This is a genomic window from Saccharibacillus sacchari (assembly GCF_037722395.1).
Taxonomy (GTDB): Bacteria; Bacillota; Bacilli; order Paenibacillales; family Paenibacillaceae; genus Saccharibacillus; species Saccharibacillus sacchari_A.
Genome location: NZ_JBBKAR010000052.1, coordinates 1 through 57,671, shown reverse-complemented (window position 1 = coordinate 57,671; position 57,671 = coordinate 1). Strand labels below are relative to the sequence as shown.

Genomic DNA, 57,671 nt, shown 5'->3' with positions numbered 1-57,671 from the left:
TTACAAAGATTACAAACGATTCAAAGCTTACGTCAAGCCGGATATCGCCTCCTACATTGATCTGATGGCGCGAGAGTCCGAAAGTCCGCCTACGGGAGACGCGGCGCTGCTGATCGGATGGGAAGACGCGTTGGGGCGGGCGGTGGATTTCGAATCCTTTTTGGCGAAATACAAAGTCTCCAACCGCACCGCCGCGATCCGGGAACGGTTGCAGTGGGCGAAGCTGTCGGTCTTTTACGGGCAAAACAATACGCCGTTGTACGACTACGACAGCTTGAAGATCGACCCCGAAGCGTGGGCTGCCTACAAACAGGTTTTGTCCGAAAAAAGTCCGGCGGAGATCGCGGCCAGCGGGATTCTCAAGTCTTTGCAAGGCGTGATCGACCTGCTGGAGCAGACGGGTGGGAAACGCACGCAAGCCGTCGACGATTACCTGAAGCGGTATGTGCCGGTCGAATACTGAGCGTCCGCGCGCGGCGTTCTTCGGATAGGGGCAGCGTGTGAGAGCAGGAAACGGGAAGTTGAACGCGTTCGAAAACGGGTTTGCGTCGAACGCTTTGCGGTTTTGCGAAGATCGATGCAATCTGTGTTCGGCTAGAGTCCGGGTTGCAGGGGACTTTGGCCGATTTGGAGTGCTTACGCGGAAGACACCGAAAAAAAAGTTTGTGCCTGCTTCCTTCGCGTCCCGCAAGGCATTGCCTCGGCGTCTGTTCCGAAAGCGTTTTAAAGACCGGATTCGCTGCCGGGTGTTCAAGGTTATTGTTAAGCGGACGGGCGAGCGGAAGACGAACGGACTTCGACAAGAAGAGTTCGCCGCTGCCCGAAAGACTATCGAAACCGTGCGCCGTTTTGCCGGAAAAAGGGGCGGCGTACCGAAAAGCGGGGAGGCGCATCACATGGCAAAATGGAGCAGACTGCTGGGAGCCGCGTGCCTGTTGGGCGTGCTGCTGACGCTGACGGCCTGCGCAAACGGACAATCGGCTGACGGGAAAGTACATATCGAGTTTTTCCAAAACAAACCGGAAGCCAAAGACTCGTTCGATCGGCTGATCGCCAAATTCAACGAGCAAAATCCGGATATCGTGGTTACGCAAACCAACCCGCCGGACGCAGAAACGGTGCTGATGACGCGCGTCGTCAAAGAAGACGTGCCCGACGTGATCGGCATGGGCGCGACCGATACGTATTCCGTGCTGGGCCAAAGCGGAATTTTCGCCGATCTGACCGGAGAATCCGTATTGGACGGCATCAACCCGCGTTACATGAAGATGTTGACGGACCTGACCGGCGAGGACGCGATCACGGGTATTCCTTACGCCGCCAACGCCGACGGCATCATGTACAACCGCGACATTTTCAAAAAGCAAAATCTTGAAGTACCCAAAACGTGGGACGAGCTGATGGACACCGCCAAAAAGCTGCAAGACGCCGGCATCACGCCGTTCTATCTGACCTACAAAGACGATTGGACGACCAACCTGCTGTTCAACGCGCTGGCGCCGAATATCGCGGGCATCGACTTTTTCCTGCAACGCCGCGACGATCAGGTGACGTTCGAAGATCCGGTCATGCACGAAATCGCGGAAAAAGCGCTCGCCGTGCTGCCGTACGGAACGAACGACAATTTCGGCCGCACGTATGCCGACGGCAACCGCGCGTTCGCCAACGGCGAAGCTGCCATGTACATTCAAGGCACCTGGGCGATTCCCGAAATCCGCAAAGCCAACGCCGATATCGACCTCGGCTTTTTCGCGACCCCGACCGGGGACGACGCCGAATCCAATAACCTGGTCTCCGGCGTGGATACCCTGCTCGCCGTATCCGAAAGCACCGAGCACCGCGCGGAATCGCTGAAATTCATCGACTTCCTGCTGGCCGAAGAAAACATCTCGCAGTACATTCAGGAACAAACCGCGTTCTCCGCCGTCGAAGGCATCGACCAGGAAGACCCGGCCCTGACCGAGCTTCAACCGTACTTCGAATCCGGCCGTTTGGTCGACTTCGCCGACCACTATATCCCCGCCGCCGTGCAGCTTAATTCGCTCGTACAGGAATTCCTGCAACGCGGCGACGTCGACGCTTTCCTGAAACGCCTCGACAGCGAGTGGACCAAAGTCGCGAACCGAAGATCGTAAAGCCCTGAGTAACCGTTATGCGCGATTGTGATCTCATAACCCATATAGGGTTCAAAGGTTGTGAATTTCCAGGGTTGAATCGTCCAGGCCTAGCCGCCGACAATTCACCCCGCCCTTATGCTTTTCCGCCCTTATGCCTTTTCCGCCCTTATGCCCTTTCGCCCCGACAGGCGAAAAAGTCCCAAAAACGAGAGCATTCCGGCGGCCTGGATACAAGGCCGCCTGCCCTCTCCCTTACCCCAAACGTAACTCCGACGCGCGGGCGTGAGCGGAGGGCGGGGAAATCCCGAAGAAGCGAAGCGCTCGCCTTTGAGATCCGATTTTCACCTTATAAAAGTTCAATCGAAAAATCGGATCGAGACAGCGATCGCAGGGATTCCCCGCCCGGAGCGCCTCCCCGGAGCGCCTCGCCGAAGCGCCTCCGAGCACGCACCCAACCGTCGAAAAGGAGGATTAACGTGGCCAAAAGAAAAGCCGCCTTTTACTGGATGACCATTCCCGCCTTGCTGCTGTTTTTCGTTTTCCATACGTTTCCGGCCTTGCAGGGGGTATTTTATTCCTTTACCAACTGGAACGGATTCGCCAAAACGTACGAATTCGTCGGCTTCAAAAACTACTACTACCTGTTCCAGGACGACAACGTAGGCAACGCGTACTGGTTCACGTTCAAGTTCGCGATCGTCGTCACGATCGTCATCAACGTGCTCAGTTTGCTGATCGCGATGGGCTTGAACGCCAGCATCAAAGCCCGGAACTTTTTCCGGGGCGTGTACTTCCTGCCGAATATCCTGAGCGTCCTGATCGTCGGCTACATATTCAATTACCTGTTCTCCAACGTGTTCACCGTCTGGGGCGAAAACCTCGGATGGGACTGGCTTTCCACCAACCTGCTCGGGAGCCAGACGATGGCCTGGATCGGCGTCGTGTTCGTCGCTGTCTGGCAAGGCATCGCGCTGAATACCATCTTGTACCTGTCCGGTTTGCAAACGATCCCGACCCAGCTTTACGAAGCTTCGGGGTTGGACGGGGCGAACAAATGGCAGGAATTCTGGAAAATCACGTTCCCGCTGATTGCGCCGTTTTTCACCATTAATATGGTTCTCGCCATGAAAAACGCTTTGATGGTGTTCGATCTGATCGTCGCGCTGACCAACGGCGGACCGGGCCGCGCGACGCAGTCGATCTCCCACCTGATCTACACGGGCGGCTTCGAAGGCGGCGAATTCGCGTATCAATCGGCCAACTCCGTGATCTACTTTATCGTTATCGCCGTGATCTCGATCGTGCAGATCCGATACTTGCAAAGAAGGGAGACGGATATGTAATGAAAAGCCGCAAACGCACCAACTGGGTCGCGATGATCCTGATTGCGCTCGGGACGGTCTTCATCCTGTTCCCGCTGTACATGGCCGTCACCATCGCGCTCAAAAACCAAAACGACATGCTCAATTCGATCTTCGGCTTGCCGACGAATCTGCGGTTCGAAAACTTTGCCAAAGCGATCGAAATGACGAACTTTTTCCAGGCGCTCGGCAACAGTGCGATCGTAACGATCTCCACCGTCGTGCTGACCATTCTGAGCAACTCGCTCGTCGCTTACGCGGTCGCCCGCAATATGGGAAAAAGCAAGTTTTTCAAAGGGCTGTACTTTTACTTTATCAGCGCCATGTTTATTCCGTTTCCGATTATCATGCTGCCGATCGTCAAACTGACGGCCTCGTTCGGCATGACCAATCTGTTCGGGCTTATTATCCTGCATACCGTGTACGGGCTGGCGTTTAACGTCTTTATCTACGTCGGCTATATCCGCTCCATCCCGATCGACTTGGAAGAAGCGGCGACGGTAGACGGAACAGGAACGTTCGGCACGTTCGCGCGTATCATTTTCCCGCTGATGGCGCCGATTAACGCCACCGTGGGCATTCTGATCTGTTTGTCCACGTACAACGATTTCCTGCTGCCGCTCGTTATTATCAGTGATCAGTCGCAGTACACGCTGCCGCTGGTGCAGTACGTGTTCCAGGGACAGTTCAACACCGAGTTTAACCTGGCGTTCGCTTCGTACCTGCTGGCGATGCTGCCGATGGTGGTTATCTATCTGTTCGCGCAGAAGTGGATCATCAACGGCGTGACGCAGGGTGCGGTGAAATAACGAATTTGAGCCATACTCGCGTCTATTGGAAAAGAAACGCTCGAACGTCGAACGATGGCGCTTCGAGCGTTTCTTTTTGACGTACGCTATAATAACCGCACAAGAGGAATCGGCCCGATCCAAGGAGGAATGCGTATGCCGACGATGGCATTCAACGATGAACGGCTGGAAATCGAGTATAGAGATAAAAAAGTGCCGCTGTTAGCCAAGGAGTATGCGCTGCTGCGTTATCTTCATCGAAACGCGAACCATGTTTTTAGCCGCGAGCAGCTGCTTGACCGGGTGTGGGCAGGCGAGTATCCGGTAGACCGCACCGTAGACGATCATATCTACCGGCTTCGGAAAAAGCTGAAAGAGATCGGAGGGCCGCCGATCGAGACGATCCGCGGTGTCGGGTACGGGTTGACCCTGCGTCCTTCCGTGGATCGGGCAGCCCCTTCTCTGCATGATCCTGCGGTGCAGGAAGCCATGAACGGCGTTTTTGCTCGCTATCATCGGCTCGGCCAGGGTCACGCGATGCTGCAATTGGCGGGACAACATCGGGAGCTGGGATTCGAATTGGATTCTTTTTACCGGTTGTATGTACATTTCGTGGAAGGGGATTTGCGATGGTTTCTGGATACGGAAGAAGTGCCGATCGAAGATCGTTTCTACTGGTTACTGCTGTTCCATATGTGCGCGGATTCGCCCGGACCGAAAGCCGCGTTATGCGAAAAAGCTCTTCGGCTTCGCGCCATGCACGGCGATGGACATCGGGAGATGGAGATTCTGAATATCGTCGATCTGTATGCGTCGGAAAGGCGGATCGAAGATGCGCTGGCGACTTTGGAATTGGGCGTGCGGACGGCAGCGGAGCAAGGGTTGGACGGCTTTGTGATTCCACTTGAGATCAGCCGCTTATATGTGCAGCTGCTGGCCGGAGAAGCGGAATCGGTGCTTGCCGGACAATCGGCGAAAATCGCGACGCTGCTGGAACGCGAGACTCATTTGCGCGAGTTGGCCGGATATCGCATGATCGAAGGAACCCGTCTGCTATTGGCTGGACATGCCGTACAGGGAGAAGATGTATTGCAAGAAGGGTTGGACACGTTCGAACGCTCGGGGTTTGTGCCTCATCGGCTGCTTGCTTTGTTGCGTGTGCGTAGCATTTTGGGTAAAAGCTTGCCGGGCAGCAGGAGCGAACGGAAATACTCGGCGATTCTTGAGGCTGAATATGAACGTTTTGGTCTGCATGAGCTGCTCCCACGCCTGACCGCGACGATTGAATGGTATTTGGATCGTTTGGAGCTCTGATAAACCTCTGACATTTCCCTTTTAGACTGAATCCGATCTGAGATGAAGCTCGGCGTAATGCCGACGGGGGAAAGGATGAAGAGGAATGGAGAAGCCGAGTGAGCAAGAGGGAAGTGCGTTACATGAGCAAGTCGAAAAAGAACAGTCCGGTCATAAAAGGCGAGCGTCGTTGCTTCGGCATCCGGTGTTCGGGCGAACGTTTACGGCGTACAGTCTGGCCGTATTCGGAGATTGGTTCGACGCTATCGCTATCCAGGTGTTGATCGGATACCGATGGCAGGCGAGTCCGTTGGAAATCGCGTTGGTGCCTGTATGTATGGCTCTTCCGGGGCTATTGTTCGGAGCAGCAGCGGGGGCATGGGCAGATCGCGTGGATAAGCTGAAGTTGATGCGAATCTGTGATCTGTTGACGGCGATCGCGACTGTTGCCATTTTGTTTGTACCGAATATTTTTTGGCTGCTGCCGTTGTTGACGGTGCGCGCTGCGCTGGGAGTATTTAATGTACCGGCGCAGCAGGCGCTGACACGCCGGGTGGTAAGCGAAGAACAGTTGCTGGACGCCACCTCGTTGAACGGACTGGTCGGGCAATTGTCGAGAATCGCGGGGCCGCTGCTGGGAGCTGCCGTGTTGGCGCTGCTCTCGCCTCAAGCCTGTATTGCGGTCAACGCGCTAGCGCGACTGTTCTCTTACGTGATTTTGCGTAGCGTACCGACAACGGCGACCAACGAACGGCAGACCGGGGAAAGCGAGACGGCATCTCCTGCGAAAAAGCTTCGCACTCGGGCGCTGCTGCTTGAAGGTTGGGTCTTTGTGAGGCGGACACCGCTTGTGCGTAATCTGATGGTTTTCGCGCTGCTCGGCATGCTGGCGATTCAGACGATCGATTTCCAATTCGTGAGTTTGTTTCGTCATATCGCGCCGGATCAGGAGACGGCAATCGGCTGGTTATTGGCGTCTTCCGGCGCGGCTGCGGCAGCTGTAGCCACTGCAAATATGCGCGTTGAGCGACTTCGCCGTGCAGGCTGGGCAACCAAGCTGGGCGGGAGCTATGCGCTGCTGGGCTTATCTATTCTGACGCTTGGTCTACTGCCGGTCGGAGCGCCGATCTATGCCTTGCTGGCAACCGGACTTTTACTGGGTGCAGGGAATGGGTTGTTTATGATTACGTTCAACCATGCGCTTCAGCAGGCTACGCCGCCGGATATGACAGGACGGGTTTTTGGCATTCAAAGTACCGTGCTCGGAGCCGTCATGATTGTTGCTCCTCCACTTGGCGGATTGCTTATTCAACAGTGGGGTCCGGGTCATATTTTTGCGATTGCGGGTTTGTGGGTATTCGCGCTTGGGCTGGCTGGGCTGCTGTTCGGACGAAAATTATGGCCGATCGCTTCAGCACTTAAGTCTTAAGAACATACGTTCCGTACTGGTTAAGCTTGAATGTTCGGTTTTAAGCATGGAAAATGAGTTTTTTCACCCCTTTTCAGAAGAAAAGGGGTGTTTGTCATGGAACTGTAATACAGGGTTACAACTTTTTTTCTGGAAAAATCGCCAAAATGTTTTAAGCTAGAAGATAGAGGGCTTTTCTCGAAAGAAATTCCCCGCTTTTTTTAAACTGACATGTTATGTGAACTGTTGAACATATACGGTGCTTGCGAGAAGCGCCTTGAATTCCATATATCCTTCGGGAACGAAATGAGGACATTTATATCATGAAAACAACCCGCCGCCTTGCCGTCTCCGTCCTGGTTTGTCTTTCCGTTGCCGCCGCTGCTTTGACCGCGTCGGCCGCCGCTCCGATCAAAGTGTATCGGGACGGCACCGAAGTCGTGACCGAAGCGTCGCCGCATTTTGTCGAAGGCCAGGTGATGATCCCGTTCAGCTTGGCCGAAGAGTTGTTCGACCGCAAGCTCAGCTATGATTCCAAAAATCGCATTATGAACGTAAGTGACCGCAGCGGTCTGATTGCAAAATCCGAAGACGGCACATTATCGGTGACAGGCACGGAAGGCCGGGACGGCATGTGGGACGATCTGCGTCTGCATACGGATAACAGCGAGGTGTACCTTCCCGGGAAGACGCTTGGCAGCAACAGCAGCTATGCTCCCGAGTTTGCCCGGGCCGTTCTTACGGACGGCGCCGAACCGGACATTGTTGTTCTGCTGACGCAAGGATACGGAACAGGCATTTTCGTAAATGAAGCGGTTGCCTATACCTCTGATCTGTATCGTCTTCCGATCGAAGACGGAGAGGTTGCCTTGCTCAAGCAATTCCGTTCTGCCGAGCAGGCGGACGGCTCTATTCGGGTAGAAGCGGCAGGCGTATCCACGGTTATTGCGAACGATCTGATTTTGACGGGAAAAGACGATCGAAGCGATGGGGCAGGGATTGGAAGCATGATCCGCTACCAAGTCGAAAACGGAAAATTAACGGTGACGGCTGGCGTAACGGTAGGCACATCGGAATTCATTGGAGACCTTAAGCTTGAGTATACGTATAAGAATGATGTATTGCAGGCCGGGACGGCCGTATTTACTCCTTATGATGAATACCGTTGAAAAGGATGGGCATGGATATCCATAAATAATCTGTACACCTATGGCGGACGTCCCTCCTGACGACAAAGCGCGGCTGCCGCCGATCAGGCGGTTTGGCCCGCGGGCACAAGGAGACGAAGAATCTATGGAAGAAGCCGTATTATCGATTCGCGATTTGCGCATGAATTACGACGGACGCTACGTATTGAACGGAGTCGATCTGGAAGCGCGTCCAAAGCAGATTATCGGATACATAGGTCCCAACGGAGCGGGCAAAAGCACGACGATCAAGATCATGCTGGGGTTGGTCAAAGGCTACACCGGCGAAGTCCGTTTGTTCGGGCAGGATATCAAGGAGGCGGGCACCGAGTACAAGCGCCGCATCGGTTACGTGCCGGAAACGGCCGAGCTTTACGACAGCTTGACCGCGCGGGAGTACCTGACGTTCACGGGCGAATTGTACGGGCTGGCACCGGAATCCGCCGAGCGGAAAGCGAAAGCTCTGATGGACGGATTCGGGTTGAGCCATGCGATCGACTCCCGCGTAGCCTCGTATTCGAAAGGCATGAAGCAGAAAGTGCTGCTCGCCTCAAGTCTGCTGCATGACCCGGATCTGATTTTTCTGGATGAACCGTTGAGCGGACTGGACGCGAACAGCGTAATGGTGATCAAGGAGCTATTGGAGCTGCTGGCTTCGCGCGGAAAAACGATCTTTTACTCCTCGCATATCATGGATGTGGTGGAGAAGATCAGCAGTCGGATCGTGCTGCTGAGCGGAGGCCGCGTGGCGGCAGACGGAAGTTTCGAAGAGCTTCGCGCCAGAGGCGGGGAGCAGTCATTGGAGGAGTTATTCAACCAACTGACGGATTTCCATGACCACCGGATCATAGCCGAACGGCTGGTTACGGCATTGGAGGAACGCTGATATGGGGGAACCTCGCATCCTTAGCGCTCTGGACCGTGTTCAGCCGCTGTTCAGAAAAATGGGCATCGATTACCCGATCATGCGCCGTATTCTTGCGCTCAAGCTTACGCTGGATCGTCGCCGCACAACAGGCGTCGCCGCGTTATTTCGTTCCCCTAAATCGGGTTCTATGGATTTTGGGTTGGGGCGCAAAAGCGGTAACGCTTTGAAACCGAAGGAAATGCCGGAAGACACAGACGGCGGCTTGCGTCGCACTCTGTTTTTTTACGGATTATACGGAGCGTTCTCTTCCTTGTTCATGTTGGCGGGAGGGACGTACTTTTTCCAGGCGGGACTGATATTGGCGGTGTTGCTGTTCATCATGATGACCGCGATGCTATCGGATTTCTCCTCGGTCATGCTTGACGTGCGGGATAAGCCGATTCTGCACACGAAGCCGGTGGACAGCCGTACGCTCGGTATGGCCAAAACGTTACATATCCTGATTTATTTTACGCAGTTCGCTCTGGCGTTGGGTATCGTTCCGATTGTTGTCGGCATTTTCAAAAATGGACCGGTCTTCGGCTTGCTGCTCCTGCTGTCCCTTGTTCTCGGTGGATTGCTTGTTGCCGTCTTCACGGCATTCGTGTACCTGATCGTACTCAAGTTATTCGATGGCGAGACGCTGAAAGATATGATCAATTACGTACAGATCGCGATGACGCTATTTATGCTAATCGGCTATCAGATCGCGATTCGCGCGATGGATATGTCACGGATCTCCAGCGAGTTCCGTCCCGGCTGGTGGGAGCTGGCTGTGCCGCCTCTGTGGTACAGCGCCGGATTTGAATGGCTGCTGAACGGACGTAACGAACCGCTGTATATCCTTCCCGCGCTGCTTGGACTTATCGTTCCTCTGATCGGGGCTGTGGTCTTTTATCGGTTTGTTCCCGCATTCGAGCGCAGTCTGGAGAAACTTAGTGGCGGCACGGGCCGTGGAGGGCGGAAGTCGTCGGGCCGTCTCAACCGCTTGCTGGCGAATCTGCTTTGCCGAAGCAAAGAAGAGCGGGCGTTCTACGTGTTTGCTTCAGCCATGTTGGCCAGAGAGCGGGAGTTCAAGCTAAAGGTATACCCTTCGCTTGGATTTTCTTTGGCGATCCCGTTTATTTTTCTGTTCTCTTTTGCGACGGCCGGCGAAGGATTGTCTTCGATCAATTACGCTAGCGGTTCGGCTTACCTCAACCTGTATTCCTGCGCCATCATGATTCCTACACTTGTTCTGACACTTAAGTTTTCGGGAAGCTTCAAAGGAAGTTGGATCTATGCCTCCGCGCCGATCGAACGCTTGGGATCGATCTACCGGGCTACGTTAAAAGCGGCTTTTGCCCGATTGTTTTTCCCTTTGTTCATGATCGAAGCGGTGATCTTCACGGTGCTGTTCGGTATTCGGATCATGCCTGACCTGATCGTGATCGCGGCGGTTGCGGCTGCGTTATTTCCTCTCACGCTGCGGATCACGGAACGGGAGCTGCCTTTTTCCTTGCCTTTTCCGACTTCCGATCAAAGCGGGGGGATGAAAGTTCTGGGCATGATGATCCTGCTGGGCCTTTTTGCCGGCCTTCATTACGTCGTCGTGACGGCGGTTCCTGTTTACGGCGTATGGGGATTAATGGCCGCTTCGTTCGCGCTCAACGCGTGGGCTTGGCGGGATACCCTTTTTACGAACACCTGAATCAACTTTTACAGCGCGATGGAAAAAATGGAAAACCTATTTCAAACCCTAATAGAATCGGGTAAGATCAAGATAAGAGAAATTTCCTATTTCCAAAAGTATAGAGAATAAGGTAATAATCACTTCCATTTCGGTCTAAGGGGGCGACGGAACTTATGCAAGAGACTGGGTTGATTCACGATATCGTACACACGGGAGTTCCGGGGCTTGACGTATTGTTGAACGGCGGAGTTCCGAGAGGAACGACGATCATTCTCGAAGGCAATCCGGGCACGGGCAAAACGACGCTCGGCATCCAGTTCCTGCTGGAAGGAGCCAGGCAGTACGGAGAATCGGGCATCTACATCACGTTCGAAGAACTTCCGGAACAGATTTATCGAGACATGTCCGGTTTCGGGTGGGACCTGCGGGAACTGGAACGGCAAAACAAACTGCGGATCATCTGTTTGGAGCCCGACGTTTTGCTGGATCAGATGACGCGCACGGACGGGCTGTTCGAACAGTTGATCCGCGAGATCGATTGCAAACGCGTCGTGATCGACAGTATCAGCTTGTTCCGTACATTGGGCGTATCCGAAAACGACGGCCGCGAACAGATTTATTCGATCCGCAACATCATGCGCAAGTTCGACCTCACGGCTTTTTTCCTCAGGGAATACGGCGAAACGGAAGGGCGCTCGACGCCTTTCGAAAATTACGTGTGCGACGGTATCATTCGGTTGTCGCTGCGCGAACATCTGGAAAAATACCGCAAACGCACGATCGAAATCCTCAAAATGCGCGGCACGCACATCGTGGAAGGCGAACATCATTACCGGTTCCTCAAAGACGGCATCTGTATTCTCCCGGCGCTGTCGATGGTGGAAGACAAAATTTTGAACGACGGCGTCGATCGTTTGAGTACCGGGATCGAATCGCTGGACGAACTGCTGCTTGGCGGACTCCCGCAAGGAAGCGCGTTCATGCTGGACAGTAACAGTAAAGCCAACTACAAGTACCTGATGAACTCGATCCTGGCGGAGCGGCTCAAACGCGGGGATTGCGTGCTGTTCATGTTATCGGGTCTTAGTTCCGTCGAGACGCTTGAACAAACGCTTGAGCTTTTTGGATCATCCTTGAAAGAAGCGGCTTTGGAAGAACGCGTATTCTTTATCGACCATTACCACCGCAAAGTCGAACCGGAATACGAAAAGCTGGTGATCCACGTCGACCGTCTCTCCAACGAGGAATATCAGAAAAAAGTGTACGAGGCGATCAATCCGCATTTCCGCGAAACGATCCTTCAGGGCAAACGGTGGTTTATCCATTACGACCTGAACACGATCATTTCCGAACGCGGACGAGAATTCGTCAAACGCAACTTTGCCGACGAAATGGCCCGGTGCAGAGCGGCGGGCATTACCGTTCTTTGCCAAAGCAATTTTACGGAAATCGGATTGGAGACGTCGTCGTTCCTGGAGCGGGCTTCCAACGGAGTCATACGCACCTGGGTCGACGGCAGCTATCAGTATCTCCAGATCACGAAATCCCCGGGCGGCCGCATGTCGGCACCCCATATTGTCGACAATATCAGAGACAGACCGTATGTTAGGCTGATATAGGGGGCTCACGAGAAAGATGACGATTTCGGACCAGGAGTTGTTGAAGTTACAGATGGAGTGTACCGTTTTTTTTGAAAATAACCCGTATGCCTACGAGACCGCAAAAGGACTTTCCAAAAAGCTCGGCCGGGGCGTCGAGCCTTTGCAAATCGTGTTGAATCGTTTGGCCGCAATCTCCATCCTGGAAAAAAGAGGTGAAGGGAACATGGCTATTTATTCGTACAAAACCCCTTATACTCAAAGCGAAGTGGAGATCCATTAATATGATCGAGAAAAGTTGGGCAATGGACGTCAAGAAAACCGTCGAAGAAATTCAACATACCTATGCGGAGTTTACGAACCTTTCGATTCTGATTGTCGATAGCGAAGGCCGCCCTCTTGTCAAACCTTCCGCGTACCATCCGTTTTTCAAAAAGCTGGTGGAGGCGGACGGCGATACGCGCGAGCGTTTTTGGCAGGAGGTGCGTCATTATGCGGGACTGACACGGCCCGCATTATGCGATCTATGGTTGCCTGGCGTGAAGTTTATCATCGCTCCGTTCCAGTCGCCTGCGAGAGATGCTGTCTATTACGTATTGGCCGGCGTACTGATCCAATCCGGCACCAAAGACTTGCTGGAGGAAGAAGTTGCCGGATCGGGATTGTACGACGAAGGGCGTAAGTTGCTCTACGATCTGGTACTGGAAGCGGAAGAGCTGTCCGACGAAGAGGCCGAAGTGTGGCGCGAGAAGATCGGCAAACTGGCGGAAACGGCCGAGCGGATTTTGCGTTCGGCGTACCGGGAAACGTATGTCCGGGATCGGATCGCGGACTTGCGAGGCATTTTATCGACTGCGCGCAAAGAGCGGATTTCCGTAGGGGATACGTTCGAGCAGTTTATGGCGTTGAGCAGTGCCGCTGACGTGATGGGCTATGCCCAGAAAATCGCGCCCGGCGAATACCGGATCGCGCAAGTGGCGGGGGAAGGGGCTTCGGGCTTGCAGGACGCGGAGTTCCGCGAAGGCGAAGGCTTCCTGGGTCAGGCCGCATTAAGCGATAATCCGATGCAGTGGACCGATATCCAGCGCGATCCGCGAGCCTTTTTCCTGAAGCAGCGCGGCGTCGGCGAATTTTACGGATTGCGTTGCTTCCCGGTTCGCGTGGGCGGCGAGCAGTTGGGCATTTTGTTTATCGTGAGCAAAAAAAAGGTGCAGACCGACGCGCTGCTGCGCGAGTTCGAAGACACGCTGATCGTATTGGTCGGCGAATATATCGCCAGCGGCACCATTGAAGCGCGCATGGAGCGGCAGATCCAACGGCTGCGTCCGCTGATGGAAGTGACCCGGTTCATGATCTCGGCCCAAAATACGCAGCGGATCATGTTCATGCTGGTCGATATGAGCCTTAGCCTGGTCTGGAATCCTTCCTCGGCCATCATTGTGCACGAAAGCTCAAACGGCCAAAAAGTGCAGATCGTATCGCGCGGGATCGCCAATGATTTCGCGGAGCAATACGCGCGCGACGTCGCCAAACGGGTATTGCGCGAAAGCCCGAATTCGCATTCGGTCGGATTTGAATTGTCGCAGACCGAAGAAGGGCAACTGATGATCGAATATCCGATCGTGTACGCGGGCAAAACGCGTGGCGTGTTGGCCGTATCGCTGGGCAGCGAGCAGGAAGCCGAAGAGTGCCGGGAAGTGCTGCTGGCGCTGGCGACGATGGGCAGCATCATTTTGCAATCGGTACACGACCAGCAACAGTTGGGTTTGCAAAACGAACGGTTCCTTCGTCTGATGTACGCTTCCGCCAAACTCGGCGAAGACGATCAGGGCAAGAAAAAAGACCTGTCCCTGCGGCTGTTGGACGAGTATGCGCGTTACGGCGGGATCACGACGGAAGAATCCGTGCTGTTGCAAAGAGCCACCATGTTGTCGCTGCTGAACGATACCGCGAAGCGGGAACTGAGCGAAGCTTTCGCCGAAGAGTTGGCGGTACTCAAAGAACACCAGGCCATGCTCGACACCGAAGGGCAAACGGGAACATTCTCTTTTTCGAGATATACGCAAATCCTCAGAACGGTGCTGTACTTCGCCGAACTGGACGAAGAAACAGCCAGCCGTCTACATTTGACCGGCGTATCCCCGGAACTGTTCAACCATTTCCGTAAATTCATGGCGGTTCGCCATACCGTGCAAAGCGAAGTCGTGCTGTCCGACGGCCACACTGCCGCATTCAACCCGGCTGAAGCCGAGGAGCGCGGCATCGACGCCATCGTCAAGGAATTCGGTCTGTCCAAGCGGGAAAAAGAAGTGCTGGAGCTGGTGGTTCGGGCTTCGAGCAACAAAGATATTGCGGCCAAGCTGTTCATCAGCGAGCATACGGTGAAAAATCACCTCACCAATATCTTCAACAAGATGAGTGTAAGCGACCGGGCGCAGGCGATTGCGAGAGTATTCAATCGAGGAATCGGCTAGTTACCCAGAAAATAAAATAGTGAAACGGAAAAGCCTTCCTAATTTGGAAGGCTTTTTTATATCTTTTTTTGAAAATGAATAGTAATAATTTCCCTTTTTTATAGACGTATATGGAAAATAATTGCCTATTGATGTATAAAAGTTCCAAAGGTGTATTTTTGATGTATGTTGCCTGGTAACATCAGCTATTCGTACTTTGACCGATTGAGGCGTTAGATTTGATTCGGTCAAGGCGCCAGCTTCTTCACTTAAGAATCCGTCGTCCAGTCGCAGAAAAAGAAACAGAGAGGGAGTTGGTAGGCAATGCAGAAAGGTGCTCAAAAACGGGGATGGAAATCATGGTTCAGCGGGTTGATGGCGATCGTTTTGTTGATTGCCATGTTCCCTCTTGCTCCGGAAAAAGCGAAGGCCGCAGGGACGCTGACCGTTACGTCTTCCGTTCCGGGAGCGGTTGCCGGAGATACGACGGATATTTCGTTGACGTACAGCAACAGCGCCGTACTGACCTTGAATCTCGGGGCATTGGACTATATTTTGCCCGCCGGGATCAAAGCGACGACCGATGACCAGATCAACGGCGTCAACCTGACCCCTTCGCAGATTTTGGACAACGGACAGCGCGTACGTTTGAGCGGCTTGAGCCTGAGCCTTCTTCAAGCCAATACGACGTTGCTGCTTAAGCAAAAAACCATTCCGAACTCCGGTACTTACAACTTCGAAGCAAAAGTCTACGGTGTGACCTTGACGGTCATCAATACCAATCCGAGCGAGTCGCTGAGCGGCAGTCTGCTCGTCTCGCCTTTAACCCTTCCTCTGGCTTCCATCACGACGACGAACAACTCCGGCGATAACGATACGATCGCGTTCAGCGGAGTCAAAGCGCAGGATATCGTCAAAATCTACAATACGAACGGCACGCTTCGTACGACGCTGACCGCAAGCGAAGACGGCACGCTCAGCGTACCGCTGACGTTGACGCCGAGCGGCGGTTCGGTAAGCGTGAGTCTTACGCGCGGCGGCGTGGAAAGCGCCAAGGTCCAAGTTTCGTACCTGGCCGAGATCGTGCCGCCGATCTTGGTGAATTCGATCTATGTATCCAATCAACCGGGTAATGCCGATAGCGTAACCGTTACTAATCTAACTCCGGGCGATACCGTTCGCCTGTACAGCACGCTGGCCGGGGGCACGGCTTTCGCGACTTCTTCGGCCGTGGCGTCGGGACAAACATCGGTCGTGATTCCGACGACGCTGACGCGTCTCGGCGGCACGCTGTACGCTTCGCGCGTCCGTAGCGGTCTGGAAAGCGTGCGTACGCCGGTCGTGTACCTGCCGGAAGTGTTGGCGGCATTGACGGCCGACGTCGTGACGATCACTAACGGATCGGGCAATGCCGATACCGTTCGCGTCACGGGTCTTACGCAAGGCGATATCGTCTATGTCTATGCAAGCGACGAGACGTTGCTGGACACATTCACCGCCAATTCGAGCGGAGTGGCGCAAGGCACGATTGCGCTCAAACCGGGCGGCGGCAACGTGAACGTGGTACTGGAACGCGACGGCATCCGAAGCGCCGCGCTTCCGGTTGCCTACGTGGCCGAGACCGTCCGTTCGTTGCTGGCGACGGAAGTGACGATCACCAACAACCCGAACGATAGCGACTTTATCCGGGTAACGGCTCTGGAAAACGGCGACCGGATCGTGGTGAAGGTCGGTGCCGAAGATCCGTTCACGTCCGCTCCGGTGACGAACGGCGAGATCGATATTCCGGTAACGCTGTTGCCGGGCGGCGGCAGCGTGACGGTCGGTATTCTCCGCAACACGATCGAAGGGCCGAAGCTGACGCTGATCTACGATGCCGAACGCGTGGAAGCCCCGACGTCGGCGCAGATCACGACCGTCAATAACTCCGGATCGGCCGATACCGTGACGGTGTCCGGCTTGCTGGCCGGAGACACCGTCGTCGTATACGGTTCGGCGAACGGCACGACCGAACTGGGCCGCGAAGCGGTCGGCAACAACGGCATCCCGACCAGCGCCACGGTCGGCGTCACGCTGACGCCCGACGGAGGCACGGCGTATGTCGCGATTCAACGGCACGGCGTGCTCAGCGCGCGTACCGCGGCGACGTATAGCGCCGAAACGGTGCCGGCGCCGCTTCCGGGCGCAATCACGGTAACGAACGGATCGTTTTCTACGGATACCGTCCGCGTGACCGGATTGCAATCGGGCGATACCGTCCGCGTGTATCAGGCGAACGGAACGACGCTGCTAGGCACAACGACGGCAGTCGAATCCGGCGGTAATTTCGTCGCTTCGCTGACGAATCAGACGCTGACGCCGACAGGCGGAAGCCTTCAGGTCAGCATCGTGCGCAACACGGTAGAAAGCCCGAAAACGACTGTTTCATACAATGCGGAATACGTGGCCCCGCCTGCTCCGGCAGCGATCCGGGTCACCAATAATGCCAGTCCGGCCGCCGATACGGTCAGCGTTACCGGCCTTAATGCGGGAGACTCGATCCGGGTGTACCGCACAGGCGAAACGACGGCGTCCTTCTCGGCCGTCAACGGCATCGCTTCCGGTACGCTCACGTTGCTGGCGAACGGCGGCACGCTGAGCGTGAGCATTTTGCGCAACGGCGTGGAAAGTACGGCGACGCCGGTCGCGTATCCGGCGGAGATTCCGAATTTCGTCGGCTCGATATCGGTCATTAACGCCGAAGGAGACGAAGATTCTTTCAATCTGTCGGGCATGGTGCCGTTGACGACGGTCGAAGTTTTCTCGCAAAGCCAAGGAACCGGGACGGAGACATGGACCGGAACGGTCGCGTCCGACGGCACCGTAAGCATTCCGGTGACGTTGGCTCCGGGAGGGGGAACGCTTAGCTTCCGCTTCACGCCTCCGCTTGGGGGCGTGAGCGCGACGATCGACGTCGCGTACGGCCGCGAACCCGTAACGCCTCCGGCAGCGGCTTCGATCACGGTGACCAACAACAGCGGCAATGACGACAACGTAACCGTATCGGATATTCGTGTCGGAGACCTCGTGACGATCTCCGGAGTCGACGGCAACGGCGCGCTGACGACTATCGGATCGGGCACGGTCACGGGACCTTCCGGAACCGATGAGATTTCCGTGGACGTTACGCTTGCTCCGGCCGGCGGAACGATCGCGGTCGGTTTGACTCGAGGCGGCTTGACCAGCGCCGAAACGCTTGTCAACTACGCGTCGGAAGTCGTCAACGCGCCTAGCGTTGCGGATATTCAGGTTGCGAACGGTTCCGGAACGGGAACCGATTCCGTGACGGTCGGCTCCCTGCAAATCGGGGACGTGATTACGGTCACATCGTATGCGGCCGACGATACCGAGGTCGATAGCGATACGGCGACCGCTTCGGGAACAACGGCAACGGCCGACGTTCAACTCTCTCCGCTCGGCGGCTACGTGACCGTAACGATCACACGCAATACGATCGTCAGCGCCGCTACCCGCGCGAACTATAATGCCGAGACGATCGCCGCTCCTCTTCCGGCGGCAATCACGGTGACGAACGCTCCGGGAACTTCGCAAGACCGGGTCGAAGTCTCCGGTCTGGTCGGCGGCGACTACGTGACCGTCGTGACGTACGATGCGTCCAACGTCGAAGTGGACCGCGATACGGTCGCGGCTCAAGGAACGACGGCGACCGCCAACGTCGAGCTGGCGCCGGCCGGCGGCTACGCGGCGGTCACGATTATCCGCTACAGCGTCGGCGGTATCGGCGGCGTCGCCAGCGCGGCGACGCGGGTCGCGTACAACGCGGAACTCGTTCCGCCGCCTGCGGCCGAGGATATTACCATAACGAACAATTCCGGCGACGGCGATACGGTCGTGGTGCGCGGATTGCAAACGGGCGACGAAATCCGCGTCTATAACGAAGACGGCAGCGAGTACCTCGGACCGGGCACGGCATCGAACGGAACCGCGACCGCCAACGTGAAGCTGCTGCCCAGCGGCGGCACGGTATGGGTCATGATCTTCCGCAACACGCTGCAAAGCCAGGGCACGCAAAAGCCTTACGCCAGCGAAGTCGTGGCCGCTCCGGCGGTCGCGGACGTGACGGTCGTCAACGCGGCGGGTCCTTCCGACACGGTTACCGTCTCGGGTCTTCAAGCGGGCGATGAAGCGACTGTGACGACCGAAGCCAACGTTAGCCAAAGCGGTACCGTGGCAACCGGCGCAACGTCGGTCACGATTCCGGTCACGCTGGCTCCGGGCGGCGGCATCGTTCAGGTCACGATCAAGCGCAACACGATCAACAGCCCGGCGACGGGCGTGCCGTACGCGGCCGAAGTCATTCCGGCGCCGGCGTTGTCGAATATCTCCGTATCGAACGTATCCAATACGGGCGGCATCGTCGATACCGTCACCGTTTCGGGCGTTACGGCAGGCGATATCGTTCATGTCTACGATTCGTCTTACGTGCAGATCGGAAGCGGCACGTCCGCTGGCGCTTCCGTGACCGTCACGATTCCGGACAATCTGGAAGCGGAAGGCGGCAGCTTGTTCGTGACGCTGGAGCGTGACGGTCTGATGAGCGATTACGTCGCGGTGATCTACGGGGCGGAAACGGTCGAGCCGATCGATACGGCGCTGGTATCGGCCGATAATGCTGTCGGCAATAGCGATACGCTGACCGTCGGCGGCCTGAACGCGGGCGAGACGCTTCGCGTCTATCGGGCCAACGGATCGGAGTTGACGGTCCAGCTTTCGGTAAGCAATCCGAACGTTTACGAAACGACCTTTGCGGCGGGCGGGGAAACGCTGACGCTTGTTCGGGTACGCGGCGGCATCGAAAGCGTGGGCGTCTCGTTCGCGGTCGGAGCGGAGCTTGTTCCAAGCGTCGACGAAGGCAGCATCACGGTAGTCAACAATACCGGAAACCAGGATACGGTCACCGTCGACGTGGCGGCTGCCGATTATGAAACGGGCGATACGTACATCGTGTACGACGAAAGCATGAACAGCCTGGGACGTTCAAGCGTCTATGCCAACGGAGCGTTCACGATTTCGGTCACGCTTCTTCCGACAGGTGGAACCGTTCAGGTGGCGCTTGAGCGCCGCACGGTCGTCGGACCGGCGACAAGCGTGACTTATACGGCCGAAGCGGCCGAACCGAACGCCGGACCGCCGGCTTCGGACATTACCGTCACGAACGGTCTGGGCGATAACGATCCGGTCGTGGTCGACAACGTGACGGCCGGCGACATCGTGGTCGTTTACGGGGCCGGCGGAGTCGAACTGGGCCGTGCGACCGCAAATGCGGACGGAAGTCTTACCGTTCGCGTCGATCTCGCGGACGGCAGCGGCGGAACGATCGAAGTGTCGATCATTCGCGACGGCAACGAAAGCATCCGGACGCCGAAGACGTATGCGGCATACGACGCCGCGCTGCCTCCTGTTCCGCAGGAAGCGCAAGTCACGATCGTTCGGTCAAGCGATCCGAACGAAGAAGACGTCGTGACCGTTACCGGTCTTGTGCAAAACGACGAAGTCGAATTCTATGACGACGAGGACACGCAGATCGGCACGGCAACCGCTAATGCTTCCGGCGTGGCGGTACTGCGTACCTTGAGCCTCAAATCGTACGCCAGCACGCTCAAGCTGTTCGTACTGCGCGCAGGTGTCTCCAGCGGAGCGCTGGCCGTCTCGTATCCGGCGGAAACGTCAACGTTGACGCCGCCTCCGGCAGCCAATATTACCGTCAACAACGCGGCAGGTATCGCCAACGATACCGTTACCGTATCGGGCGTTACCGCAGGCGACCGCATCAGAGTCTACACGTCGAACGGCGCTACGCTGCTCGGCGAAGCGACGGCGACGTCGTCTACCGTGGTCGTGCCGGTTCAATTGAGCGCCGCGGCCGGCAGCGTGCGGGTTAGTCTCGTGCGCGGCAGCACCGAAAGCACGGGGACGCTGAAAGCTTACGCGGCGGAACCTTCGACCACGCCGCCGCCTTCAGCGGCAGACATTACCGTTGTCAACGCGCCGGGAACGGCCAATGATACCGTCACGGTACTCGGCGTCGCTTCGGGAGATATCGTCAGAGTGTACTCGGCTGACGGCACCGTCGAACTGGGCGAGCGCACTTCGACCGGAACGAGCGTCGTGATTTACGTCGCGCTTGCGGCGGGAGGCGGCACGGTCGGCGTCAGCGTCGAACGCGGCGGATTCCAAAGCACGCGAACGGCTGTGACGTACGGCGCGGAAACGGTACAAAAACCGAATGCGCCGACAGCGGCCAATATCGCCGTGCAGAATAATGCAGGCACGGTCAACGACAGCGTAACCGTAACCGGCGTGCAGTCGGGCGATCTGGTACGCGTTTATGAAGCGAACGGAACAACGCCGATCGGCCAAGCGACGGCATCCGGAACAAGCGTCACGATTCCGGTCGCGCTGAATGCGGCGGGCGGAAGTGTAACCGCGACGGTCGAACGCGGCGGAACGGCGAGCGACCGGTCGGTAGCGGTAACGTATGCGGCCGATCCGACTCCGGCGGCTCCTTCGGCTCCAGCGGCCGGTAATATCACGGTGACGAATGCGCCGGGCACGACTTCCGACAGCGTCGTCGTGGTCGACGATGTACGCTCCGGCGATCTGGTTCGCGTCTATGCGGCAAACGGAACGACATTGCTGGGCCAACTTCTTTCGACCGGAACAAGCGTCACGATTCCGGTTGAACTGAATCCGGCCGGCGGCAGCATCCGGGTAACGATCGAACGGGGCGGCATCGAAAGCGCGTTGTCCGTTGCGGTTGCGTATACGGCGGAGCCTGGGGCGCCGACCGCGCCAGACGCTCCGGCGGCAGGCGACGTCACGGTCGACAATCAGACAGGCACCACGAACGATACCGTCACGGTATCGAATGTGCAAAACGGCGATCTGGTACGCGTCTACGCGGCGAACGGCACGACGCTACTCGGTCAGCATACTTCGACGGGCACGACGGCCGTCGTAGCCGTATCGCTGGGCGCGGCAGCAGGCAATGTTCGTGTCAGCATCGAGCGCGGCGGCCTGCAAAGCGCGTTGTCCGCTCCGGTGGCATATGCGGCGGAACCGGCGGCGCCGACGGCGCCTGACGCTCCGGCAATCGCCGATATTACGGTCGATAATCAGACCGGCACGACGAACGATACCGTTACCGTCCTTAATGTTCAAACGGGCGATCTGGTCCGCGTCTACGCGGCGGACGGCACGACGCTGCTCGGTCAGCATACTTCGACGGGAACGACGGCCGTCGTAGCCGTATCGCTGGGCGCGGCGGCGGGAGACGTTCGCGTCAGCATCGAGCGCGGCGGCCTGGAAAGCGCGTTGTCCGATCCAGTCGGCTATGTGGCCGAACCGGCAGGACCGACCGCGCCTGACGCTCCGGTATCCGGAGATATCACGGTCGACAATCAACCGGGAACGACGAACGATACCGTTACTGTCCTGAATGTTCAAACGGGCGATCTGGTCCGCGTCTACGCGACGGACGGCACGACGCTGCTCGGTCAGCATACTTCGACGGGAACGACGGCCGTCGTAGCCGTATCGCTGGGCGCGGCGGCGGGAGACGTTCGCGTCAGCATCGAGCGCGGCGGTCTGGAAAGCGCGTTGTCCGATCCGGTCAGCTATGTGGCCGAACCGGCAGGACCGACCGCGCCTGACGCTCCGGTATCCGGGGATATCACGGTCGACAATCAACCAGGAACGGCAAACGATACCGTTACGGTAGCCAATGTTCAAAACGGCGATCTGGTTCGGGTTTACGCAAGCAACCAGACGACGCTGCTTGGTCAGAATACGGCGACGGGCACCACGGTTTCGATTCCGGTCGAATTGACCGCGAACGCGGGCAATGTCTACGTCTCTATCACTCGCGCCGGACTGGAAAGCTTGAAAACGCAAGCGACTTATTCGGACGAAGCGGTTCCGGCGATCGATAGCGCGTCGTTCGATACGACAGTCTATCAAGGCGGCTCCGGTACGGTAGTCGTCAGCAACGTCGGCATTCTCGCCGGCGATACCATTATCCTGAGAGTCGGCGGTTCGGAGATCGCGCGCGGTTCGGCGATTGCGGACGGAGAAGTTACGATTACGGTTGCGTCCGGCCAGCTTCTGGAAGCGGGCGGTACATTCGATGCCGTACTCGAACGCAGCGGTATCGAAAGCACTCCTCCGACGTCCGTGACCTACGCTCCGGTAGCGGCAGGCACGCTTCAACCTCCGACCGTTACGCAAGTCACGTATAACCGCGATGCCGGCATCGTGATCGTATCCGGCTTGCAGGAAGGCGACATCGTTAACGTTACGGTCGACGGAGGCGCGCCGAACGCGTCTCAACCGGTCGCGACCGGCGAGACGTCGGCTTCGGTCCCGGGCTTCACGTTCTTGCCGCAAGGCGGCACGATTCGCGTTACCGTATCGCGGGGCCCTGATACCAGCGCACCGGTAACGGTCGTGTACGACGCGATCGCTCCGAGCGCCGCGAATGCCGCGGACATCTCGATCGTCAACAACGACGGAGCGGCCACCGATTTCGTCACCGTGGAAAATCTGACGGCGGGCGATCGGGTGATCGTCTATACGGCCGACGGTTCGACCGTTCTCGGTCAGGCGACCGCTTCAGGCTCGACACTTGCGGTTCCGGTCATCCTTGATCCGGCAGGCGGAAGCGTGCAGGTCGTGATCGTGCGCTACGGTCTGCAAAGTCCGCCGACGACGCAAACTTACGGCACGGAGACATCCGGCGTAACCGCGCCGTTGCCGGGCGATATCACGGTGACCAATAATGCGGGCAACAACGACACCGTCGCCGTGACGGGCGTACAGGTCGGCGATATCGTGACCGTGTACGCGAATAACGGCACGACGATTCTGGGCAAAGAAACGGTGACGACCGCCGGAACGATCACGCTCGAAGTCACGCTCGATCCGGGAGCGGGCAGCGTGCAGGTATCGATCACGCGCGGCACGGCCGAAAGCGGCAAAACGCCGCAGACTTACGTAGCCGAACCGGGCGGCGTGACCGCTCCGGACGAGAACGACATTACGGTCGCCAACAATCCGGGCAATAGCGACACCGTGACCGTGACGGGCGTGCAGGTCGGCGACATCGTGACCGTGTACGCGAATAACGGCACGACGATTCTGGGCAAAGAAACGGTGACGACCGCCGGAACGATCACGCTCGAAGTCACGCTCGATCCGGGAGCGGGCAGCGTGCAGGTATCGATCACGCGCGGCACGGCCGAAAGCGGCAAAACACCGCAGACTTACGTAGCCGAACCGGGCGGCGTGACCGCTCCGGACGCGAACGACATTACGGTCGCCAACAATCCGGGCAATAGCGACACCGTGACCGTGACAGGCGTGCAGGTCGGCGACATCGTGACCGTGTACGCGAATAACGGCACGACGATTCTGGGCAAAGAAACGGTGACGACCGCCGGAACGATCACGCTCGACGTTACGCTCGATCCGGGAGCGGGCGGCGTGCAGGTGTCGATCACGCGCGGCACGGCCGAAAGCGGCAAAACGCCGAAAAGCTATACCGCCGAAGGCAGTACCGTAACCGCTCCTTCGGCCGACGACATCACCGTGACCAACAATACGGGCAATGCCGATACCGTAACGGTAGCCGGCTTGCAGATCGGCGATATCGTCACGGTCTACGCGGCCGACGGCATCGCGGTTCTGGGTCAGGCGACCGCTACGGCCGCAGGTTCCCTTACGCTGAACGTCACGCTCGGCGCGGCGGCGGGCAATGTGCGCGTAGCAATCACGCGCGGCAACGTGCAAAGCGCCAAAACGCCAAAAGCATACCTGGCGGAAAGCAATAACGTTCCGGCGCCTGCGCTCAGCGATATTCAGGTCGTGAATAATCTGGGTTCGCAGGACACCGTGACGGTGACCAACGTGCAGGTCGGGGATACGGTCACCGTTTACGCGGCGAACGGGACAACCGTACTGGCGCGGGTAACGGCCACGACCGCCGGCACCCTCACGATTCCGCTCACGCTGCCTGAAGGAAGCGGAATCGTGAACGTGACGATCACGCGCGGCAACGTGGAAAGCCAGCCGGCTTCGCCGAATTATACGGCTGAACCGACGACGCTGGACGCGCCGGCCGCAGCCAGCATAACGGTCAATAACATTACGGGCAATTCGGATAATGTGACGCTCACAGGACTGCAAGCCGGAGATATTATTACGGTCTATGCAGCGAACGGAACCACGATCCTTGATCGCGTCACGGTAGGTTCCGATCCGGCGACCTGGGTTGTTCCGGTCACATTGAATGCAGCCGGAGGCAGCGTTCAAGTTTCGATTACGAGAGGCGGGATCGAAAGCGGCAAAACATCCGTCGCTTACGGGGCCGAACCGGCTTCCGTGCCGGCGCCTGTCGCTTCCGACGTCACGGTGAACAATAACGGCGCGACAGGCAGCAGCGTCGTCGTGACTAACGTTCAGCCGGGAGACATCGTTACGATCTATGCCGCCAACGGCACTACGATTATCGGCCGCGCCCAGGTTCAACCGGGCGCAACCAGCATCGCGATTCCCGTCTCGCTGAACGAAGCGGGCGGAAGCGTTCAAGTGACGCTGACGCGAGGAACTACGCAAAGCGCACCGACTCTTATCACGTACCCGGCACGGGTTGAAGAACAAGGGCCGGGAACCGGCGGAGGAACCGGAGGCGGTACAGCTACGCCTGGAGGAGACGGAGCCAATCCGGTGACGCCGGCTACCACGCCAGGCGGGGGAAATCCGGTCACTCCTGAAACGCTTGGCGAAGGCGAAGAACTTGAAGCGGACGGTACGGGCCGCGTCGTGCCTTTGGTCACGGCGGGCAATCGCACCTTCGCCGATATTCAAGGCCACTGGGCGCAGGATTCGATCGAACGACTGGCTTCGCTGGGCATTCTCAATGGCAAAAACGCCAATACGTTCGATGCCGATTCCGATGTAACCCGCGCCGAGTTCACGAAGATGGTCTCGTCGCTGCTCGGCATCGCGTCGAACGCCGATCCGGCTTTCGACGATGTAGATACCGACGATTGGCACGCGCCGCATGTACAGGGCGCTTACGAACAAGGCATCGTTCAAGGTTACGGCGACGGAACGTTCCAGCCGAACGATACGATCACCCGTCAGGAAATGACGCAAATCCTGATGAACTCGATGCAATGGCTGCAATCCGACGTGTTCGGCAGCGATCCCGATTACGACAGCGCTTCGGCGTATAACGATTATTCGTCGGTCGGCAATTGGGCGCAAGAACCGGTCGCGCGGATGCTTCAGGAAGGTCTGATCATCGGCAAGCCGGGCAACCGGATCGATCCGGGCAATAACGCTTCGCGCGGAGAAGCGGCTACGGTCATTGCCAGATTGATCGATCGGATGAACAACAACTTCACGATCGAATAACGGCAAGCGGACCCGCAAGTAAAGCCGTTTGGCTGCATGCAACAAAAAAAGGACTGTCCCGACGACCGGAATCCGGTGAGCGGACAGTCCTTTTTTATACGGAAAAAAGATCGGAATCCTTTATCAATCAGTCGATCAGCCCAACATGCCCAGCAATACGGGAGCGGCGGCCAACGTGAACAAAGCGGCCAGAATCATCGAGATGCTGGAGATCGTGCCCGTCAGCGGATTCAACTCGAACGCTTTTGAAGTCCCTGTTCCGTGCGCGCTCGTGCCGAACAGCACGCCGCGGGCAATATCGCCTTCGATGCGCAGCAGCTTCACGACGGAAGGACCCATCATGGCGCCGAGCAGACCCGTCATGATAACGAACACCGCCGTGATCGTAGGCACTCCGCCGATCATCTGCGAGACGTTCATCGCGATCGGCGTCGTCACCGAACGTGGCACGAGGCTACTGGCGAGTTCGCCGTTGAGGTGCATCATGCGGGCCAACATCGCCGAAGACAACATCGCCATCAACGAACCGAACAGGACGCTGGCGACGATCTCTCCCGCGTGTTTTTTGAGCGTTTGAAGATTTTTGTGCAGCGGAACCGCGAAAGCGATCGTAGCCGGTTGCAGCAGCTTGGACAACCAGACGCCGCCCGCGTTGTAGCTGTCGTAGGATGAATGCGTGGCAAGCAACAATGCGACCAGAATAATCGGCGTGACGAGCAGGGGCGAGAGAAAGACCCGGGGATATTTGCGATACACCCACTTGGCGGCATAGTAGATGACCAGGGTGGCGGTTAGATAGGTGACGATTTCGTTGATCATGAGGTCCGACTCTCCTTTCTTCTCGATAAAGCACCGGCCAGAAGACCCGAACTGACCATCACGATCAGTGTGCTCAGAATCACGACGGCCAATATGCGGATTCCGTCTTGCTCAAGCAGCGGAATATAGTTCATGACGCCGACGGCGGCGGGAATAAAAAACAACAACAGTTCGGCCAGCAGCCAGTTCGCGCCCAATTCGATCCATTCCAACTTGACGATGCGGAACTGAAGCAGCAGGAACAAAGCGAATATGCCCAAAATGCTGCCGGGAACCGGAAGGTGCATCCAGACCGCCAACGCGTTCATCAGCAGGGAAAACCCCATCAAGCCCGCAACCTGAATCGCGGCCAGCAGTACTTTTTTCATAAAAGGAAGCTCCTTTCCGAGTTATGGCGCAACAAGCGTCGACAGGCATTGGATGAAAATAAGCATAAAAAATTCTGTAAGTCGATCTCTGTATTGAAAATTTTACATCTCTTTCTTTCATGAGTAAAATGAATATAAAGAATGAAGATCATTCCTTTTGGTTATGATAAAAAGAAAGGACGGCGCCCCGCATGGATATTCGGCATCTGGCTTATTTTTTGGAAACGGCGCGGTTGAAAAGTTTTACGCGCGCGGCGGAATCGCTGTACGTCAGCCAACCGGCGATCAGCAAAGCGATCCGTCAGTTGGAGCAAGAATTGGGCGCGACGTTGTTCGACCGGATCGGCAAACGGATCGAGCTGACGGACGCGGGACGCGTGGTGATGGAGCAGGCGCAGGCGATCACCCAATCGTTTTCCAGCCTGTCGGCCAAACTCGGCGATCTGGCGGAACTGAAAAGCGGGCAGATTCGGATCGGGCTTCCGCCGATGGTCGGGTCGAGTTTTTTTCCGAAAGTGATCGGAGCATTCCACAACCGTTATCCGCACGTGACGCTTCAGGTGTTCGAAGACGGCGCCAAAAAGATCGAATCCGACGTCGCCGAAGGACAGCTCGATATCGGAGTGGTGGTATTGCCGCTGTCTTTTGACGTATTCGACTCGTTCCAGTTCGCCGAGGAGCGGCTGAATCTGATCGTTCCCGTATCGCACGACCTGGCGGGAGCGGCCAACGCGAGACTGGAACAATTGGCGCAGGAGAACTTCGTCTTTTTCCGGGAAGATTTCACGCTGCACGACCGCATCATCAACGAATGTCTGCAAGCCGGATTTCAGCCGCGGATCGTGTACGAAAGCTCGCAATGGGATTTGATCAGCGAGATGGTGGCGGCGGGGCTGGGCGTGGCGCTGCTGCCGGAAACGATCTGCCGCCAGGCGTCGGGCAAAGCGGTCAGCATCGTTCCGTTGGAGGAGCCTGCGATCTGGTGGCGGCTCGGCGTGATTTGGCGAAAAGACCGGTATCAATCGTATGCGGCACGCGAGTGGATTGCGTTTACGCGGGAATGGTTGGGCGGCACGCCGGTTTGAAGATCGAGGATGCACAGCAAAAACCGATGTCTCGGGATTTTTCCGAAAACATCGGTTTTTTTTGAGTTTCCGCCTGCCTTTTTAGCGTTTCTTTAGAATTGCTTTCTAAACTGGGCTTATCGGAAAAGGATTTCCGCAAAACAAGCCGCGAACGCAGCGAAGGAGAAGGATGCAGGATGGAACGGACAAAGGAAAAAATCACCGTTATTGCGCAAGCCGAATATCCGGTGGCGGAGATCGGCAATATCACCAAAAAGGTACGCGGCCGAACGCTGCTGAAAAACGTATCGTTTACCGTCGAATCAGGTGAGATTTGCGGGCTGCTGGGTCCGAACGGAGCGGGCAAAACGACGTTGATCCGCGCCCTTACCGGCCTGATTCGGCCCGATTCAGGAGATATCATTATCGGCGGGTGCAGCGTGGTGCGCGAACGGGAAGCGGCCGTGACGAACGTCGGAGCCATCGTGGAATCGCCGATCTTTTTTCCTTATATGACGGGACGCGAAAATCTGGAAAATCTGGCGCTGCTGCATCCGAATCTCCCGGATCGCGCGGCGCGGAAGCGGCGCGTGAACGAGGTGTTGGAAGTGGTGCGAATGGACAAGCGGGCCGACGAAAAGATCAAAACGTATTCGCTCGGCATGAAACAAAGACTCGGGATCGCGCAGGCGCTGCTGGGCGATCCCGAACTGCTGATTTTGGACGAACCGGCGAACGGGCTTGATCCGATAGGCATTCGCGAGTTGCGTGAACTGATCCTGAAGCTCAAGACCGAGTTCGGCAAAACGATCCTCGTATCCAGCCATCTGTTGGACGAGCTTCAAAAGATCTGCGACCGTATCGTCGTGATTCGGGAAGGGGAGCTTGTATTTGCCGGGAGCCGGAACGAGATGATCGGGGACCATCAGAGTCTGGAAGACGCTTTTGTGGAGATGATGACGCGATGAGCTTGCTCGTTAGGGAACAGGTGGACGGCATCGGCTTCGCCAGGATTCTGGAAGCGGAATGGAAGAGGTTATGGAAAAGGAGAGCGGTGCGCTGGATGGCATGGACCGCGCCGGTGGCGGCTCTGGTCTCGACCAAGTATCTGTTCTCCCAAAATACGACGCTTGATCCGGGCTTGCCCGAATATGCCACGGCGGGAAACGTACCGGTATTGGCTTTGGCCGAGATGCTGATTACCGTCTTCAGCGGCATGATGCTGATATTGGCCGGACTGTCGGTGACGGAGGAATACCGCAGCGGACAATTGCGCATGAGCATGCTGCGAGCCGTGTCGCTGCCGAAAATCATGATCGCCAAGTGGATATCGTGCCTGGTCTTTGTGCTCATTCAGCTTGCTTTGTATTTTCTTTGCACGGTTGCGATGGGACGCTTGGCGTTTCCGGATCCTGCGACATATCCTCTTTTTTATGACGCCGGAACGGTGTCTTACGCAGAAGGACTGCTGTACAATCTGGCTTATTACGGTTTGTCTGCCGTGGCGCTCGGAGTCCTGTTGGCGGTGTTTTTCTGGATCGCGGCATTGGGACGTTCGTCCACGGCGGCACTGGGGCTGGGCATCGGCTTTTTGCTTCTTTCTTACGTGCTGCCGATCATGTTGACCTATTTCCGGCCGTTGCTGGAAGCGAAAGTCTATCTGCGGTTGTATTTTTCGTCGCTGCTCATGATCGAATGGGAAGGCTTGGCCGCGATGCTGGCGAATCTGCACGGGCTTCAGTATTGGAATATAGGGATACTGGCCGGCTACGGTCTGTTGTTCGGCGGCACGACGGTATGGATCTGGAGAAGGAGGGATTCTTTTGAATAAGGTAAAAAAAGTCGGTACGGCCAACCTGCTCCGATGCGAACTGCAACGCGTATTCAAACGCAAACGGACCTGGGCGGTTCTGATCGTGTATGCGTTGGTTACTTTTTTGGAATGCGTGTTTCTGGCGTTGATGAATACGAGTTTCTACGACCTACAGCACAGCGTGGCGTTGGATTCGCTCAATGCGGCGCCTTTTCTGCTCAGGGAACTGGCGGTATTGATCAACTTCGTCGTCATTCCGATGCTGGCAGCAGACAGCTTCGGCGGCGACGTATCCTCGGGAGCGCTACGGCTTTCGCTGATTCGCCCTGTGTCGCGCGCCAAGCTGTTTGCGGTCAAATGGTTGGTGCTTGGCTTGATACTGGGCGGGCTGACGCTGTTCACCTGGCTGGTGGGCACGCTTTTCGCGCGGATTGCCATGTCCCCGGTCGATGAGACGGTGCTGATGGGAGCGGGGCAGGTAGGCAACCTGGGCGCGCTGGGCTTCACGCTGGGCTTTTACGGCCTTGCTTTTCTGGTGTTTTTGGCGTGGATCGGAGTCGGGGGAGTCGTGGCGCGCCTTCTTCCCAATCCCGTGCTGGCTTATATCGGGATGTTGGCCGTGATCGTCGGAGGACTGTACGTCTCGGACCGGTTTACTTTTCTGTTGTCGGTCTCGGATTCGATCTTCCATTTCCTCGGCGGAACGGAAAGCGCGGACGCTTCGTTGGGATGGATGCTCTGCATCTTGCTTACGGGCTGCGCTATAATGGGCACATGGAGCTGGCGGCGCAGGGAATGGATGCAATAAACGGCAAAGGGATCGGCAACAAGGCGGCAGCGAAAAAGACAGTATGACAAGAAAGCGAGGAGGATGCGGACATGGCGGAGACGGTGCTGCTGGTCGATGACGAGCGCGATATCGTGTCGTTCATGCGCGATGCGCTGGAGGACGAAGGCTACGAGGTGTTGTGCGCCTACAGCGGTGAACAAGCGCTCACGCTGCTTCCGCGCAAGCCCGACGTCGTCGTGCTTGATGTGATGATGCCGGGCATGGACGGCTATGAACTATGCGTGGCTATTCGGGAAGAAGCGTCTTGTCCGATCTTGTTCGTCAGCGCCCGGCGTTCCGAAGAAGACCGGGTACGGGGGCTGCTGGCGGGCGGCGACGATTATTTGGTCAAACCGTTCGGGTTGCGCGAGTTCAAAACGAGGATTTATGCGCATTTGCGCCGGCAGAAAAGGGATCGCGGCGCCAACGACCGTTTTTTGCGCTTCGGCAGTCTGGCTATTGACGCGCGCGGGCGGGAGTTACGGGTCGGCGATATGGAAATCCCTCTCACCGCGCGCGAATTCGATATCTTGCTGTTTCTGGCTTTGCATCCTTCGCAGGCGTTCGCCAGAGAAGACATCTACGAGCGGGTCTGGGGACTGGAGGCGGACGGCGATTCGGCTACAGTGACGGAACATGTCAAAAAGATCCGGGCCAAAATCGGCGGCGTCGAAGCCGAGTTGAACCCGATCGGAACCGTGTGGGGGGTCGGGTACAAGTGGCAGGCCTAAACGGCGATAAGCGCCGAAGCGACGAACCGCAAGCCGGAATCAAGCTGAAAAGCAGGCGATTCTTTCCCGGCGCCGGACCGAAAGAGCGCCCGTTGAAAGTCCTGATCGGACGCACCTTTTATCGGACGTTGCTGCTTAGCGTAGTGGCAACGGTGCTGACGTGGTCGCTGGGCGTGACCGGATTGGTTCTATGGGGGCAAGCGCTTCGTCCGGCGAATTATTACGAAAATCTGATTCCGGAAATCGCTTCGCGCATTCAGGCGTTGAAGTATCCGGTTACGGCGGCTTCGCAAGCCGAAGTGCAGCGCATCGTACCGGGCGAAGGTCTCGGCTATGCCGTGTTCGACACGTCGGGAAAACAGGTGTACGGCTCGTTCTCGCTGGGTCCGGCCTATGCGATCGACAATGCGGCAGACTTGTTGGACCGGCTGAACCGTCCGATTGCGACAGAAGGGTATTACGTGCACTATAAGCCGCTGATCGGGCCGGACGGGAACTTTGCGGGCGCCGTCGCTTTGCGTTACAAGCTCACGGTCGCTTCGTCCAACCCTTCGAACAGCATGCCAATCGTGCTTGGCGGCCTGCTGTTGGCGGCGGCGCCTTTTATTTATTTGTACGGGTTTGCCGTGTGGGGCGGCCGCAAGTTGAGCCGCCGCTTGGAAGAACCGTTCGGACGGTTGATCGAAGGGACGGAGAAAATTCGCGAGCATGACCTGGATTTTTCGTTGATGCGCGGCGGCACGGGCGTACGCGAGTTGAATCAGTTGCTGGTTGCTTTCGAACAGATGCGCGAGGCGCTGGAAGAAGCGCTGCGGCGCGAATGGGAATCGGAGCGTGAAAGACGGGACATGATCGCGGCCGTGGCCCACGATCTGGGTACGCCGCTTAGCGTGATTCGCGGCCATGCGGAGTTGCTGGCAGAAGATGCGGGCAAGCGGCCTGAACGCGTCGCGCGTTACGCCGGAACGATTGTGGACGCGGCGGATCGTTCGATCCGGCTGACCGAAGACTTGTCGGCGGCCAGCCGGTTGGAGCATCCCGGTTTCGTTCTTAACCCGGAACCGATCGACTTGGAAGCGGTTGTGCGTGCCAAAGCGCAAGAATATGCTTTTTTATGCCGCAAACGCCAGGCGACGTTCGTGTTGAACGTCAAAGATGTACGCGGAAACGACAAACGCCGCTTGCTGGCGCTTGACCCTCACCGGATCAATCGGGTGCTGGACAATCTCGTCAACAATGCTTTGCGTTATTCGCCGGAAAACGGCGTGATCGCGCTAGACGTCAATATCGGATACGGCGAGGCCGGGTTCGAAGTGCGAGACGACGGTCCGGGCTTCGAGGAAGCGGGCGGAGGGCGGATCTTCGAAAAGTTTTACCGCGAAGAATCCGCCCGGCCTTCCGATGCCGAACACCGGAACGGCGGCGCACACTCGGGACTGGGCTTGTTCATCGCCCGAACCATCGTGCGCAAGCACGGAGGAGAGATCGCCGCGTACAACCGCCCGGAAGGCGGGGCGGTCGTACGGTTTTCCGTCGCGGAGTTGACGGATTTGACCTTGACGTCGACGGAAAAGGCCGATCTGACGGCTATCGACCGGCATGACCAATACCGATAAAGATACCGATAAACTCAAACGCGAACTCGGAAGCTTTGTGCAGGCAGTTTAAAAAATAAATGCAGATGTACACTTATTTTTTTCGAATTTTGGTTTCGGGAATAAATAAGTGCTCAGGTGCAATTAATTTTCGGTTTTTGCTTGTATTACTGCGTTACCTTGTCCAATAGTTGCATCTGCGCACTTATTTTCGGATTTGCCCAAAAGAAGCACGAAATAATTGCATATATGCACTTATTTCGCGCTCGCCGCAGCAACCCGAGAAATTGATTATAAAATGGTCGAAGCAGCGGACTGCTACCCGTACTGACCGATTTCGTATCCTTATTCGTATCTGTGGCTTGTTCCAGGAAACCCCAGGAAGATCCGAGTCTATATGTGGTTGGAAAAAACGCGAAAAAAACTGCTCTGAACCGATTTCGGTCTTGGAGCAGCTTTTTTCCGTAAAAGGTTGTGTCCCATACAGATTTTTTTGCAGAGCGTTGCCTTGCAAAGATCGGCGTCTGCGTAATGCTTATTCTTGCGTTTCCGCTTCCGGCCGATCCGGCTGCTGGCGTACGTAACTGCTCGACAATCCGAACAGTTCCAGCATCCGGTTATATTGATCCTCGGTTACGCCCGACGACGCGGTGCCGCCTTTTTTCAGCGGGTAATACGTGCCGTCTTCGTAGCCCGTGCCGGGAATGAACAGCGTATCGCCGGTGATCAGCGAACCCGACGGCCAGTAGTAGCGTTCCGGGATCATGTTCTCGCTCTGGTTAAGCAGATCCTGGCCGAAGTGGAGATGGTCGTCCAGCGAGACGCCCAACAGATTCGCGGCGGTCGGCAGAATATCGACCTGCGCGCCGAGCTGCGTCTGAACGTTCTCTGCCTTCACGCCCGATCCGAGGATCATGAACGGGATATTCGGCATATCGCTGTACGTATAATCGTGACCGAAGATTTCTTTGGCCAGTTCCAGGTCGTGCTCGTCCATCGAATGCAGCGGCAGACCCAGATGGTCGCCGTACAGCATCAGCAGGCTGTCGTCCCATAGCCCTTTGGCTTTTAATTCGTCGATCAGCAGCCCGAGGCAGTAATCCGCGTAGTTTTGCGCGCGGATATAATCGCCGACGAGCGTGTCCTCATACCGTTCCGGCAACGTCATCTTGTACTTTTCTTCCGGAATGGTGAACGGATGGTGCGCGCTCATGGAGATGATCTGAGCGTAAAAAGGCTGATCGGACTTGTCCATTTTTTGCAGTTCGTCAGTCGTTTTGGCATACAGCACTTCGTCGGACGAACCGAAAAACAGCGTGTCGTCCGTGCCGAAAAACGATTTGTCGTAATACTTGTCGAACCCGAGCGCCGCGTACAGCTGGTTCCGGTTCCAGAAGCTGACGTCGTTCGTATGGAACGTCGCCGTAGTGTAACCGTTTTGCTCCAGCAGCTTCGGCAAGCTTGGCAGTTCTTTTTCCCCATAGGCGATAACGGAAGCTTTGCGCGGCGGGATATAGAAGGACGTATTCACGGTGAACTCGGCGTCCGACGTATTGCCTTGCCCCGCGCTTTGGTAAAAGTTCGGGAAATACAGCCCTTCTTCCGTCAGCTTGTTCAGGTTCGGCGTGATTTCCTGACCGTCGATCTTGAGGCCGACCATGAAGTTCTGAAGCGACTCCATTTGCAGGATAATCAAGTTTTTGCCTTTGGCCGCGCCGTAGTAGGCAGGGTTTTCCGGCTCGGTTATGCCTTTGAGCTGGTCGATCCGTTCCTGCGAAATCTCGTCGAGCGGAACCGGGTCGTCTTCGCGATCCGTCAGCAGCGTGTAGGCTTCGTAGTTCAGGATGCCCATTTTCTCGGCTTTGACGACCTCGTTCATGCTGGCGCGGTTCGGCCATACGTTCATGGTGCACAGCACGAGCGAGAGAATCAGCACGCTGCCGAGCGCCCGGCGGCTCATGCGGTGATGCACGACGCTTTGCCGCCAACTGCGCGCTTTTTTGCTCATGAAGAACCAGACGCTCAGCACGATAATGTCGGTAAAGATCAACAGATACTGCGGCGACATCAGGGAGAATACGCTGTCGCTCACTTCGACGGCTTGGCGTCCTTGATCGAGCGCGTGGTAATTGACTACGACGCCGTAGTATTTGAAATAGATGATCGCCGTGAAAAAGAGTCCGGTAACCAGCAGGTTGGTGACCATATACCATAGCAGCTTGCGTTTGGTCGCCAGCCATTCCAGCAGGCAGAACAGAATCCACAGGAACGGGATCTCCGTCAGCAGCGGCCCCCAAAAAGGCGTGTCTTCGAAAATAGGGCCCCAGGCGATATAGCCTTTGACCAACAGGATCAGAGTGAACAGAACGAAAGGTTGGGTCAGCAAAGACCTCCAATTTTTTATCGGCTCCACGGTGCAAAGCTCCTTTTCTTTATACTGTCGGGTAACGAATATAAAGGGCTCGGCGGGGGTTCCCCGGCCGAAAAACCTATTATATAGGGATAAACGTTTTGGCGCGGTTTGCCCCATTTTTTGGGACAAACGCGATAAATCCTTAGCTATTATGCTCCTGGCCGCAAAAGATGTCAAAATCGTTTCCGATTTGTTCGGAATTTGCTCAAAAAGCTGGCGATTCCAGCCGATAGAAGTTAAAATATCGTTAGAATAGTAGCTTGTCTCAAATAAATTGCAGGTTTACGTTCGTTTGAAACCATTCATTAACCTGAGACAAGCTAATGGTATCTTGTCGACTCTCGATCAGAAAATTACGTTTGATCGTCATCCGTCTTCGTCAAGCGCTTCCGATCGCACTCATGCGTCGTTTCGTGCCGTTTCGTTTATGAAGATAAAGAATCGGTGCAAGGCGCCGTACTTCAAGGAGGGAATCATGAAAAGAACGCTTTTCAGCCTGCTCGCAGCCTCGACTTTAGTAATGACCCTGCCCGCCGTCGCGGGTGCGGCTCCCGGCAAAGTCGATCGTCCCGTCAATCTCCGATCGGCTCCGTCGGCTTCCGAGGGCAGCGTATACCGCACTTTGCAGCCGGGCACCAAGCTCGAAGTGCTGGATGAATCCAACACATACTGGCTTAAAGTCCAAGTGGCAGGCAAAACCGGCTACGTGTCTTCTTCTTACGTGACGTACACCAAAGACACGTCTTCCGCCGCGTCGACCAAAGCCGCTTCTTCGTCGACGACGCAATCCGGCTCTTCTTCGAGCGCGGCCGCTTCGTCGTCGGTCAAGCAGGCGTCCGCGCCGGCGTCTTCTGCGGCTGCTGCTACCGTGAAGCCGGCCGTATTGCCTGCCGCAAGCCCAACCGTCGCCGCAGGCAGCGGCATCGTCACGAAAAACGTCAATTTCCGCTCCGAACCGGTAACGGGCAGCGACGTATACCGCGTGCTGGCAGCGGGCGAATCGTTTACCGCGGTGGAATTGTCCAATTCCGCCTGGCTGAAAATTACGGACGCAAGCGGCGTGACCGGGTATGTCTCGACCGGCTATGTCACGTATACGCTTGCAGGCGTGACTTCGACGCCTCCGTCCGCGACGGACATACCGGTCACGACGCCCGATCCCGCGATCGTCGTTCCTTCGCCGCAGCCGGAACTTTCCGTTCCCGCGCCGTCGGATGTGCCGAGCGGCACGGCGATCACGCCGGATACCGCCGACCGCGTTATCCAAAACGCGTTGGATCTTCAAGGCATCACCCGCTACGGATTCGGCAAAAGCGAAGCGCCGGTCTTGTTCGACTGCTCTTCGTTCACCCGCTATGTATTCGGCCTTGAAGGCGTGAGCCTGCCGTTCGGAACCGCGTATCAGAAAGACATCGGCATCGCGGTCGACAAAAACCAATGGCAAAAAGGGGACTTGCTGTTCTTCTGGAGCAGCGTGCCGGGCCTGATCGGCCACGTCGGCATCTATGACGGCAACGGCAATCTGGTACATAACAGTGCCAGCAAAGACGGAGTCGCCGTTTCTCCGCTTGATCTCAAATACTGGCAGGATCATTACGTATCCGCAAGACGCGTACTTCAATAATCGCAAACCTGGGTTGGTGTAATCAACTTCGGTCATTTCAGGCGGCTTTCGCTTTTGCAGCGAAGGTCGCTTTTTTGTATGGGCGAAGTTCGGAACATCGGGTATCGGCTATAATAAGATAGACGTGCCGAAAAGCTTTTTCGTCTGCACAAAAACAAAAAAACCGGAAAATATTCAAAAATCGACGATGATCTTCCCGGAAAGGGGGAGCCTATATGACTTATACGGTAAAGACCTCGGTTCGCCCGTTGGTGGAATACGTGTTCCGAAGCGGCAGCCTGGAATCGGGAACGCGCTTCGGCAATGCTTTGCAAGAAGGAACCCGCATCCATCGCGAAGTCCAGGAGACTTACGGAGAGAACGATCGCAAAGAAGTCTTTTTAAAAACGGAATTGTCCTGCGCCGCCGGCGAACTGCTGATTCAGGTGGAAGGACGTTCCGACGGCGTGCTGCTCGGCGAAGACGGCGGCTACACCATCGACGAGATCAAATCCACGTCGGAGACCCCCGAGCAGATCGAAGGCGGGCATGACGTGCACTGGGCGCAAGCGAAATTCTATGCGTATATGCTGGCGCTGGACATGAAGCTCGAACAGGTCGGCGTGCGGTTGACGTACGTGCACAAACCGGGCGGCGAGCGAAGCGTGCGCGAGACGTCGCAAACGATACGGGAACTGACCGCTTTCGTGCAGGATGTAGCCGAACGGTACGCGCCGTTCGCGCTGCTGCTCAAAAAACGCGAAGAAAAGCGCAATGCCGCGGCGTCGGCGCTCGGTTTCCCGTTCGGTCACTACCGGGAAGGCCAGCGCTTGTTCGCGGGAGCCGTATTCAAAACGGTACGCGAGGAAAAAAACCTGCTGGCGCGCGCTCCGACCGGAACAGGCAAAACGATCTCCACCCTTTTCCCGGCCGTCAAAGCGATCGGGGAAGGGCTGATCGGGCGCATCTATTACCTGACCGCCAAAACCACTACGCGCGCGGGCGCGGAAGAAGCGCTGAATCTGTTGGAGAAAAGCGGCGCGTATTTAAGTTCGGTGACGATCACGGCCAAAGACAAAGTTTGTTTCAAAGAAGAAGAAGATTGCGCGGGCGGGCAGTGCCGTTTCGCCGTCGGCTATTATGACCGGATCAACGACGCGCTTCAGGATGTGTTCGAGCATGAGACGCGCATCACGCGGGAAGTGCTGGAACACTACGCGCGCAAGCATACCGTTTGTCCGTTCGAATTTTCGCTCGATGCGGCTTACGCGGCCGACGTGGTCGTGTGCGACTACAACTACGTGTTCGATCCGCGCATCGCGTTCAAACGGTTGTCGGACGAGCAGCGGAGCAAGTCGGCGCTGTTGATCGACGAAGCGCACAATCTGGTCGAACGCGGACGCGAGATGTTTTCCGCCGAGTTGTTGAAGTCTGCTTTTTTGGCGATCAAGCGCGGGTACAAAGGGGTGCATGAAGGCGTGCGGGGCGCGGCCGAGCGGGTCAACGCCTATCTCATCCTGCTGCGCAAGCAGGCGGGAGAAGAAGGCCGCTTCGTCGGCAACGAGCCGCCGGAAGTGATGTTCAAGCTGCTGGAGCCGTTCGTGGAACAGGCCGAGCATGCGCTGGTGACGGTGCACGGCAGCGAATCGGAGGAGGAACTGCTGGAAACGTATTTCGCCGCGCAAACCTTTTTGCGGATCGGGCGTTTGTACGGCGATCAGTACGTGACGTACGTGGAAACGGACGGCAGCGAAGTGAAAATGAAGATGTTTTGCCTCGATCCGTCGGAACTGCTGCTTCAAGCGTCGAAAAACTACCGTTCTGCCGTCTACTTTTCCGCCACGCTGTCTCCGCTCGGTTTTTACCGGGAAATGTTGGGGGCCGCCGAGGACGATTACACGCTGTCGATCCCGTCGCCGTTCAGCCCGGAGCAGCTTGACGTGACGGTGCTGCCATACTCGACGCGGTTCCGCGACCGGGAACGAACCAGAGACGCGCTGGCGGCGGCTTTGGCGGAAACGGTGAACAAGCGTCCGGGCAACTATCTGTTCTTTTTCCCGTCTTACGCGTATTTGCAGGAGATTCGGCAAGCGTTCGAGACGCGGATCGACCGGGAGCAAGTGGAGATCATCGGGCAAGATTCGGGCATGTCGGAAGGAGAACGGACCGTATTTCTGGACGCGTTCGCCGCGGGCCGGGACAAAACGCTGGTCGGCTTTGCGGTCATGGGCGGCGTGTTCTCGGAAGGCATCGACTTGGCTGGCGACCGGCTGACCGGCGTGGCGGTGATCGGGGTCGGATTGCCGCAGATCGGGTTGGAACGGGACATTATTCGGGATTACTATAACGAGCGGGGGCGGAGCGGGTTCAACTATGCCTACGTCTATCCGGGCATGAACAAGGTGCAGCAGGCCGGAGGGCGGTTGATTAGGACGGAGCAGGATCGGGGCGTGCTGATTTTGGCCGACGACCGGTTTCTTCAGGAGCCGTATCGCTCCCTTCTACCCGACGAGTGGGGGACGCGATGACCGTTTTTCTTGGTTGAAAAAGTTCCTATTCGGGGGGGAAGCTGGGGCGCTGCGGGAGAAATTCGCTCGAAACGCTGTCTCACGCAGAAAGCCTCCGGCTTTCCGCGTTCAAAGGCGTTTCGATCTGAATTTCTCCCTCCGCTAACGCTTCCGCATAGAATAAAACCTTTTTAAAAGTGAAAACCCTTCATCGAAAGTGATGAAGGGTTTTTACTTTCTATCTATCAAACACAGCAAAAAAGACTAACGTAACTGGAAGCGAGAAGACGGAGAGAGAAATTCAGTGAAATACAGGATTTCGAAGAAAACCTGCGGTAACACCCATCAAGTGTTGGAATTTGAACTTGGAAAAATTCCCTATCAAATTCCATTCCAGTTTTCCAAGTGAGACAGCGGCCTGTGAAGCATTTCGAAGAAATGCACTTCGGAAGTCTATGCTGGCAATTTCTCTCGGAGTCTTCTCGCTTCCCCCGCCGAAGTGCCTTTTCCAACACCAAGCATGTCAAAGTTGACATTCATCCTTTACCGGAATACAATTAGGTAGCTAATAGATTGTATGCCTAAATATTAGTCAACCTAAATATTTACTTTTTCCTTAAAATGGAATCCAAAAAGTCCGATAACGGAAAAGGGAAGGGGGAAGCAGGATGGAATCGCGCCTAAGCCCGTTAGCCCGGGAGTTGATGATTACGATCCGTAGATTTCAGCATAGAGGCAAAAAGAAGCACGGTGGCCCGATGGCGGGGCGCAAGCAGAGCGAAGGGATGCTGCTGATGGTGCTTCGAGGTCGCGTCGATCACGGAGAGCCGGGCATTATGGTGTCGGAGATCAGTCGGATTCTGGACGTGACATCGCCAACCGTAACGCAGCTCATCAAAGGGCTGGAGACGGATGGACTCGTGACTCGCGGGTCGGACCCGTCGGATCGGCGGGCGGTTCGGATTTCGCTGACGGATGAAGGGGTGCGCGTCACGGACTCGTTTATTCAGGAGATGGAGTCTATGGTAGGCGGACTGACCGATTATTTGGGAGAAGAAGATACCCGGATGCTGGTGAAGTTGCTGGACCGCACCCATGACTATTTTGCCCGCCGCGAAGAACAGGAACAAGCCGGAGAACATGCAGAGCCCGGCCAAGAAAGGGACGCAGAGGCGTTTGATAAAGGAGAGAGACCGTTATGATGAAATTGTTTCGCATGCTCAAGCCCTACCGGGTAGGCGTCGTATTCGTTCTGCTTGCCGTGTTCGTTCAAGCGCTGACCGAGCTGTTCCTGCCGACCCTGATGGCGGATATCGTCGATGACGGGATCGCCAAAGGCAACATCCCGTATATCTGGCAAATCGGCGGGTTGATGCTCGGCGTGGCGCTGATCGGGATGGTGTGTTCGATCGTTGCCAGTTATTTATCCGCTAAAGTCTCGATGGGTTTCGGACGCGATTTGCGCAGCCGGGTGTTCTCGCACGCGCAGCGTTTTACGTTAAAAGAGTTCGACAAGTTTGGCACGGCGTCGCTCATTACGCGGACGACCAACGATATCACGCAGGTGCAGCAGGTATTGATTATGATGCTGCGCATGATGGCGATGGCTCCGATGATGATGATCGGCGGGATTATTATGGCCGTATCCAAAGACGCGAAGTTGTCGTTGGTACTGGTCGTGGTCATTCCGGTGCTGGCGCTGCTGATTCTGGTGCTTGGACGCAGTGCGCTGCCGCTGTTCAAAGCCATGCAGAAAAAGATCGACAAGCTCAACCTCGTTCTGCGCGAAAACCTCACAGGTATCCGCGTTATCCGGGCGTTTGGTCGCGAAGATAGCGAGCGCAAACGGTTTGACACGTCGAGTGCCGACTTGATGGATACCGCGATCAAGGTCAATAAGCTGATGGCGGCGATGATGCCGGCCATGATGCTGATTCTGAACTTTTCGACCATCGCGATCATCTGGTACGGCAGTCATCGGATCGATGCGGGAGAGATGGAACTCGGCAACCTGATGGCCTTTATCCAGTATGCGATGCAAATCCTGTTCTCGCTGATTATGGTGTCGATCATCTTCGTGATGGTGCCGCGTGCATCCGTATCGGCAGGACGTATTAATGAAGTGCTGGACGCCGTTCCCGATATCGAAGATTCTCGTTCGCCGAAATCCGTCTCGGAACGCGGACATCTGGAGTTCCGCGACGTGTCGTTCAGCTACGAAGGCGCAGAAGCTCCGGCGATCGAGCATATCTCGTTCGAGGCCAGACCGGGCGAAGTGACGGCGTTGATCGGCGGAACGGGTTCAGGTAAGTCTACATTAGTGAACCTGATTCCTCGTTTCTATGATGTTTCGTCAGGCAGCATTTTTGTGGACGGAGCCGATATTCGGGAGCTGCCGCAGGAAGCGCTAAGGCTGAAAGTCGGTTACGTCCCGCAAAAGGCGCTGCTGTTCACAGGTAGCGTGGAAGAGAATATCCGTTACGGCAAAGAGGACGCGAGCGACGAAGAAGTTCGCGAAGCGGCTCGAATCGCGCAAGCTGCGGAATTTATCGACGGTCTGGAAGAAGGTTACGGCGCTCCGGTCTCGCAAGGCGGGTCCAACCTGTCCGGCGGTCAAAAGCAGCGGTTGTCGATTGCGCGTGCCTTGGTTCGCCGTCCGGAAATTTATATTTTTGATGACAGCTTCTCCGCGCTCGACTTCAAGACGGATGCCAAGCTGCGCGGCGCATTGAAGACCGAAATCAATGATGCAACGGTTCTGATGGTTGCGCAGCGGGTCAGCACCGTTATGGATGCCGATCGAATCATCGTGCTTGACCAGGGACGTATCGCGGGTATGGGCAACCATAACGAGCTGATGCGGACCAGCGAAGTCTACCGCGAGATCGTGTCGTCGCAGTTGTCCGAAGAAGAACTGGGCGCGCAGGTAGGAGGGAATTTCAATGAGTGAACAAAACCGTAATGCCGCGCCCCGCAAAGGGCCGGGTCCCGGTATGGGAATGGGCCCGGGCGGCCCCGGCGGCATGGGAATGCCGGGAGCCAAAGCGAAAAACTTCAAAGCCACATTCAAGCGTCTTGCCGGCTATCTGGCTCCTTATAAGTATCATCTGCTCGTTGTCCTGATTACGGCAATCCTGAGCACCGTCTTCAACATTCTGGGTCCGAAAGTCATGGCGAAGGCCGTTACACGACTCAGCGAAGGCGTTATCGCGAAAATGCAGGGCATTCCCGGAGCCGCCGTCGACTTCGAGTATATCTGGCAGATCGTCATGATCCTGGCCGGATTGTATGTCGCAAGCGCATTGTTCGGCTATATTCAACAGTTCGTTATGGCCGGCGTCGCGCAGCGTACCTCGTATGGCCTGCGTAAAGAGGTCAAAGAAAAGCTCGACCGCCTGCCGCTGAAGTATTACGATAACCATCCGTATGGCGACGTGCTGAGCCGTGTGACCAACGATATGGATAATATCAGTAACACCTTGCAACAGAGCTTGACCCAGATCATTACCTCGCTTGTAACGATTATCGGGGTTATCGTGATGATGCTGACGATCAGCCCGATAATGACCCTGATTACCGTGCTGACGATTCCGTTCAGCTTAATCGTGGTCATCATGGTCGCCAAGCGTTCGCAAAAACATTTCGCGGGGCAACAACGTTCCCTCGGCGATCTGAACGGACACGTCGAAGAAATGTACAACGGCCATCGCGTGATCAAAGCTTACGGACGCGAGGACGATTCGCAGAAAAAATTCGAAAAGCATAACAAAGAGTTGTACGAAGCGGGCTGGAAAGCTCAATATATCTCCGGTCTGATCATGCCGCTCATGTCGTTTATCGGGAACATCGGCTATGTACTGATCTGCGTGGTCGGCGGTATCTTCGCGACCAACGGCCGCATCAGCATCGGGGATATCCTGGCGTTCATCCAATACGCCCGCCAATTCTCCCAGCCGATCACACAGACCGCGAATATCGCAAACGTCATCCAGTCGGCAATCGCTTCGGCGGAACGGGTCTTCGAGATTTTGGATGAAGAAGAACAATCGCCGGACCGCAAAATCGAACGTCATTTGTCCGGCAACGGCGCGGTAGAATTCGCACATGTTCGCTTTGGGTATTCGGAAGAAAAACCGCTGATCCAAGACATGAGCATCGACGTCGCACCGGGTCAGACCGTCGCGATCGTAGGCCCGACCGGAGCCGGTAAAACAACGCTGATCAATCTGTTGATGCGTTTCTACGAAATCAACGACGGCACAATCCGGATCGATGGCGTGGACACGCGCGAGATCGACCGCGACCGTCTGCGCAGCCTGTTCGGCATGGTGCTGCAAGACACCTGGTTGTTCGGCGGAACGATTCGCGAAAATATCGCCTACGGCCGCGAAGGCGCGACCGAAGAAGAGATCGTCCGCGCAGCCGAAGCCGCCCGTGCCGACCACTTTATCCGTACCCTGCCTGAAGGCTACGACACGGTGCTGAACGAAGACGCGTCCAACATCTCGCAAGGTCAAAAGCAACTCCTGACCATTGCCCGAGCCGTATTGGCCGATCCGCGCATCCTGATCCTCGACGAAGCGACCAGCAGCGTCGATACGCGGACCGAAATCTTTATCCAACAAGCCATGGGCGAATTGATGCAAGACCGCACAAGCTTCGTTATCGCTCACCGCCTGTCTACGATCAAAGGCGCCGACCTGATCCTCGTCATGAACCACGGCGAAGTGATCGAACAAGGCACCCATGAAGAACTGCTGGCTTCGGACGGCTTCTACGCCGATCTCTATAACAGCCAATTCTCGGAAGAAGCCGTTTAAGGTTTGAGGATTTCTCTTAAGTGAATGTTTACAAATAAAGCCTTGAGCCTTTGACCTTAAGAAGTCCAACCCGGAGGTTGAGTCGAGCGCCCATGCAGCCAGTGCTCGACTCCTAACCTCCCCCCAAAAAAAGAACCGGCACACTCTGCCGGTTCTTTTTCATGCCCGAAAGCCCTGCCCGTAAGCGCAGCGGCGGAGGGGGAAATTCAGCGAAAGACGCCTTTGAACCCGAAAAGTTTCCTTATTCAAATCCTATTCCACTTTTCGGGTGAGACAGCGTCTTGAGCGAATTTCCCCCGCAGCCCCCCCAGCTTCCTTTACGAATAGGACTTTCCAAGCATGAAAATCAATCGGCTCACCCTGTGCCGGTTTTTTTTCACTCTCCTAATGGATTTCGCATATTTATTCGATATAATTAGGGAAAGGTTTTACTTGCCTCAAGCAAGAGCATTTGAACAAAAATATCATAACGCAAAGTGGGTACCGATTTATGATCTCTGTCCTCGTCACAGGTTTAACGGAGAATTGGAACGGCATACTTGTCGTTCTGTCGCTGTCGGTCGCCCTGATCTCTGCCTATATCGGCCTCGTTTTGGCTACGGTCAAAAGCCGAACGGGCAAGGGGACGAAGCGACTATATCCGGCTGTCGCAGCTTTGGTTCTTGGAACAGGAACCTGGTTGGTCCATGTTATGAGTCTGCTCTCTTATCATCATCGTATTTCGCTCGACTATACGCCATCGGTTGTCATTTTGGCGATTGTGATCGTAAGTTTATCTGCATACATAATGTTTTCGTTGTTCGCGAGACGGAAGCCGCTAACAAGCCGGATTGCGGGAGCAGTCTTTGGTTTGGGCGTTACCTTGATGTCTGCGCTTGGTTTGTTTGCCCTGCGGCCCGGGTTATTCGTGGGGGTTGATCCGGTCGTTGGCATTTTCTCGGTAGGAATCTTGTTTGTCTCTTCTTATTTTGCTCTATACGTACTGGGGAATTTTCATCGTTCAACCGGATTTAGTCTATCGAAGCCTGTGGCTTCGTTGATTCTGGGTGCGGGGATTTTCGCCATGCAATATACCGTACTGGGTTCATTACGCATTGATGGTTTCCACTCGGCTACTGCCGTGCTGGGCTATACCGGTTTGCCATCGTCTTATTTTATCGCCGGAGTCTCTGCGCTGATTTCCGTCATTCTCGCTATCACCTGGATCTTCATGGTGTTCGAACGTCGTACGCTCAAGCAAATCGCTTTCCTCGATCCGCTGACGGGCTTGCGCAACCGTTACGCGCTTGCCGAAGAATCGGATCGCCGGTTGACCGAGGAGCGATTGGGTTCCATGGTGCTGATCAACCTGGATCGTTTTAAAGTCATTAACGATACGCTCGGTCGCGATCTGGGCGATCTGCTTTTGGCGCATGCCGCGCAGCGTATTCGTATGCGAATCCATGAACGCGAAGCTTTATTCCGTATGGACGGCGACGAATTTTTGTTGGTCGGCGCGGAAAAAGATCCGAATCTGTTGCTTGAACGGGTTAACCGTATGCTGGAAGAGATTAGCCGCCCGTACATGATCGAAGGCAACGAGCTGTACGTCACGGCGAGCGCGGGCATCAGCCTATTCCCGATTCACGGTCGCGATCGCGCTACATTATTGAAAGCAGCCGATGCGGCATTGGATCAGGCCAAAGCATCGGGCAAAGACAAAACGGTATTTTTCAATGCCGGAATCGGCGGACAGCTCAGTCGGAAGATGGAGCTGGAAAAAGACCTTCGACTCGCTCTTGAACATGGGCAATTTTTCATTGTCTATCAACCCAAATGGGACGCGCGTCGCGGCAAAGAAGCCGGATTCGAGGCGCTTCTGCGCTGGCGTCACCCGGAAAAAGGCGTCGTTTCGCCGGGCGAATTTATTCCGATCGCGGAAGAAACGGGCCTGATCGTGCCGATGACCCGCTGGATGCTGGGCGAAGTATGCCGATTGAATAAGCGCTGGCACGACGAAGGAAAGTTCAAAGTCTGCATCTCGGTGAACATGTCGTACCGAGTGTTCGAGAGTATGACGATCTTCGATATGGTCGACGAAGCGCTCCGTTCAAGCGGATTGCCCGGGCCAATGCTTGAATTGGAGATTACCGAGTCGATTGCGATGAAAAATATGACGATTACCCTGTCCCAACTTCAACGCGTGCGCGACCTCGGCGTTCAGGTGTCGATGGATGACTTCGGAACAGGCCACTCGTCGCTGGGGCGGCTGGACGAAATCCCGGTCGACACGCTCAAGATCGATCAATCCTTCGTCAAAAGCAGCGACTTGGCTTCCAAGCAAGCTTTGATCGTAGGCATCATCGGCATTGCAAGGCTGCTTGACCTGGAAGTCGTGGCTGAAGGTGTCGAGACGGCTGAACAAGCGGAATTTTTGCTTTCGCGCGGCTGTATTTTAATGCAGGGCTATTATTACGGACGCCCTATGCTGCCCGAAGAAGTAGAGGCTGGAGCATGGCGAATCGATTCGGCTCCAAGCCATACCGTTCGGGCGGATTAAGGACATCAAGCAGCTCAATCCTACACCGTTTATACATAAAAGTAGCAACTGAATTTCCTCTTACGCGGTCATGGTACTGGTTTTGTTGCCGTCGTCTCTTCTTCTCGTGGGTAATAATGAGAACGGGAACAATGAACCGATTCGTAAGAAGTGGACGGAGGATGAGTGTATGCGCTGGGGAAAAGCGATGTTGGTTTATAACCGTAAGGCGGGCAAGGAGAAAGCCGGGCAGCTTGGTGACGCCGTTGCGGCGCTAGCCGGCGAAGTCGGCGAGCTAACCCTTGTGCAGACAGCGGAACCGGGGGATGGCGAAAAGATATGCCGGGAGCGCGGCAGCGATTATGATCTATTGCTTGTGCTCGGCGGAGACGGAACCGTACACGAGTGTATAAATGGTGTTGCCGAAGCTGCTCGTCCACCCGAAATCGCCATCTTGCCGGGAGGGACTTGCAACGATTTTGCGCGAACGCTGAGATTGCCGATGCAGGTAGGGCGAGCCGCAGAAGAGGTGCTGGCCGGGCGCGTGCATGATACGGATGTCGGCCGGGTAAACGGACGCGTTTTTACGAATTTTGTGGGCATCGGACTGATCACCGACACTTCGGAAAATATCGACTCGGATCAAAAAGAACGGATCGGCAAGCTGAGTTATTTTCTAAGCACGCTGCGAACCTTGCGTCAGGCCGAACCTTTCAAATTCCGGTTAAAGCATGATGAAGGCACGGTAGACAGCGAAGCGGTGATGATTTTGGTCGCTAACGGCCGTTCGCTGGGAACGGCGAAGCTTCCGTTTGCGGGCTCCGGTGTTCACGACGGCATATTGGATGTGCTGATCGTACGCGAAGCGGGATTGTCGTTGGCTTGGCAGGTAATCAACGGCGGCGACTTGACGGATTATCGCGAAAGCGGCGGAGTCATCGAATATATTCAAACGTCTTCGCTCTTGGTCGACACCGACGAACCGAAAGGCATCGACAGCGACGGGGAAATTTATTTGCAGACGCCTGCCGAGATTTCGGTCCAGCCGTCGAAGCTGCGTTTTTATTACGGACCCGAGACGACGCAAGGAAGCTTGGTCGACAGTCTGGCGGAATTGGACACCCGTTCTTCGATCGACTGATGTAGCTAAGCAAAACGGCAAAGCCGGATTCGCGAGATTACTCGCGGTTCCGGCTTTTTGCTTGGACCTTTTCGGAAATAAAAGATTGACCAAAAATGACTCATGAGTCATAATAATGGTCGATGACCGATGAGTCATAGGGAGCGGCGCAAAATTTCGGGGGAAATCGTTGCAACGGGGAAATTCGATCGTAGAGAGAAGGCATAGCGAAGATGTCGAACCATAAGAAAAACAAAGGAACCGCGTCACGTTTCTCCAGCGTTTTGTCCGGTCCGGTCGGACGCTGGGTGGTTTTGGGAATTTGGATTGCGGCGGCTATTTTGCTCAACGTGATATGGCCCGGAATCAACGAGCGGGAGGATAATGCGGCTGCGGATCTGAGCGACGCCTATCCGTCGGTTCAGGCAGCGCAGGTCGCGGAGCGGGAATTCCCCGGAGACGGCGGACAGCCCGCATTATTGGTATGGAACCGCAGCGGCGGGTTGAGTGATGAAGACTTGAATCAGTTGGCTGCGTTGACGGAATCGTTGGAATCGGAACCGTTGGCGAATCAGGAGGGCGTGCTTCCGCTGCATCAGCTTCCTGCTCCTGCGCGCCAGTCGCTGTTATCGGAAGACGGCAGTACGATTGTCCTGCCGATTACGCTGGATGAAACCGCAGATACCGATGGGCTCAAAGAAAGCGTAGAAGAGTTAAAGGCTAGAGCCATATCCATTACAGGCGGTGATCCTTTTGAGGAGGCAACCGGTACAAGCGAGCTGTCTGCACGGATAACCGGGCCTGTCGGGATTGCGATCGACGGCGGAGCGTTGTTTCAAAACGCCGACGTATCGCTGTTGATCGCGACCGTCGTGTTGGTGCTGGTCATTTTGCTATTGATCTACCGTTCGCCGATTCTGGCTTTTATCCCGATCGTCGCCGTAGGCTTCGCTTATCTGGTCATTAGCCCGATTCTCGGCACCATGGCGGACCGGGGCTGGATCACGGCGGATGCGCAGGGGATCTCGATCATGACGGTTTTACTGTTCGGCGCGGGTACGGATTATTGCCTGTTCCTGATTACGCGATTCCGACAATGCCTGACAGAAACGGCAAGCAAACGGGAAGCGCTGAAAAACGCGATCTCCGGTTCGTCCGGCGCGATCGCGATGAGCGGATTAACGGTTGTTCTGTCGTTGTTCACGCTGCTGCTCGCCCAATACGGCGCGTATCATCGTTTTGCCGTACCGTTCGGCGTGGCGATTCTGATCATGGGTATCGCCAGCTTGACACTGGTTCCGGCTATGCTGGCAATTATCGGCCGCGCTTCGTTCTTCCCGTTCGTGCCGCGTACGCCGGAGATGGAAGACGAGCGTGCCAAGCGCCGGAACAAGCCGGTCAGCCATCGGAAAAGAAACAAAGACAGCCGCATCGGCCGCATCGTGACGGAACGTCCGTGGACGGTCGTGGTCGCCGCGCTGATCGTGCTGGGCGGTCTGGCCGCGGCTTCGTCGCAGATTCGTTTTACGTATGATCTGTTATCTTCCTTCCCGTCGGATATGCCGTCGGTGGAAGGCTTCGATACGATCGCCGAAGGCTTCTCGCCGGGCGAGCTGGCTCCTGTTCAAGTGATTGTCGATAGCGAAGGCAAAGACAGCGAGCTGGCGGCGCGTCTGACCGATCTGCCTTTCGTGGACACAGTCGCCGAGCCGGAGAGCGGTGCCGAAAACGCGAATATGCGGCTCTACAGCGTGAAGCTTAACGTTAATCCGTACTCCAACGAAGCGATGGACGACGTGGCGATACTTCGCGAGACGGCCGAGGCTTCGCTGAGCGACGCGGGCATCGCGGTTTCGGATCAAAAGGTCTGGATCGGCGGCCAAACCGCGACGCAGACCGATACCCGGGCCGCGACGGAGCGGGATACCGATCTGATCATCCCTGTCGTGATCGGCTTGATCTCGCTGCTGCTGCTCGCGTATCTGCGTTCGGTGGTCGCGACCGTTTATCTGATCGCCACCGTTGTGCTGTCCTATTTTTCCGCGTTGGGATTGGGTTGGCTCATTCTGCATTACGGTTTGGGACAAGAGGCGATCCAGGGAGCGATTCCGCTGTATGCCTTCGTATTCCTGGTAGCGCTGGGCGAGGACTATAACATTTTCATGGTATCGAGCATTTGGAAAAAAAGCCGATCTCTCCCGCTGAAGCGTGCGATTCGCGAAGGCGTAGGCGAAACGGGGACCGTAATCACCTCGGCAGGCGTCATTCTGGCCGGCACCTTCGCGGTGCTTGCGACGCTGCCGATTCAAGTGCTGGTTCAGTTCGGCGTCGTTGCGGCACTAGGCGTGCTGCTGGATACCTTTATTGTGCGACCGTTCCTGGTTCCGGCAATTACGAGACTTTTGGGCCGTGCCGCATTCTGGCCGGGTCGCGCGCCGCAGCATCCGGAAGACGAGAAAGCAGGGGAAGAAGTTCGCGTGTAATCGACTTTATCGGCGTGACCTTACTTTCATCGGGTGCAGTGCATGACCGTTTCGAGGCAAAGTTCTTTTTTCTACGTTGAAGGGTTGATCCGGTCAGTGGAACGTCGATCTCTGCTTATGAATGGAAAAATATACTGGGGCGAATGTTGCTTTTAATTTGCCGGATTGCCTTTACTCCCTTCCTTGCAAGCTTCATAATAAATAGTGTTGTGACGGGTATGTAACAATAGAGGAAATTCGACGGGTATGATTAAGCTTTAAGGAGTGGAACGTTTGAAAACACCAGTATATTTCAATCATGACGGCGGAGTAGACGATCTGGTCTCGCTGTTTCTGCTGCTGCAAATGGAAGATGTTGAAGTCACGGGCGTATCGGTGATTCCGGCAGACGGATATTTGGAGCCGGCGACCGATGCTAGCCGTAAGATTATTGATCGTTTCGGAAAAGGCAAAAGCGTTGAGGTAGCCAAGTCCAACTCACGCGGCAAAAATCCGTTCCCAGCCGAGTGGCGTATGCACTCGTTCCTGGTTGACGCTCTTCCGCTGCTTAACGAATCGGGTAAAATGGAAGCTCCATTGTCGAACCTTCCTGCGCATCGCCATCTGATCGAGACGGTGAAGCGTACAGAAGGACAAACAACGCTGCTGTTCACCGGCCCGCTGACCGATCTTGCTCGCGCTCTGGACGAAGCGCCGGAGATCGAAGAGAAGATCTCGCGCCTGTTCTGGATGGGCGGCACGTTCGAGACGGGCAATGTTCAAGAGCCGGAGCATGACGGAACAGCGGAATGGAACGTGTTCTGGGACCCGGAATCCGCAGATCGCGTGTTCCGCACCGGCATCGAGATTGACCTGGTCGCGCTGGAAAGCACGAACAAGGTTCCTTTGACGCTGGCCGTACGCAACCGCTGGGCATCCGAACGTCGCTACGAAGGCGTCGACTTCCTGGGGCAATGCTACGCATTCTGCCCACCGCTGGTCTATATGGAAACCAACTCGACCTACTATCTGTGGGACGTGTTGACCACCGCTTCGCTGGGCAAACCGGAACTGGTTGAACGCCGCACCGTAAACGCGATCGTGATCCCGGACGGACCAAGCCAGGGCCGCACGGTCGAGACCGCTGAAGGACGCCCTGTGCAACTGGTGTACGACGTGAACGCGGAAGGTTTCTTCGATTACATCACGGAGTTGGCAAAAGAGTCTGCGCCCAAGCGTTATTAATTTGCGTTTCGATTGAGCTTCGCGTTGCAGGATTCGATTCCGAAACTCGACCGAATCAGCTGTTCACCGGCGAATTTTGTTTTGCAAAACGTCAAAGCTCGTCTTCTGTTATCGCAGAAGGCGGGCTTTTTTGCGCTTTCAAGAGTTTGGAATGTTAATGTTTTGAACAGATTTTCTTCCAAAACTACCGTTTGCGATGCCGGTGCTGACGTTTCGTCAACATTTTTGGTGCAGAACGAGGATTTGGGCGAAAAGAAGACAATAATGTTGACCAAACGTCAGAAATTATTCTTCAAAGTCCGAACCGTAAGGTTAAATGCTGACTTTCTGCGCACATTTTTAAAAATAAACACCCCCATCTTAAATAGCAGATTTGTATTTGGTTATCCCCAAAAAACTTTTCCCAAACCCTCGCTTTTTCAAAAGAACGGTGTTATACTTTAAACAGGAATTAGAATAAGTCTAAATTTAAAATAACAAACAAAGGGAGAGAATATAAAATGGAAACTGTAAAAACGAACGTGAACGTGGATACGACTGTTGAGTTGCACCGGGCATTGAACAAACAAGTGGCGGACTGGTCGGTGCTTTATACCAAGCTGCATAACTTCCATTGGTACGTGAAAGGCTCGAACTTCTTCACGCTGCATGCCAAATTCGAAGAATTCTACAACGCGGCCTCGGAACGCATGGACGAAGTGGCGGAACGCTTGCTGACGATCGGGGGCTCGCCGGCCGCTACGCTTCGCGAGCACCTCGAACTGACGAGCGTGAGCGAAGCAACAGGCAAAGAAACGGCAAACGAGATGGTCGAAGCGCTGGTCCGCGATTTCCGTGCCGAAGCGGCCGAACTGCAAGAAGCGATCGAAATCGCCGGCTCGTTGGACGACAAAGCAACGGAAGACATGCTGATCGGTCTTCAAGCCGCAGTCGAAAAAGACGCCTGGATGCTGGAAGCGTACCTGGGTCGTTGATCCCCGCTTTTATCGTATGAAGCTTCCGCAAAAGCCGGAGTGGGTCTGCCTGCGAACAGCAGGAGCGCTTACTCCGGCTTTTTGCCGTGTTCGGCTGCGCGGTTTGCGGAAGCGGTTCTTCCGAATCGGTCGAAACTTCGTTTTGACACCAAATCTCCGCGAAAAGACTGCTTCTTTTTCGTCAACCTGCTTTATGATACAAAGAGGTGTGATTCAGATCATTTACAAGATGAGGTGCAGACCCATGAGCGAGCGTTCCAACCTTTTCGCGGAAGCGGAACTTTTTATAAAACAATGTTATGCCGAATTGAATCTTACGGAAGAAGCCGTTGCGCTGCGTTTGAAAGAAATTGCGGAGCAGATCGAAACCGGCGGCACTTACAGCCATACCTACGACGAACTGCGCCACGGCGCGCGGATGGCCTGGCGCAACAACAATCGCTGTATCGGGCGCCTGCCGTGGGACAGTCTGCATGTCGTGGATAAACGCGATGCGTCTTCCGAAGAAGAGATCGCGGCGGCGTTGTTAGAGCATCTGGACTACGCAACGAATCGCGGGCGCATCCGTCCGACGATCACGATTCTGCGGCCGGAACAAGGCGAATGGCCGGGCGCGCGCGTATGGAATGAACAGTTGATTCGGTATGCCGGATATACGCGGGAAGACGGAAGTCGAATCGGTGACCCGGCTTCGCTGGAATTTACCCGAATCTGCGAGCAACTGGGTTGGCAGGGAGACGGAACCGATTTCGACGTGCTTCCGCTGGTCATCCAACTGGACGGCCGGGCGCCGAAATGGTTTGAGGTACCGCGCGAACGGGTGCTGGAGGTCGATATTCGCCATTCCGAGATTGCGGGCTTCAATGAATTGGGGCTAAAATGGTACGCCGTTCCGGCTGTATCCAATATGCGGCTGGAGATCGGCGGCATACGGTATAGCGGGGCTCCTTTTAACGGCTGGTATATGGGCACGGAGATCGGAGCGCGCAACCTGGCGGACGAAGGACGCTACAATCTGCTCCCGGTCGTCGCCGATCTGATGGGAATCGACCGCAGCCGCCGCAGCACGTTATGGCAGGATCGGGCGTTGGTCGAGCTGAACGTGGCGGTGCTGGAATCGTATCGGGCGGCGGGGGTCAGCATGGTCGATCATCATACGGCAGCGGCGCAATTCGAAAGCTTTGAAAAGCGCGAACGCGAAGCGGGACGAGACGTTACGGGCAACTGGGCCTGGCTGATTCCGCCGATGGCACCCGCGACGACGCATGTTTTTCATAAGCGTTACGACAATACGATCGTGAAGCCGAATTTCTTTTACGGGAAAAAGCCGTATGCGGACCTGCTCAAAGGAACGGAAGCGGAACAGACGGATCTGGTCGTGCCGACCGGAGGCTGTCCTGTCACCGGAGCGGGCGCGCAAAGCGGAAGTTTTTCGGAGGAGCGCCTGTCTTCTAACCTACAGACTCGGCCGCAAAAAGCGTCGTCCGAACGTGAAACTTACGCTACCCAAGCACGCGGAGGTTGTCCGTTCCACTAAGGGGCAAGGTGTCGTTTCGAAACACACGGTCTATGAAAGTGTAATTCGCAAATATACAAAACACGCCTTGTCCCCAGGACAAGGCGTGTTTAACGTATCAACAACCTCTAACCTACCTAGAAGCGAGAAGACGGAGAGAAAAATTCGGTGAAATACAGGAGTTCGAAGAAAACCTGCGGTAACATCCGGTGCTATGTTGGCTTTCCGAGTGAGACAGCGTCTTGTGAAGCATTTCGAAGAAATGCACTTCGGAAGCCTATGCTGGCAATTTTTCTTGGAGTCTTCTCGCTTCTCCCCACCCACTACTGCGGATTCGTCGTCCAAATCCCCGCCGATTTCACGAATACGCGCGCAGGCAGCTTCAGGGTAGCCAGTGCGAGGTCGGCTACGTCTTCCGGCTGCATCATACGGTCTTCGTCGCCGATCGGTAGATTGTTGTTCGAAGCAAGCTCCGTGTTCACGGTGCTCGGGTTCAGCGTCACGACGCGGATGTTCGACTTGCGAACCTCCTGCATCAGCGCTTCGCTCATGCTGATCAGTGCAGCTTTGGATGCGCAATACGCGGAACCTGTGGCGAATCCTCGCTCTCCTGCCGTCGAAGCGACGTTCAGGATATTGCCGCTGTTTTGCTCGATCATAAACGGCAGCGCGGCGCGAGTCGTATAGTAGGCGCCCATCAGGTTGACACGGATGATGCGCTCCCACTCCTCGGGGTCCATATCGACCAATTTGCCGAATGAAGCGATGCCTGCGTTGTTGATCAGGATATCGACGGCACCGAGTTGTTCATGCAGAGCTTGGACAGCCGCTTCGATCTCCGTGCGAACAGAAACGTCAGCAGCCTGCACAAATACGTTCACGCCATATTTTTCCGTAAGCTCGCCGCGCAGCGTTTCCAGGTCGGAAGCGGTACGCGCGATCAGACCCAGATGTACGCCTTCGGCTGCCAAAGCTTCCGCAACGGCGCGCCCGATTCCTTTTCCTGCTCCTGTAATGACGGCCGTCTGGTTTTTCAATTCGAGCATAGTCACTATTCATATCCTCCTTGAAGTAAAAAAATCCCTCCCTGAAAGTGTAACGGACGCGCCGGGATTTTCCAAGTACACATCGCACAGCGAAAACGCATAGCCCCAAATAAAAGCTTTTTCGGTTGCTTAACTTGGTAAGTTGTTTCAAAAAGTCAGTAAGCGGGTAAAATAATATTTTGTTTCCATTTCGTTTGCAATAGCGTTATACTATTCTCCGGCTTCCCTTTATAAAAAGCGGCAACCAGCCGATATTTATTGTAAAAAAGGAACGGGAGAAATGGCATGAACAGAACTCTTATCGAAGATACCGTAACCGACGTCCTGGCCCGTTCGAATAGCGAGATCGAAGTGGTACTCGAAAATTTGCTTCCCGGAAAACGTTTGATCGGGGGCAAGTATAATCTCGACGATCATCGCATCACCCTTTACCTCGGCGCGCTTGAAGAACAATGCCTGATCCTGTTCGGTTCCCTCGAACCGTTCGAGGAGTACGTACGCGTTGTTTTGGCTCACGAATTGGGTCATGCCAATGATCCGGAACTCGAATACTTGTCGGACCGTCTCGTTGACATTCGGGGCAGCCTGCCTCGCACGCGTATCACGCTTCGTCTGGAAGAGAACGCCTGGAGGTACGCGAATGCCTTGCTCCGTATGGAGAACCCTGCCGTATTCGATACGATCATGGGACAATCGCTGAGCGGTTACTACGAACTTTTGCCCGAATATGCGCACTATGCCCAATCCGAAGCGACCACGGCTTGAACATGCACGTTTCGTACATGGCTTGATCTCGACTTTCGTTTTCACGATCCCACGCGGGACGCGAAACGGAAGTTTTTTTGCGTGGCGTGCAACTTTCAATGCTGTCGAACGTGGTTAGGATGTTGCGGAAGGAGGGGGAAACCATTCGGTCGCTGGACGATTGGGCAGTCGGATCGAATCGGAAAAAGACATCAGGCAGAAGTATGTGTGGGGACGCATTGTCGATACGCAGGTGAAAAGCCAAAACAGCTCGCATGGCATGTACACCAACAAGCTTACCGAAACGGACAACGGATACTTTTGGTTGCCGGGCGGCAGTAATCGCAAGCAGCAGGAAGCGCAAAATGCCGAGGTTTGGCAAACGCTGTCCGAATTGCCGAAGCTGACGGGATCGGAACTGTATGTGTCGCTGGACCGGGAATATAGTCAAAAGGAGCTTAATGCCAAGTTTTCGGGACTTCGCGTCGAACCGCGGTGGTTCGCTGTTCGCAGCGGTCAGGAGTGGGCGGGAATCGACAGCTACGCGGTCACGGACGAAGAAGGAAAAGCCGCGCCCGCCGAACCGGAAGATTATTTGAATATAAGCGTGGCAAATCCGATCGGCGGCGATTCGAGCGTCGGACTGGATTATATTCCGGTGCAAGGCGAAACGAACGAAGAATATTTGAAATACCACTTTCTTTCCTGGAAAACAGGCATGATCGAGGCGCTGAAGCGCATCTCGCAAAGCCCGGAAGTGGCGGAATCGGTAAGCGCGATCGACTTTGCGTCAGCCGCCGAGGAAGTGGAAAAGAACGGCGCCAAAGTGTACGGCGTCGTCGTAACCGGCCGCAGCGAGGAATTGGCGAAATTGCAAGACGAGCCCTGGATGCAAGGCGCGATCGTTCGGTTGGGCGACAGCGTGCTGGATACGCGGCAGTTTGATCCGTATATTGTGAATTGACACCAAAACGCCTCCGACGACTTCGGAGGCGTTTTGGTTTTGCGGTTTGTAAGTAAATGTTGTTCGGATATAACACTGAAAAAGAAAATAAGTGCCAATATGCACTTATTTCCGCCGAAATTGGTCTTTTGGAACAAATAGATGCCAGAATGCACTTATTTATTCGGTTGATCGACGATTTTCGGCTTATATCTCGAAATAATTGCAAATACGCACTTATTTCGGTATCCAGACAAGTTTGGGAGGAAATAATTGCATATA

General features: G+C 55.8%; 36 protein-coding genes (1 of these 36 running past the window's edge). 32 read left to right on the top strand and 4 right to left on the bottom strand.

The window, feature by feature from the left end; genetic code table 11:
* The 13 genes from WKI47_RS20275 to WKI47_RS20215 form a co-directional block, all read left to right on the top strand.
* Nucleotides 1–463: the end of a hypothetical protein gene (locus tag WKI47_RS20275; protein WP_340229000.1), read on the top strand. 521 nt of this gene lie to the left of the window's left edge; only the last 463 of its 984 coding nucleotides appear in the window; its start codon lies beyond the left edge, outside the window; its stop codon occupies nucleotides 461–463.
* 433 nt (nucleotides 464–896) lie between these two features.
* A complete protein-coding gene (locus WKI47_RS20270; protein ID WP_340228999.1) occupies nucleotides 897–2,135 on the top strand; it encodes an ABC transporter substrate-binding protein in 1,239 nt (412 codons plus the stop codon).
* 488 nt (nucleotides 2,136–2,623) lie between these two features.
* Nucleotides 2,624–3,460 (top strand): sugar ABC transporter permease, encoded by an 837-nt coding sequence (locus WKI47_RS20265; RefSeq protein WP_340229040.1) that lies wholly within the window; start codon nucleotides 2,624–2,626, stop codon nucleotides 3,458–3,460.
* Complete coding sequence (locus tag WKI47_RS20260) at nucleotides 3,460–4,287, top strand: carbohydrate ABC transporter permease (protein WP_340228998.1); 828 nt, start codon at nucleotides 3,460–3,462, stop codon at nucleotides 4,285–4,287. The genes WKI47_RS20265 and WKI47_RS20260 overlap by 1 nt, the downstream gene beginning before the upstream one ends.
* Before the next feature lie 135 nt (nucleotides 4,288–4,422).
* Complete coding sequence (locus WKI47_RS20255; protein ID WP_340228997.1) at nucleotides 4,423–5,580, top strand: winged helix-turn-helix domain-containing protein; 1,158 nt, start codon at nucleotides 4,423–4,425, stop codon at nucleotides 5,578–5,580.
* Between the two features lie 85 nt (nucleotides 5,581–5,665).
* Complete coding sequence (locus tag WKI47_RS20250) at nucleotides 5,666–6,988, top strand: MFS transporter (RefSeq protein ID WP_340228996.1); 1,323 nt, start codon at nucleotides 5,666–5,668, stop codon at nucleotides 6,986–6,988.
* A 302-nt stretch (nucleotides 6,989–7,290) separates the two neighbouring features.
* A complete protein-coding gene (locus WKI47_RS20245) occupies nucleotides 7,291–8,136 on the top strand; it encodes a hypothetical protein (protein ID WP_340228995.1) in 846 nt (281 codons plus the stop codon).
* A gap of 124 nt (nucleotides 8,137–8,260) precedes the next feature.
* Complete coding sequence (locus tag WKI47_RS20240; RefSeq protein WP_340228994.1) at nucleotides 8,261–9,040, top strand: ABC transporter ATP-binding protein; 780 nt, start codon at nucleotides 8,261–8,263, stop codon at nucleotides 9,038–9,040.
* Between the two features lies 1 nt (nucleotide 9,041).
* Nucleotides 9,042–10,751, top strand: coding sequence for a hypothetical protein (locus WKI47_RS20235; protein ID WP_340228993.1), 1,710 nt, complete (start codon nucleotides 9,042–9,044; stop codon nucleotides 10,749–10,751).
* A 155-nt stretch (nucleotides 10,752–10,906) separates the two neighbouring features.
* Nucleotides 10,907–12,352 (top strand): ATPase domain-containing protein, encoded by a 1,446-nt coding sequence (locus tag WKI47_RS20230; protein WP_340228992.1) that lies wholly within the window; start codon nucleotides 10,907–10,909, stop codon nucleotides 12,350–12,352.
* A 16-nt stretch (nucleotides 12,353–12,368) separates the two neighbouring features.
* Nucleotides 12,369–12,614: a hypothetical protein gene (locus WKI47_RS20225; RefSeq protein WP_340228991.1), complete on the top strand. Its 246-nt coding sequence runs from the start codon at nucleotides 12,369–12,371 to the stop codon at nucleotides 12,612–12,614.
* A gap of 1 nt (nucleotide 12,615) precedes the next feature.
* Nucleotides 12,616–14,805, top strand: a complete 2,190-nt coding sequence (locus WKI47_RS20220) for a LuxR C-terminal-related transcriptional regulator (RefSeq protein ID WP_340228990.1) — start codon at nucleotides 12,616–12,618, stop codon at nucleotides 14,803–14,805.
* A gap of 303 nt (nucleotides 14,806–15,108) precedes the next feature.
* Nucleotides 15,109–26,259: an S-layer homology domain-containing protein gene (locus WKI47_RS20215; RefSeq protein WP_340228989.1), complete on the top strand. Its 11,151-nt coding sequence runs from the start codon at nucleotides 15,109–15,111 to the stop codon at nucleotides 26,257–26,259.
* A gap of 135 nt (nucleotides 26,260–26,394) precedes the next feature.
* On the opposite strand, the gene WKI47_RS20210 is transcribed toward WKI47_RS20215, so the two are convergent.
* On the bottom strand, nucleotides 26,395–27,078 hold the full coding sequence (locus WKI47_RS20210) for a CidB/LrgB family autolysis modulator (RefSeq protein ID WP_340228988.1): 684 nt from the start codon (nucleotides 27,076–27,078) through the stop codon (nucleotides 26,395–26,397).
* Nucleotides 27,075–27,446 carry a CidA/LrgA family holin-like protein gene (locus WKI47_RS20205; protein ID WP_340228987.1) on the bottom strand — a complete coding sequence of 124 codons (372 nt, stop codon included), beginning with the start codon at nucleotides 27,444–27,446 and terminating at the stop codon, nucleotides 27,075–27,077. The genes WKI47_RS20210 and WKI47_RS20205 overlap by 4 nt, the downstream gene beginning before the upstream one ends.
* 191 nt (nucleotides 27,447–27,637) lie before the next feature.
* On the opposite strand from WKI47_RS20205, the gene cidR reads away from it, so the two are divergent.
* The 6 genes from cidR to WKI47_RS20175 all read left to right on the top strand — a co-directional run bounded on the left by cidR (nucleotide 27,638) and on the right by WKI47_RS20175 (nucleotide 33,499).
* Nucleotides 27,638–28,531 carry a cidABC operon transcriptional activator CidR gene (gene cidR / locus WKI47_RS20200; protein WP_340228986.1) on the top strand — a complete coding sequence of 298 codons (894 nt, stop codon included), beginning with the start codon at nucleotides 27,638–27,640 and terminating at the stop codon, nucleotides 28,529–28,531.
* 176 nt (nucleotides 28,532–28,707) lie between these two features.
* On the top strand, nucleotides 28,708–29,478 hold the full coding sequence (locus WKI47_RS20195; protein ID WP_340228985.1) for an ABC transporter ATP-binding protein: 771 nt from the start codon (nucleotides 28,708–28,710) through the stop codon (nucleotides 29,476–29,478).
* Nucleotides 29,475–30,341 carry an ABC transporter permease subunit gene (locus tag WKI47_RS20190; protein ID WP_340228984.1) on the top strand — a complete coding sequence of 289 codons (867 nt, stop codon included), beginning with the start codon at nucleotides 29,475–29,477 and terminating at the stop codon, nucleotides 30,339–30,341. The genes WKI47_RS20195 and WKI47_RS20190 overlap by 4 nt, the downstream gene beginning before the upstream one ends.
* Complete coding sequence (locus WKI47_RS20185) at nucleotides 30,334–31,131, top strand: ABC transporter permease (RefSeq protein WP_340228983.1); 798 nt, start codon at nucleotides 30,334–30,336, stop codon at nucleotides 31,129–31,131. Before WKI47_RS20190 ends, WKI47_RS20185 begins: the two co-directional genes overlap by 8 nt.
* A gap of 71 nt (nucleotides 31,132–31,202) precedes the next feature.
* Complete coding sequence (locus WKI47_RS20180) at nucleotides 31,203–31,883, top strand: response regulator transcription factor (protein ID WP_340228982.1); 681 nt, start codon at nucleotides 31,203–31,205, stop codon at nucleotides 31,881–31,883.
* Nucleotides 31,871–33,499, top strand: a complete 1,629-nt coding sequence (locus WKI47_RS20175) for a HAMP domain-containing sensor histidine kinase (RefSeq protein ID WP_340228981.1) — start codon at nucleotides 31,871–31,873, stop codon at nucleotides 33,497–33,499. Before WKI47_RS20180 ends, WKI47_RS20175 begins: the two co-directional genes overlap by 13 nt.
* 514 nt (nucleotides 33,500–34,013) lie before the next feature.
* Here the strand turns inward: WKI47_RS20175 and WKI47_RS20170 are convergent.
* Complete coding sequence (locus WKI47_RS20170) at nucleotides 34,014–35,891, bottom strand: LTA synthase family protein (RefSeq protein ID WP_340228980.1); 1,878 nt, start codon at nucleotides 35,889–35,891, stop codon at nucleotides 34,014–34,016.
* Between the two features lie 475 nt (nucleotides 35,892–36,366).
* On the opposite strand from WKI47_RS20170, the gene WKI47_RS20165 reads away from it, so the two are divergent.
* The 11 genes from WKI47_RS20165 (at nucleotide 36,367) to WKI47_RS20115 (ending at nucleotide 54,677) form a co-directional block, all read left to right on the top strand.
* The gene (locus WKI47_RS20165) at nucleotides 36,367–37,515 is read left to right on the top strand and encodes an SH3 domain-containing C40 family peptidase (protein ID WP_340228979.1); all 1,149 of its coding nucleotides are present in this window, start codon (nucleotides 36,367–36,369) and stop codon (nucleotides 37,513–37,515) included.
* Nucleotides 37,516–37,730: 215 nt separating this feature from the next.
* Nucleotides 37,731–40,022 carry a helicase C-terminal domain-containing protein gene (locus WKI47_RS20160; RefSeq protein WP_340228978.1) on the top strand — a complete coding sequence of 764 codons (2,292 nt, stop codon included), beginning with the start codon at nucleotides 37,731–37,733 and terminating at the stop codon, nucleotides 40,020–40,022.
* A 647-nt stretch (nucleotides 40,023–40,669) separates the two neighbouring features.
* The gene (locus WKI47_RS20155; protein ID WP_340228977.1) at nucleotides 40,670–41,203 is read left to right on the top strand and encodes a MarR family winged helix-turn-helix transcriptional regulator; all 534 of its coding nucleotides are present in this window, start codon (nucleotides 40,670–40,672) and stop codon (nucleotides 41,201–41,203) included.
* Nucleotides 41,200–42,951, top strand: coding sequence for an ABC transporter ATP-binding protein (locus tag WKI47_RS20150; RefSeq protein WP_340228976.1), 1,752 nt, complete (start codon nucleotides 41,200–41,202; stop codon nucleotides 42,949–42,951). Before WKI47_RS20155 ends, WKI47_RS20150 begins: the two co-directional genes overlap by 4 nt.
* The gene (locus WKI47_RS20145; protein ID WP_340228975.1) at nucleotides 42,944–44,821 is read left to right on the top strand and encodes an ABC transporter ATP-binding protein; all 1,878 of its coding nucleotides are present in this window, start codon (nucleotides 42,944–42,946) and stop codon (nucleotides 44,819–44,821) included. The genes WKI47_RS20150 and WKI47_RS20145 overlap by 8 nt, the downstream gene beginning before the upstream one ends.
* A 490-nt stretch (nucleotides 44,822–45,311) precedes the next feature.
* Nucleotides 45,312–47,360 (top strand): putative bifunctional diguanylate cyclase/phosphodiesterase, encoded by a 2,049-nt coding sequence (locus WKI47_RS20140; RefSeq protein ID WP_340228974.1) that lies wholly within the window; start codon nucleotides 45,312–45,314, stop codon nucleotides 47,358–47,360.
* A 169-nt stretch (nucleotides 47,361–47,529) separates the two neighbouring features.
* A complete protein-coding gene (locus WKI47_RS20135) occupies nucleotides 47,530–48,480 on the top strand; it encodes a diacylglycerol kinase family protein (protein ID WP_340228973.1) in 951 nt (316 codons plus the stop codon).
* A gap of 212 nt (nucleotides 48,481–48,692) precedes the next feature.
* A complete protein-coding gene (locus WKI47_RS20130; protein ID WP_340228972.1) occupies nucleotides 48,693–50,942 on the top strand; it encodes an MMPL family transporter in 2,250 nt (749 codons plus the stop codon).
* Nucleotides 50,943–51,215: 273 nt separating this feature from the next.
* Complete coding sequence (locus tag WKI47_RS20125) at nucleotides 51,216–52,166, top strand: nucleoside hydrolase (protein ID WP_340228971.1); 951 nt, start codon at nucleotides 51,216–51,218, stop codon at nucleotides 52,164–52,166.
* Between the two features lie 500 nt (nucleotides 52,167–52,666).
* Complete coding sequence (locus tag WKI47_RS20120) at nucleotides 52,667–53,140, top strand: Dps family protein (protein ID WP_340228970.1); 474 nt, start codon at nucleotides 52,667–52,669, stop codon at nucleotides 53,138–53,140.
* Between the two features lie 244 nt (nucleotides 53,141–53,384).
* On the top strand, nucleotides 53,385–54,677 hold the full coding sequence (locus WKI47_RS20115) for a nitric oxide synthase oxygenase (protein ID WP_340228969.1): 1,293 nt from the start codon (nucleotides 53,385–53,387) through the stop codon (nucleotides 54,675–54,677).
* Nucleotides 54,678–54,979: 302 nt separating this feature from the next.
* Here the strand turns inward: WKI47_RS20115 and WKI47_RS20110 are convergent, their stop codons facing one another.
* Nucleotides 54,980–55,702, bottom strand: coding sequence for a 3-ketoacyl-ACP reductase (locus tag WKI47_RS20110; protein WP_340229039.1), 723 nt, complete (start codon nucleotides 55,700–55,702; stop codon nucleotides 54,980–54,982).
* A 285-nt stretch (nucleotides 55,703–55,987) separates the two neighbouring features.
* On the opposite strand from WKI47_RS20110, the gene WKI47_RS20105 reads away from it, so the two are divergent.
* Both WKI47_RS20105 and WKI47_RS20100 read left to right on the top strand, forming a co-directional pair.
* The gene (locus WKI47_RS20105) at nucleotides 55,988–56,467 is read left to right on the top strand and encodes a hypothetical protein (protein ID WP_340228968.1); all 480 of its coding nucleotides are present in this window, start codon (nucleotides 55,988–55,990) and stop codon (nucleotides 56,465–56,467) included.
* 160 nt (nucleotides 56,468–56,627) lie between these two features.
* Nucleotides 56,628–57,410, top strand: a complete 783-nt coding sequence (locus tag WKI47_RS20100) for an anti sigma factor C-terminal domain-containing protein (RefSeq protein WP_340228967.1) — start codon at nucleotides 56,628–56,630, stop codon at nucleotides 57,408–57,410.
* The last annotated feature ends 261 nt before the right edge of the window (nucleotides 57,411–57,671 follow it).

What these genes read in the sequence shown, in the direction of transcription:
- WKI47_RS20270 (WP_340228999.1), top strand. Translation starts at nt 897, where the DNA reads ATGGCAAAATGGAGCAGACTGCTGGGAGCCGCGTGCCTGTTGGGCGTG.
- WKI47_RS20265 (WP_340229040.1), top strand. Translation starts at nt 2,624, where the DNA reads ATGACCATTCCCGCCTTGCTGCTGTTTTTCGTTTTCCATACGTTTCCG.
- WKI47_RS20260 (WP_340228998.1), top strand. Translation starts at nt 3,460, where the DNA reads ATGAAAAGCCGCAAACGCACCAACTGGGTCGCGATGATCCTGATTGCG.
- WKI47_RS20255 (WP_340228997.1), top strand. Translation starts at nt 4,423, where the DNA reads ATGCCGACGATGGCATTCAACGATGAACGGCTGGAAATCGAGTATAGA.
- WKI47_RS20250 (WP_340228996.1), top strand. Translation starts at nt 5,666, where the DNA reads ATGGAGAAGCCGAGTGAGCAAGAGGGAAGTGCGTTACATGAGCAAGTC.
- WKI47_RS20245 (WP_340228995.1), top strand. Translation starts at nt 7,291, where the DNA reads ATGAAAACAACCCGCCGCCTTGCCGTCTCCGTCCTGGTTTGTCTTTCC.
- WKI47_RS20240 (WP_340228994.1), top strand. Translation starts at nt 8,261, where the DNA reads ATGGAAGAAGCCGTATTATCGATTCGCGATTTGCGCATGAATTACGAC.
- WKI47_RS20235 (WP_340228993.1), top strand. Translation starts at nt 9,042, where the DNA reads ATGGGGGAACCTCGCATCCTTAGCGCTCTGGACCGTGTTCAGCCGCTG.
- WKI47_RS20230 (WP_340228992.1), top strand. Translation starts at nt 10,907, where the DNA reads ATGCAAGAGACTGGGTTGATTCACGATATCGTACACACGGGAGTTCCG.
- WKI47_RS20225 (WP_340228991.1), top strand. Translation starts at nt 12,369, where the DNA reads ATGACGATTTCGGACCAGGAGTTGTTGAAGTTACAGATGGAGTGTACC.
- WKI47_RS20220 (WP_340228990.1), top strand. Translation starts at nt 12,616, where the DNA reads ATGATCGAGAAAAGTTGGGCAATGGACGTCAAGAAAACCGTCGAAGAA.
- WKI47_RS20215 (WP_340228989.1), top strand. Translation starts at nt 15,109, where the DNA reads ATGCAGAAAGGTGCTCAAAAACGGGGATGGAAATCATGGTTCAGCGGG.
- WKI47_RS20210 (WP_340228988.1), bottom strand. Translation starts at nt 27,078, where the DNA reads ATGATCAACGAAATCGTCACCTATCTAACCGCCACCCTGGTCATCTAC.
- WKI47_RS20205 (WP_340228987.1), bottom strand. Translation starts at nt 27,446, where the DNA reads ATGAAAAAAGTACTGCTGGCCGCGATTCAGGTTGCGGGCTTGATGGGG.
- cidR (WP_340228986.1), top strand. Translation starts at nt 27,638, where the DNA reads ATGGATATTCGGCATCTGGCTTATTTTTTGGAAACGGCGCGGTTGAAA.
- WKI47_RS20195 (WP_340228985.1), top strand. Translation starts at nt 28,708, where the DNA reads ATGGAACGGACAAAGGAAAAAATCACCGTTATTGCGCAAGCCGAATAT.
- WKI47_RS20190 (WP_340228984.1), top strand. Translation starts at nt 29,475, where the DNA reads ATGAGCTTGCTCGTTAGGGAACAGGTGGACGGCATCGGCTTCGCCAGG.
- WKI47_RS20180 (WP_340228982.1), top strand. Translation starts at nt 31,203, where the DNA reads ATGGCGGAGACGGTGCTGCTGGTCGATGACGAGCGCGATATCGTGTCG.
- WKI47_RS20165 (WP_340228979.1), top strand. Translation starts at nt 36,367, where the DNA reads ATGAAAAGAACGCTTTTCAGCCTGCTCGCAGCCTCGACTTTAGTAATG.
- WKI47_RS20160 (WP_340228978.1), top strand. Translation starts at nt 37,731, where the DNA reads ATGACTTATACGGTAAAGACCTCGGTTCGCCCGTTGGTGGAATACGTG.
- WKI47_RS20155 (WP_340228977.1), top strand. Translation starts at nt 40,670, where the DNA reads ATGGAATCGCGCCTAAGCCCGTTAGCCCGGGAGTTGATGATTACGATC.
- WKI47_RS20150 (WP_340228976.1), top strand. Translation starts at nt 41,200, where the DNA reads ATGATGAAATTGTTTCGCATGCTCAAGCCCTACCGGGTAGGCGTCGTA.
- WKI47_RS20145 (WP_340228975.1), top strand. Translation starts at nt 42,944, where the DNA reads ATGAGTGAACAAAACCGTAATGCCGCGCCCCGCAAAGGGCCGGGTCCC.
- WKI47_RS20140 (WP_340228974.1), top strand. Translation starts at nt 45,312, where the DNA reads ATGATCTCTGTCCTCGTCACAGGTTTAACGGAGAATTGGAACGGCATA.
- WKI47_RS20135 (WP_340228973.1), top strand. Translation starts at nt 47,530, where the DNA reads ATGCGCTGGGGAAAAGCGATGTTGGTTTATAACCGTAAGGCGGGCAAG.
- WKI47_RS20130 (WP_340228972.1), top strand. Translation starts at nt 48,693, where the DNA reads ATGTCGAACCATAAGAAAAACAAAGGAACCGCGTCACGTTTCTCCAGC.
- WKI47_RS20120 (WP_340228970.1), top strand. Translation starts at nt 52,667, where the DNA reads ATGGAAACTGTAAAAACGAACGTGAACGTGGATACGACTGTTGAGTTG.
- WKI47_RS20115 (WP_340228969.1), top strand. Translation starts at nt 53,385, where the DNA reads ATGAGCGAGCGTTCCAACCTTTTCGCGGAAGCGGAACTTTTTATAAAA.
- WKI47_RS20110 (WP_340229039.1), bottom strand. Translation starts at nt 55,702, where the DNA reads ATGCTCGAATTGAAAAACCAGACGGCCGTCATTACAGGAGCAGGAAAA.
- WKI47_RS20105 (WP_340228968.1), top strand. Translation starts at nt 55,988, where the DNA reads ATGAACAGAACTCTTATCGAAGATACCGTAACCGACGTCCTGGCCCGT.